We start from the raw sequence: 57,671 nt of genomic DNA, 5'->3' as shown, positions 1-57,671 counted from the left end.
AGACGCTGGACCTGTTCCGCTCGGTCGACCCCGCGCTGTGGGAGTCGGTCCGGTACGACCCCGTCCGGCTGCTCGGCGAGGTGTCCCCGGACCGGCTGGCGGTGCTCGCCGAGGACCGGCGGTTCCTGCGCCGGCTCGACGCCGCCCTGGACGACCTGCGGGACTACCTGACCGCCCCGCGCTGGTACCAGTCCGCGGTGGACGGTGACGCCCCCGCCGCCATCGCCTACTTCTCCCCGGAGTACGGCATCACCGCCGCGCTCCCGCAGTACTCCGGCGGGCTGGGCATCCTGGCCGGCGACCATCTCAAGACCGCCAGCGACCTCGGCGTGCCGATCATCGGGGTGGGCCTGCTGTACCGGCACGGCTACTTCTCCCAGTCGCTGTCGCCGGACGGCTGGCAGCTGGAGCACTACCCGGCGATCGACCCGGGCGGGCTGCCGCTGACCCTGCTGCGCGAGCCCGGCGACGGCGCCCCGGTGCGGGTCGCGGTCGGCCTCCCGGAGGGCCGCACCCTGCACGCCCAGGTCTGGCTGGCCCGGATCGGGCGGGTGCCGCTGCTGCTGCTCGACAGCGACGTGGAGGACAACGACCAGGCCGCCCGCGACGTCACCGACCGGCTGTACGGCGGCGGCACCGACCACCGGCTGCTGCAGGAGCTGCTGCTGGGCATCGGCGGCGTCCGCGCCATCCGCGCCTACTGCCGGATCGACGGGCATCCCGCCCCGGAGGTCTTCCACACCAACGAGGGCCACGCCGGGTTCCTCGGCCTGGAACGCATCCGCGAACTGGTCGACGAGCACGGGCTGTCGTTCGACGAGGCCCTGGAGGCGGTCCGGGCGGGCACCGTCTTCACCACCCACACCCCGGTCCCGGCGGGCATCGACCGGTTCCCCCGGGAGCTGATCGGCAAGTACTTCGGCGGTTCGGCGGCGCTGGAGGGCGTTCCCGTCGACCGGGTGCTGGCGCTGGGGGAGGAGACCTATCCCGAGGGCGACCGCACCGTGTTCAACATGGCCGTCATGGGCATGCGGCTCGGCCAGCGCGTCAACGGGGTGTCCCGGCTGCACGGGGCGGTCAGCCGGGAGATGTTCGGCGGGCTGTGGGGCGGCTTCGACGTCGCCGAGGTCCCCATCGGCTCGATCACCAACGGGGTGCACGCCGAGACCTGGGTGGCCCGCGAGGTCCTCGACCTGGCCGTCCGCGAGACCCCCTCGGTGCTGGAGGGCCGCGGCTGGGACAGCGTGCTGGACGTGCCCGAGCAGGAGATCTGGCGGGTGCGCCGGCTGCTGCGGGAACGGCTGGTGCTGGACGCCCGCCGCCGGCTGCGCGAGTCCTGGGGGCAGCGCGGGGCGTCCGAGGCCGAGATGGCGTGGATCGACGACGCCCTCGACCCGGACGTGCTCACCATCGGGTTCGCCCGCCGGGTGCCCTCGTACAAGCGGCTGACGCTGATGCTGCGCGACCCGGACCGGCTGCGCGCCCTGCTGACCCACCCCGAGCGCCCGGTGCAGATCGTCATCGCCGGCAAGGCCCACCCCGCCGACGAGGGCGGCAAGCGCCTGATCCAGGACATCGTCCGGTTCGCCGACTCCGAGGACGTGCGGCACCGGATCGTGTTCCTGCCCGACTACGACATGGCGCTCGGCCAGATGATGGTCCAGGGCTGCGACGTGTGGATGAACAACCCGCTGCGCCCGCTGGAGGCGTGCGGCACCTCGGGCATGAAGGCGGCCCTGAACGGCGGCCTCAACCTGTCCATCCGGGACGGCTGGTGGGACGAGTGGTTCGACGGCCAGAACGGCTGGGCCATCCCGTCCGCCGACGGCCTGTCCGACCCCGACCGCCGCGACCAGCTCGAGGCGTCCGCCCTGTACGAGCTGATCGACGACCACGTCTCGGTGATGTTCTACGACCGGGACGCCGCCGGCCTGCCCCGCCGCTGGCTGGAGATGGTCAAGCACACCCTGGCCACCCTGGGCCCGAAGGTGCTGGCCACCCGCATGCTCCGCGACTACGTCCACGACCTGTACGCCCCGGCCGCGACCTCGGCCCGGGCGATGGCCGCCGACGGCTACGCCGGGGCCCGGGAGCTGGCCTCCTGGAAGGCCAGGATCGCCAAGGCCTGGCCGGGCGTCGCCGTCGACCACGTCGAGTCCGCCGGCGAGGACAGCCCCCACGTGGGCGCGCACCTGAACGTCCGCGCGGTGGTCTCCCTGGGCGAGCTCAGCCCCGACGACGTCGCCGTGGAGGCCGTCTACGGCCGCGTGGACCCCTCCGACGCGATCGTCGCCCCCTCCTACCTGGAGCTGACCGCCGTCACCCCGGAGAACAACCGGGTCCGCTACACCGGGGACATCCCCCTGGACCGCACCGGCCCGTTCGGCTACAGCATCCGCGTGGTCCCGCGCCACCCCCTGCTGGCCAGCCGCACCGAACTCGGCCTGGTGGCCCTTCCGCCGACCCCACCCGGCATGACCAACGGCGACCTCCGCTGACCCGTACCGCCGAGCCGGGCGGGGGCGGCCGGATCCGCGTGGTCCCGCGTCGTCCTCGCGCCCGGTTCGGCGGTGCTCCCGCCGTTACCGTCCGGCGTGGACGGCGCCGGGATCTCAGGCGTCCGGCATGGCCTCGTAGGCGGGGGCGAGCGCGTCGATGAGGGGGCGGCGGCGGACCTTGACGGGGGGCGGGTCCAGGAGTTGCAGGAGCAGGTCCGGCGGAGTGGGGACGGCGGGGCGGTCGCCGCGCAGGTCGGCCCAGGGAGCGCCGGGTGCCCAGAAGCCGGTCGCGGTGAGGGGCTCGTCGCCGACGTCGAAGGGGTCGGGGGCGGCGTCGGCGTTGCCGCGGCGCAGACCGGCCAGGAGGCGTTCGCGGGGGCGGCCCTTCCACTCCAGCAGCAGGAACGGGTCGCGGTCGAACGCCTCGGCCAGCAGGTAGAGGACGGCGGCGGTGTGCTTGCAGGGGTCGCCGTAGTCCGGGCAGTCGCACATCAGGTGCAGGTCGTGGGCCGACTCGGGGAACAGCGGGATGTCCAGCTCGGCGAAGAGCCACTCGATCTCCTTGGGCATCTCCCCGGCCAGCAGCAGGGCGCGGTAGGCGGAGCGGGACGCCAGCTCGGCCTCCACCACGCGCCAGGCGTCCTCGCCGATGGCGGCGATGCCGACGGCGACCTCGTACGGCTCGGGGCGGGAGCCCTGCACGCGGGCGCTGACCTCGTACGGGCGGACCTTGAGGTCGATCACCTGGCCGCGGCGCGCGTACGCCCGGCCCCGGTGCAGCCGATTGCGGTCGGCGAACGACTCCAGCACGTCGATGAACCGCCGCGACCACCAGGTCTCGCCGATCGAGCCGCGTTCGCTGCGCGCCCTGATCCCGCCCCGCACCGGGATCGGGGCGGCGTACTCGGGGAACTCGCGGGACGCCATCAGTCGCTCACCGCCTCGGGGGACAGCCGCAGCAGGTCGCGCAGCTCGGCCACCGACAGGTTCGTCAGCCACTCCTCGCCGGTGCCGACGATGCTGTCGGCCAGCGCCTTCTTGCGCTCGATCATCTCGTCCACCCGCTCCTCCACCGTCCCCACGCAGATGAACTTGCGGACCTGCACGTTGCGGGTCTGGCCGATCCGGAACGCCCGGTCGGTGGCCTGGTCCTCCACCGCCGGGTTCCACCACCGGTCGATGTGGATCACATGGTTGGCGGCGGTCAGGTTCAGGCCCGTCCCGGCGGCCTTGAGCGACAGCAGGAACACCGCGGGCTCGTCGTCGGTCTGGAACCGCCGCACCAGCTCGTCGCGCCGCCGCTTGGACGTCCCGCCGTGCAGCCACAGCACCGGCCGTCCCAGCCGCGCCGCCAGATACGGCTGCAGCATCGACCCGAACTCGGCGTACTGGGTGAACGCCAGCGCCTTCTCGCCCTGCGCGACGATCTCCGCGCAGATCTCCTCCAGCCGTTCCAGCTTCCCGGACCGGCCCGGCAGCCGCGAGGAGTCCTTGAGCAGGTGCGCCGGATGGTTGCAGACCTGCTTGAGCCGCGCCATCGTCGCCAGCACCAGGCCCCGCCGCGCCGTCTCGTCGTCGGCCTCGGCCATCCGCGCCAGCATGTCGTCCACCGTCGCCTGGTACAGCGACGCCTGCTCGGCGGTCAGGTTGCAGTAGACCTTGATCTCCTGCTTGTCCGGCAGGTCCGCGATGATCGACTTGTCGGTCTTGAGCCGCCGCAGCACGAACGGCCCGGTCACCCGGCGCAGCGCCGCCACCGCCTCCGGGTCCCCGCGCTCCTCGATCGGCCCGGCGAACCGCTCCCGGAACGCCGCCCGCGGCCCCAGCAGTCCCGGATTGACGAACTCCATGATCGACCACAGCTCGGTCAGGTGGTTCTCCACCGGCGTCCCGGTCAGCGCGATCCGGTTGCGCGCCGGAATGCCCCGCACCGCCCGCGCCTGCTGCGTCCCGCTGTTCTTGAGCGCCTGCGCCTCGTCGCAGACCACCCGCCCCCACTCGATCGCCGCCAGCATGCGGGCGTCCCGCGCCGCCGTCCCGTACGTCGTCAGCACCAGGTCGGCCCGCGCCACCGCCTCCGCCAGCCGTTCCCCCCGCTGCCGCCCGCTCCCGTGGTGCACGTACACCCGCAGCTTCGGGGTGAACCTGGCCGCCTCCCGCTGCCAGTTGCCCACCAGCGACATCGGCAGGATCGCCAGGGTCGGGGCGACCTGCCGTCCGCCGGCCCGCTCATCGGCGAGCAGCGCCAGAGTTTGGGCCGTGTTGTGACAGAGCATGCCGCCCGCCACGTAGTTGTGGTGCTCGGCGACCTCGAAGTCGTAGACGTATCCCTCGTACTCCACGTCCTCCACCGAGACGACCCTCGCGTAGAAGACCTCCCGACAGGCACGCTCGTCCAGCCGGTCCCGAATCCGCCGCAGCGCGATCTCATCCAACCCCTCGTAGCGGGCCAGCGTCTGCGCAGTCCAGCGGTTGCGAGGCCCTGCCGCGTACTCCGCCGCCGCCTCGCCGGACAGAATGCGGTCCATCGCCCGGACGGCGTTCACGGCGGTCGCCTTCGACATCTCCTGGGTGCCCTGGAAGTACACGCAGGCGACTCCGAAGTGCAGCATGGGGAGTCCGGTCGACTCCCGGGCCTCGCGGAGGAGGTCGCTGCCCGGCACGCCCTCGACGTTCGTGTTGTGCGGCTGCTCGCACAGCAGATCGAGCTTGGCCTGCTTGAGCCGATCGGCGATGCCGATGTGCTCGCGGAAACGCCGGAGACTGGGACCGCCGATGATCCCCACCTGATAGGGACGCTTGATACCGGTGCCGTTGGTCGCGGCATTCCACTTGGTCTTGTGCCGCAGCCAGATCCCGAAACGCCGGAGCATTGTGGACAACTGCTCCATCAAGATGACGGAAGCGGTGCTGATCTCGACTACCCGCGTGCTGGTGAGAACGGACCCCTCTGCGGCGAAGTAATGGCGGAGAAAGAGTGCGACCGTAGTGTCGTCGGCACCCACGATGAAATCGGGGATCCGCTTGTGCGCAGAGGCTCGGCCCCAGCGGTATCCACGGTCCTCCAGGAACCGGGCGTACTCCTTGCTGCAGATCCTGAGACACGAGCTGCGGGAGCCGCTCTCCGGGAGAATGGTCGGGGCGTTGACACGCAGGTCGAAGCGCTCGCCGACACGCAGGACACGCTCGCGCAGGTCCGACAGCACCCGGGTGTCCTTCTGGGAGATCCGCGTGTCGCCCTCGCGGTACTCGGTGCCTTCGGCGATCTGCCAGGCGAGCAGCACGGTCAGGTCCTCGTCCACCGGCGCGCCGTCATGGAGAAGGCGCGCGGGAACGCACAGCCGCATGCCCGGTTCGATGTCCCGCGTCCAGCCGTCGACGCCCAGCAGCCGATGCCGCCGGGTGACGGTGATGTGGCTGCCGTCGTCCAGCCTGATCCGGCGAACGGGCTCCCGGACGTGCTGACGGTAGAGCCTGGTCACCCGAGCCGTCACCAGACGCCCGGACTTATCGATGGAATTGGTCGTCAGTGGCTCGCGAGGAGTCGCCCACTCGCCTTCTCCGTCATGCCCTTCGGGCTGGGCGAAGCGTGCCCAGACGTCCTTGGCCTTGATGAGCACGCCATTGATCAGAATAAGATCATCTTCGGATGTGCATTTTCCGATTCCCATGTCATCTGCGAGGATTCCGCCCAATCCCAGATTGTTTAGGAATTTGAGCCAGGAAAGGCCTCGTTCCTGGAACGGGCGCAGTTCTCCGTTGAAGCCCTCGGGGGTCTTGGTGGGGACCAGACGGCGGTCGGCCTCGCCGGACAGCAGGTCGCCGAGGGGGCCGTCGGCCTCCACTCCCACGAGGGGGAGGGTCTCGTCGCCGGCGTGGACGGCGGCGCGTACGGCCTGGGCGGCGGTCATGGTGCCGGTGCGGGGCTGCCGGAGGAACTCCAGGGCGGCCTCGAGCTGGGCCTCGTCCAGCTCGACCCACCGGCCGCGGAGGCGGACCAGGGGGGCTTTGAGGCGGGCCAGCTCGGTGAGCTCCTCCTCGGTGAGGGGGTCGTCGCCCACGGCCAGGTCCCAGCGGAAGTCGACCAGGCCGCCCAGGCCGAAGCCCGACGAGGCGACGGCGCCCGGCTCGGTCCGGGTGCGGGTGGTGAGCCTCATGCCGAGCCTGGCCCGGCCCGCCCACTGGGGGAGCAGGACCCCGAATCCGGCGGCGGCCAGCAGCGGGGCGGCCCGGCGCAGGAAGCGGAACGCGCCGGTCACGTCGGTGCGCAGCTCGGCGGGGGCGGGGCCGTCCAGCGCCCGGGACAGGTCGGGGAACAGGCGCAGCGCCCGGCCCAGCCCCGCCAGCAGGGTCTGCTCGGCGTCGGGCAGGGAGGCGGCCGCGCCCGCCCAGACGGTGGCGGCGGGCACGTACAGGCTGGGGTCCTCGGTGCTCTGCAGGGCGAACTCGATGCGCCAGGACTCGTCGGGCGGCTCCGGCTCGGCGAGCCGGAAGCAGGTGCGCAGGGGGCCGGACGGGCCGGCGGCGGAGGCGGCCCAGGCGTCCAGCTCGGCGGCCAGCCCGTCCACGTCGTCGCCGGTCTCGGGGCGGATCCGCGGGTCGGGGCCGGTGAGGGCCGCGAACCAGCGTTCGGCGAGGGGGAGCGGGTCGGGGGCCCTGCCGCGGCGGGGCGGCAGCAGCGGGTGCGGGACGGCGCCGCGCACGATCGTGTCGGTCAGGCCGCCCAGGGCCTCGCGGAGCACCTCGCCGGCCGGACGGCCGCCGTCGGCGGCGCGGCAGGCCGGGGGCATGGCCTCGGCCAGCCGGCGGACGCGTTCGGCGTCGCCGGGGACGGGCCGCCAGCGGGCGACCGGATCGCCGTCCTCCCGCCGCAGGCTCGGCAGCACCCGGCCGCGCCGCACCAGGTCGGCGGCGACGTCGGCGAGCAGCACCAGGTAGCGCAGGTCGCCGCCGGGCACCACGTCGGCGGCGTTCTCGGCGTGCCGGAGCAGCGCCATCGCGGCGAACGGGTCGAGCGCCACCGCGGGCACCCGCCAGGTCCGCAGCCCGGGCTCCCCGCCGGACGGCCCCGTGACGGGCGGTGCGGCGGTCAGCTCGGGCGAGGGGAGGGGCCGCCCGTCCCCGGTCGGCAGCAGCAGCGCGAGGGTGATCGACGCGCCCCCGCGGGTGAACGGCTCGTACGAGGTCCCCGCGAAGTCACTGGTCGCGAAGGGATGCACCCCGTCCGGAGCCTCGCCGTCCCCGGAGCGTTCGGCCCACAGGCACAGTGCGCCGCCGTGCCAGAGGGCGTGGGCGACGAGCATCGGAGGCACCCCGGTTCACGACGGTGACGAGCAGCCTCAGAAGCTATCAGCGCCCTCCGACAGAACACGGCCACCGAACGGCACGGCAGTAACATCCGGGACATGCGGCAGGAATTCCGGACGGCTCTGGTGACCGGCGCCTCCAGCGGGATCGGCGAGGCCTTCGCGCGGCTGCTGGCGGCGCGCGGCACCGACCTGGTGCTGGTCGCCCGGCGCGGCGACCTCCTGCGGCGGCTGGCCGACGAGCTGGCGGCGCGCCACCGGGTCGGCGTCGAGGTCCTGCCCGCCGACCTGACCGCCCCCGACGAGCTGGAACGGGTGACCGGCCGCCTGGCCGGCGAGCCCGTCGACCTGCTGGTCAACAACGCCGGGTTCGGCGCGTTCGGTCCGTTCGCCGAGATCCCCCTGGCCGACCAGCTCAAGGAGATCGACCTCAACGTGGTGGCGCTGATGCGGCTCACCCACGCGGCCCTGCCGGACATGCTCCGGCGCGGAAGGGGCGGCGTGCTGAACGTGGCGTCCATGGCCGCGTTCACCCCGTCGCCCGGCAGCGCCGTCTACGGGGCGACCAAGGCGTACGTGGTCGCGCTGTCGGAGAGCCTGCACGCCGAGGTGATCGGCAAGGGCGTGCACGTGACCGCGCTGTGCCCCGGATTCACCCGCACCGACGAGTCGGCCGGACCCGACCTGATCTGGCTGCGGCGGCAGGACGTGGCCCGCGCGGGGCTGGACGCGGTGGCGGCGGGCCGGGCCCTGTGCGTCCCCGGAATCCAGTACAAGCTGGCCCTTCCGGCGCTGCGGACGGCCCCCAGGGCGCTGCTCCGCACGGCCGTCAACCGGGCCTGGCAACAAGCGGCGGATACAAAAACCGGCGAGTGATGTGCGCGGGACACGCATAGCGGGGTTCTCCCACCGGCGCCTAGGTTGACAGGGTCCGCATCCGGAACGATCTCCGTCGCCAAGCCCGAAGGAAGCCTCCATGCCCTCGACGTCCGTTGACAAGTCCCAGCTCGCACTGCTGATGGAACTCGAGCCGGTGGTGGCCAAGGAGCTGGACCGGCACCTGTCCACGGCCGACGAGTGGTTCCCGCACCAGTACGTGCCGTGGAGCCGGGGCCGCGACTTCGACGGGCCGCTGGGCGGCGACGGCTGGAGCCCCGAGGACTCCACGGTCAGCCCCGAGTCCCGCGAGGCGCTGCTGGTCAACCTGCTGACCGAGGACAACCTGCCCGGCTACCACCACGCCATCGCCCGGGTGTTCGGCCGCGAGGGCGCGTGGGGCACCTGGGTCAACCGGTGGACCGCCGAGGAGAACCGGCACAGCATCGTCATCCGCGACTACCTGACGGTGACCCGGGCGATCGACCCGGTGGAGCTGGAACGGGCCCGGATGCGGCACATGGAGGGCGGCTACGAGGCCACCCACGGCGAGGACCTGCTGCGCGGGGTGGCGTACGTGTCGTTCCAGGAGCTGGCGACGCGGGTGTCGCACCGCAACACCGGCCGGGCGTCCGGCGACGCGGTCTGCGAGCAGCTGATGGCGCGGGTCGCCAAGGACGAGAACCTGCACATGATCTTCTACCGGAACCTGCTGGCCGCGGCGTTCGAGGTGGACCCGGACCAGACGATGCGGGCGGTCACCGACGTGGTCAAGGCGTTCGAGATGCCCGGCCACACCATCGACGGGTTCCTGCGCAAGTCGGTGGCCATCGCCAACGCCGGCATCTACGACCTGCGGCTGCACCACGACGACGTGCTGATGCCGGTGCTGCGCAAGTGGCGGGTCTTCGAGATGGGCGGGCTGACCCCGGAGGGCGAGCGGGCCCGCGAGGAGCTGGGGGAGTTCCTCGAGCAGCTCGACCAGGCCGCGACCAGGTTCGAGACCCGGCGTGCGGAGCGGCGGGCCCGCCTGGCCGCCCGGCGCGGCTGACCCCCGGCTGTTCTTCGGGACGGCCCCCCGGACCCGCGCCGGGAACCACGGCCCCTCCGCCGGCGTCCAAACCGGTGTGAAGGTGGCCGGGAGGGCGCGTACAGGGGCGTCGCCGTCATCCCACGCCTTCCGGCATTGGAACCCTTCCGGTCCGGACGGGCGAGGATAGGGTGGCGGCAGCGATGAAGGGGGTTGTCACGTCCGAGGACCGCATCGGCCACTACCGCCTCATCCGCACGTTGGGCGAGGGCGGGATGGGAGTCGTCCACCTGGCCGAGGACGCGCAGGGCCGCCAGGTGGCCATCAAGGTGCTGCGTCCGGGGGTGGCCGGGGACGCCACGGCGGTGCGCCGGCTGGCCCGCGAGGTGGACTCGATGCGACGGGTGCACAGCCCGCACGTCGCCGAGATCCTGGACGCCGACGTCACCGCGGCGCGGCCGTACATCGTCACCCAGTACGTCCCGGGCCGCACGCTGGAGGAGGTCGTCGAGGACCCCGACGGCGGCCCGCTGTACGGCCCGGCGCTGCAGCGGCTGGCGGTGGGGCTGGCCTCGGCGCTGTCGGCGATCCACGGCGCCGGGATCATCCACCGCGACCTCAAGCCCGGCAACGTGATGCTGCTGGACGGCGAGCCGATCGTGATCGACTTCGGGATCGCGCAGGCCGCCGACGCGACGAGGCTGACCGCCACCGGCATGGTGATCGGCACGCCCGGCTATCTGGCCCCGGAGATCATCGAGGGCGAGGACGCCGGGCCGCCGTCGGACGTGCACGCCTGGGCGGCCACGGTGGCGTTCGCGGCGACCGGCCGGCCGCCGTTCGGCTCCGGCTCGTTCGAGTCGATCTTCTACCGGATCATGCAGGGGCAGCCGGACCTGGACGGGGTGCCCGAGGCGCTGATGCCGCTGATCCGCGCGGCGATGGCGCGCAACCCGGCGGAACGGCCGACCGCGGTGTCGCTGGTGCAACTGGCCCGGCGGATCCACTTCGAGGCCACCATCACCGACCAGACCCGGGTGGACTCCTTCCGGGCCGCCCTGTCCCCCGAACCGCCCCCGGTGGAGGAGCCCCCGCCGACCCGGCGGTTCGACCAGGTCGGCGAGTTCTCCATGCCCGCGCCGCACGGCCGGACCGCGCCGCAGCCGGTCCCGCCGCCCGATCCCGCCCCGGCTCCGGCGCAGCCCAGGGACTTCATGGGCCTGCTGCCGCCCGCGGCCCCGCCGCCCGGTCCGCCGCCGGCCCCCGGCCCGTACGACCGGTCGTACGAGGCCGCCCCGTACCCTCCGCCCGCGACCGAGCCGCGCCGCCGGCGCCGGGAGCCGCAGCCGCAGCCCCAGCCGCAGGCTCCCGCGCCGCCTCCCTACGACCCGTACGCCCCCCCGGCGCGCCGGCCGACCGCCGAACGCCCTCCGGTCGCCCCGGCGGCCCCGGCCGGGGCGACCGCTGCCGACGAGGCGCGCAAGCCGTACGGGTGGTACCGGTTCCTGAGCTTCGCCGTGCTGGCCGCGCTGCTGGGGTTCGCCTGGCTGGTGCCGGTGATGGCGGTGCTGGTGACGATCGGCGGCACGCTGCTGCTGCGGATGGGCGACCGCGCCGCCAAGAAGATGGAGTCGCGGCGGACGCTGCGCGGCCCCCGGTCCGGCGACGCGGTCGGGGCGGCGCTCCGCTCGCCGCTGGCCCTGCCCGGCGCGGCCATGGCGACCGCCCTGCTGTCGGCGGCGGCGCTGGCCGTCGCGTTCGTCGTGCTGCTGGTGGTGCTGGTGGCCTCGCCGGATCTCAGCGCCACCCGCAGCCTGGCGGTCGCGGCGATGGGCGTGATCGGGCTGCTCACCCTGGCTCCGGGCAGCGGCGCGCCGCGCCGCCAGCTCGTCCGGATCTGGGGGGCGGTGGTGCCGCGCCGCGAGGCGGCGGCGCCGGTGGCGCTGGCGGTGGGGCTGTTCGCGGTCGTGCTGATCGCGCTGTCGTACGGGGAGACCCCGGACACCTATCCGTTCCAGACGCTGGGGCTGCGGCTGGACGACCTGCGCGACGACATCCGCGGCATCGGCGGCCTGTGGCCGTGGTAGGCCGCGCCGGGGCCGTCCGGTCCTGATCGGGGAGACCGGCCGGGCGCCGGCCGGTAGGGTCGGGGCCTGTCGGAATCCTCGTACGGAAGTCCATGAACCAGCAATCGGGAGAACTCATCGGACGGATCGGCCCGTACCGCGCGCTGACCCGGATCGGCGCGGACCGCATGGGCGTGGTCCACCGGGGCACCGACCCGGCCGGGCGGGACGTGGCCATCCGCGAGCTGCCGCCGGGGCTCGCCGCCGACGAGGCCGGGCGGCGCAGGCTGGCGGAGGAGATCGCGGTGCTGCGCGGGGTGCTCAGCCCGCACGCCGCCGACGTGCTGGACGGCGACGCGTACGCCGATCCGCCGTACGTGGTGACCCGGTACGTGCCGGGGCGTTCGCTGGCGGCCACGGTGGCCGGGGAGGGGCCGTTGCGCGGCGGCACGCTGCGGCGGGTGGCGCTGGGGCTGGCCAGGGCGCTGACGGCGGTCCACGAGGCGGGCGCGGTGCACCGGGACCTGCGGCCGGGGACCGTGCTGATGGTGGGCGGCAGGCAGGGCGAGCCGGTCGTCGCCGACTTCGGGCTGGTGCCCGCGCCGGGCGCGGCCGGGGTCGGGGACCGCGACTACCAGGCCCCGGAGGTCGTGGCGGGCCGGGTCGCCACCGCCGCCTCCGACGTGTACGCGTGGGCGGCGACCGTGGTGTTCGCCGCGACCGGGCGGCCCCCGGCCGGTGCGGGCGCGCCGCCGGACGGCGTGCCCGGGCCGCTGCGGCCGGTGCTGGAGGCCGCGCTCGCGCCGGATCCGGCGGCCCGCCCCGCCGCGGGCGCGCTGGCCGACGCGGTCGCCGCCGCCGACCTGGGCCCGCCGGAGGAGCCGGTCGCGCCCGCCGCGGTGCGCGCCGGCGCCGGCGGTGCGCCGGCACCGGCCGGGCCTCGGCCGGGCCGTCCGTCGCCGACGCCGGCGGCCCCGCGGGTCGAGCTGGGGCCGGCGTGGTCGCGGCTGCTGGCGGTGCTGACCGTGGTCCTGGTCTCCGCGGTGGCGATCATGGTGCCGGCGGCGGGGGCGGCGGCGGCCGTCGCCGGGGCGCTGGCGCTGCGGATCTGGGACTCGGCGGCGGCCCGGGGCGCGGCGTCGCCCGGCCCCGTGGACGCGGGGCGGGCGCTGCTGCGGACCGCGTTGACGCTGCCGTACGCCGCGGCCGTCGCCGTGGCGCTGACGGTGCTGCTGGTGGCGGTGGCGACGGTGGACGTCCGGACGCCGCCGCTGTGGGCGTGCGCGTGGGGGACGGGCGCGGGCGTCGCGGCGCTGTGGGCGGCCCCGGGGATCGGGGCGCCCCGCCGTCAGCTCGAGCGGGTGTTCACCCGGCTGGCCCCCGAGCCCGGCCGGATCGTGCTGATCGGGACCGTGCTGGGGGTGCTGGCGTTCGTCGCGGTGGTCGGGGCGGTCTCGCTGACGCCCAGCTTCGCCCCCGTGTACGGCCTGCAGAACACGCTCGTGGCGGCCCTCGAACGGTTGCAGAACGCCCTGCCCTAGCCTCCCGCAAGGGCCTGGCGGTGTGATCTCCGTCACCGCGTCCTCGTCGGCCGGGCCGGGCGGCACGGGTGTTCGGGCGGGTGGGCGGTGGGACGAACCCCCTCCACCACCCGCTGATTTGCCGGTATGCTACTCACGGGTAACATTTGTGGTGCACGGTCCGAAACCAGGACCCGGAGCCGAAGCCGGTTCGGGTGTTTGGCAGGCTGTTGCGCATCAGCTCCGCGTCGACCCGCCCGGGCGGCGCCCCCCGGCCCGCTCACGGCGGCCAATTGAGTGCAGGGAGGTCGGTCGACGGCCATGAACATCGTCGTCTGCGTGAAGCAGGTTCCCGACACGGAGAGCCCGCGCAAGTTGAAGTCCGATGACAACACGCTCGACCGCGGCGCGGCCGACGGTGTCATCAACGAGCTCGACGAGTACGCGATCGAGGAGGCGCTGCTCCTCAAGGAGGCGCATGGTGGGGAGGTGACCGTCCTGACCATGGGCCCGGACAAGGCCACCGACTCGATCCGCAAGGCGCTGGCGATGGGCGCCGACAAGGCCGTCCACCTCGTCGACGACGCGCTGGCCGGCAGCGACGCGCTGGGCACCTCCTACGCGATCCAGCAGGTCCTCGGCCGGATCGGCTTCGACCTGGTGATCCTCGGCTCGGAGTCGACCGACGCGCGCACCGGCATGCTGCCGGCCATGCTGGCCGAGCGGCTGGGCGTGCCGCAGCTGACGCTGTCCAGCAAGGTCGAGATCGACGGCTCGGCCATCAAGGTCCAGCGGATCACCGACTACGGCTACGACAAGGTCGAGGCGACCCTGCCCGCCGTGGTCAGCGTGGTGGAGAAGATCAACGAGCCGCGCTACCCCTCGTTCAAGGGGATCATGGCGGCCAAGAAGAAGCCGGTGGAGACCCTGGGCGTGGCCGACGCCGGGATCGAGGCCGACAAGGTCGGACTGGCCGGCTCGGCCAGCGAGGTCGTCGACTTCGCCGAGGCCCCGCCGCGCGCCAAGGGCCAGATCGTCACCGACGAGGGCGATGGCGGCGTGAAGATCGCCGAGTTCCTCGCGTCGAAGAAGTTCGTCTGAGAAGCGGGGAAGGGGAGCAACGGACATGGCAGAGGTTCTCGTCCTCGTCGACCACGTCGACGGCGAGGTCAAGAAGGTCACCCTGGAGCTGCTGACGGCGGCCCGCCGCCTCGGCGAGCCCGCGGCGGTGTGGGTGGGCCCCGGCTTCGAGGGCGCCAAGGAGAAGCTGGCCGAGTACGGCGCGGCCAAGGTCTACGTCGCCGCCGACGAGGAGCTGACCTCCTACGTGGTGGCCCCCAAGGTGGAGCTGCTGGCCCAGCTGGTGGCCGACAAGTCCCCCGCGGGCGTGCTGCTGGCCGCCACCGGTGAGGGCAAGGAGATCGCCGGCCGGCTGGCGGTCAAGCTGGACTCCGGCGTGCTGACCGACGTGGTGGACGTCGCCGACGGCTTCGTCGGCGAGCACTCCATCTTCGGCGGCGCGATCATCGCGCACGCCAAGGTCAAGCGCGGCACCCCGATCGTGGCGGTGCGCCCGAACGCCATCGCCGCCGAGCCCGCCCCGGCCGCCGCGGCCGAGGAGCAGGTGTCGGTGACCCTGTCGGACGCCGCCAGGTCGGCGAAGATCGTCGAGAAGGTGGTGCAGGAGAAGGGCGAGCGCCCGGACCTCACCGAGGCCGCGATCGTGGTCTCCGGCGGCCGCGGGGTCGGCGGCGCGGAGAACTTCAAGATCATCGAGGATCTGGCCGACTCGCTCGGCGGTGCGGTGGGCGCCTCCCGGGCCGCCACCGACGCCGGCTGGTACCCGCACCAGTTCCAGGTCGGGCAGACCGGCAAGACGGTCTCGCCGCAGCTGTACATCGCGGTCGGCATCTCCGGCGCCATCCAGCACCGGGCCGGCATGCAGACCTCCAAGACGATCGTCGCGATCAACAAGGACCCGGACGCGCCGATCTTCGAGCTGGTCGACTTCGGCGTGGTGGGCGACCTGTTCCAGGTGGCCCCGCAGCTCACCGAGGAGATCAACAAGCGCAAGTAGCCCGGCGGGCCCGCGCTCGGCGGCCGGTGGCGGAACGTTCCGCCACCGGCCGCCGCCGGTTTTAACCGCCCTTTCGTCCCGATGCGCAAGACTGACGGGGGTGTCGTACGGGTAACTCCGTTATGTCACCGAGACCTTTTCGGTACGGTCCTGGAACAGTCGGGCGTTTCGCCCGCGTTGATCCAGTGGCGCGTGTCGGCCTGCGGACCCGAGGGAGCACATGAGCGCGATAGCCGATCGAAACGGGCGGGCCCGGTCGGTTCCGCCGGGGAGGCTGACCACCGCCTCCCGGCCCCATCCGGTCCCGCCCGGCGCGGAGCTCGCGCTCACGGTGACCGACGTCGCCGAGCTCGGCGACCGGCTGCGCGGCAACATCGCCGGCGCGGTGCGGATGCCCGCCGAGGTGCTGGACGTGGTGCTGGCGACCGTGCTGGCGGGCGGGCACCTGCTGGTGGAGGACCATCCCGGGGTCGGCAAGACCCAGCTCGCCCGGACCCTGGCGCGCAGCCTGGACGGCCGGTTCGCGCGGGTGCAGGCCACCGTGGACCTGCTGCCCGCCGACATCATCGGCGCCAACGTCTGGCAGGCCGACTCGGCGACGTTCGAGTTCCGGCCCGGCCCGGTGTTCGCCAACGTGGTGCTGGTCGACGAGATCAACCGGGCCACCCCCAAGACCCAGTCCGGGCTGCTGGAGGCGATGGAGGAGCGCCAGGTCACCGTGGACGGGGAGAGCCGGCCCATCCCGCCCCCGTTCATCGTGATCGCCACCCAGAACCCGACCGCCGGATACGACGGCACCTATCCGCTGCCGCCCGCCCAGCTCGACCGCTTCCTGGCGGTGGTCTCGCTCGGCTACCCCACCCCCGAGCAGGAGATGTCGCTGCTGCGGGCCGGTCCGGAGCCGGCGGTGAGCGCGGTCGCCGACCCGGCGCTGCTGCTGGCCGCCCAGCAGGCCGTCGCCGCCGTGCACGCCTCCGACGAGCTGCTGCGGTACGTGGTGGACCTGCTGGCCGCCACCCGCGTCCACCCGCTCGCCGCGGTCGGCGCCAGCCCCCGTTCCGGGCTGCTGCTGCTGGCCGCCGCACGGGCGGTGGCGGCGCTGAACGGGCGGGAGTTCGTGCTCCCCGACGACGTGCAGGCGGTGGCCCGGCCGGTGCTGACCCACCGCATCCAGCCCTCCGGGGTGGGCGGGGCCGGCGCGCAGGCCGAGGTCGTCGAGGACGTGCTGGCCAGAGTCCGGGCCCGATGAGAGCCCTGGCCTGGCTGCTGTGCGCGGCGGCGCTGGTGTTCGCCGCCGGGGCGCTGCCCTCGCTGGCGCTGTTCGCGCTGGCGGTGGGGATGGTGCTGCTGTTGGTCGGGGCGGCGGCGGCCGTGCTGACCGCCCGGGTGCGGCTGTCGGCCGACCGGATGGTGCTGGAACGCGAGTTCGCCGAGGACCGGCCGCTGCGGCTGCGGTTCGACGTGACGCTGCCGGCCTGGCTGCCGGTCCGCGTGCACGTCCGGGTCGCCCGGCGGCTGTGGGTGGAGCTGGAGGAGGGCGGCGGTGTGGTGGAGCTGCCCGTCGAACGGCGCGGCGCGTACCGGGTCGAGCCGTCGGCGGTGCGGATCGGCGACGCCCTGGGGGTGTTCCGGCGGACCGTCCGGGTCGGGTCGCCGGAGGAGGTGCTGGTGCTGCCGCTGCCGGAGGGCGGCGCGCACGCCCCGCCGGCCCGCGGCCGGGCCGCCGAGGAGACCGAGCCGGACGGGCTGCGCCCCTACGTACCGGGCACGCCGGTCAGCCGGATCCACTGGCTGTCCCTGGCCCGCGGCCGGGGCCTGCACGAACGGCGGCTGGGCCCGCCGCCGACCGGGCTGCCGCTGGTGGCGGTCGACACCTCCGGGCTGACCGACCCGCGCGAGGTCGACTGGGTCGCCCGGGTCGCCGCCGGGCACGTGCAGCGGCTGTCCCGCGACGGCGGCTGCGCGGTGCTGCTGCCGGGTGACGCCGCTCCGGCCGCCGTCGTCGACGAGGGCTCCTGGCGGGCGCTGCACCGCAGGCTGGCGACGCTGCAGGCGGGCGGTCCCGCACCCGCCGCCGGCCCCGACGCCACCGTCATCCGCCTCCCGGCCGGTCAGCCGCCGGGCCCGGAGCCGCTGCCCCTGCCACCGGGCGTCGTCCCGGTGCCCGCCGGTCCGCCCGCGGCGGGCCTCCAGGGGGGTGCCGGGGGGTCGTCCCACGACGGAAGGGAACGGCGGTGGTGATCCGCGCCGCCGGGCTGCTGGTGGCGGCCGCGGCGGCGATGGGGGCCTGGTCGGCGCTGCTCGGCGGGGCCGTGCTGTGGGCCTGCGTGGCCGCGGCCGCCGCCGCCGCGATCGTGGTCTGGGGCCGTGCCGTCACCCGCCTGGTCGGGCTGCTGGTGCTGGGCTGGCCGCCGGTCGCGATCCTGGCCGGGGGCGCGCCGCCGGGGGCGCTGTGGCCGGGCGACTGGCCGGACACGGTGCTGGCGCTGTCCGACGGGCTCGACCGGCTGGCCACCCTCGGCCCCGGCCGCGCCGAGGGCGACCCGTGGCCCGCGGCGGTGTGGCTGATGCTGACCGGGCTGGTGTGGCTGGCGGCGGCCGGGGTGGCGGTCACCGCGCCGCGCTCCCCGGTCCGGCAGACGGCGGCGCTGGTCCTGGTGACGCTGCCGTGGGCGATCGCGGTGACGGTCCGGCAGACCGACCAGGTGTCCTGGCAGGGCGCCGCGGTGGTGCTGGCGGTCGCGCTGTGGTTCGCGCCGCTCCGGTCCGCCGCCGCCCGAGCGACGGTGGCGCTCGGCCTGGCCGTCGCGGTGGTCGCGGGGACCGTGGCGCACACCGCCGGGCCGCGCGTGCAGTGGTTCGCCGTCGACGACATGATCGACCGGGAGCCCCAGTTCACCACCCTGGACACCACCCAGACCTACGGCCCGCTGTACGGCCGCCGGACCGGCGCGACCATGCTGGAGATCTCCTCCTCGCAGCCGGCGCTGTGGCGGATGCAGGTGCTGGAACGGTTCGGCTGGCGCGGCTGGGAGGTCGGCGGCGGGTTCCTGCGCGAGGAACTGCCCCAGCCGGCCGCCCGGACGGTCGACGCGGAGGTGACCGTCCGGGGCCTGCGCAACGACATGGTCGTCGCGCCCGGCCGCATCGTCAGCCTCCAGGCCGGCGGCCGGGTCAGCCCCGGCGCCGGGGAGGCCTGGCGGGTCACCCCGACGCCCGGGTCCGGCGACGTGTACCGGGTCCGCAGCCAGGTGGTCACCGCCGACCCCGCCGTGCTGCGGAACGCGCCGCCGCCGGACGACGACCCCCGGCTCGACGACTACACCCGGATCCGCGACTTCTGGGGCGGGGACTGGCTGCGCCGCCGGCCGGGCTCGTTCGGCACCCCCTCCGAGGAGTCCGACGAGCCCGACGAGTACTACGGGCGCTGGAGCCGGTACGGCTGGTACGGCCAGGTGGCCGACCTCGCCGACACGGTGACGGCCGGCGCCCGCAACCAGTACGAGAAGGTCGAACGGGTCCAGCGGTTCCTGACCCGGGACGGCGGATTCCGCTACGACACCGAGGTGGAGCGCACCTCGCGCCTGCCGATCCTGGACTTCCTGCTGCGCACCCGCACCGGCTACTGCCAGCACTTCGCGGGCGCCGCCGCCCTGCTGCTGCGGCTGGCGGGCGTGCCCACCCGGGTCGTCGTCGGATTCGCCACCGGTGTGGACGAGGACGGCCGGTACGTGGTGCGCGACGCCGACGCCCACGCGTGGATCGAGGTCTACTTCTCCGGGGTCGGCTGGGTGCCGTTCAACCCGACGCCCGCCGCCGCCGACGCCGTCGTGGACCCCTCCCTCGACCCGTTCGCCCCGCCGGCCTCCGCCGACCGCGAGGGCCGGGCCGCGCTGCTGCCCGGCGCGGTGCTGGCCCTGGTGCTGGTCGCCGCGCTGCTGCTCACCGTCCAGCGGGGCGGCCCGGGCGCGGCCCGCTCCGCCCGCGAACGCGCCGACCGCCTGCTGGAACGCCTCGCCCGCGCCGACGGCGACCCCGTCCGGCCCGGCACCACCCTGAGCCAGCTGCACGCCCGGCTGGCCAGGATCGGGCCCCGGGTCGCCGAGGTGGCGGCCGAGTTCGAACGTGACCGCTACGGCCCCGGCGGCGGCCCCCCGATCAGACGCCCGATCCTGCGGGTCCTGCGGGCCGTCGCCGCCGACCTGGGCCCGATACGGGGCGTGCTGCTTGTGGGGGGACGGTCGCTTGTGGGGGGACGGCCCCCCACGCCCCCCGCGGGCGGATCGCGCCATCCTCGCCGCCCCCGCCTGCGCTCGCCTGGCGGCTCGCTCCAGCGGGGTCGGCTGCGGTGGCGCGACCGCTCAGGTGAACCGCCGCTCCGCTAGCGCTCCGCGGCGGTTCACCTGTGGTGCCCTCCCACCTTGCTGTGGAAGTTCTGGGGGCTCCGCCCCAGACCCCGGCCACGATCTCCGGTTTCGTTCTGTGCTCGCCGGGGGCTTACTCCGGACGGAGCGCTTGCGGGGGACCCCTCACGTCCCCGCAGGTGGTCCGAACATCCTTGCCGGTTCGTTCTGCACTTGCCTGGGGAGTCCGCTTCGGACGGGGCGGTTGCGTGTCCGGGGTGGTCAGGCGGCCAGGGCGCGTTCCTCGTCGGTCGCGTCGTGGGCCTCCGCCGGGGTGTAGGCGCCGGCCAGGTCGGTGGTCGTGCCGATCGGCAGTACCGCCGAGCCCGCGGCGACCAGCAGTGCGAACAGCACCATCAGGCCCAGCCCGGCGCGCAGCGAGGTCGCCTCGGCCAGCCAGCCGATCAGCACCGGTCCGACCAGCAGCCCGCCGTACCCCATCGCGCTGACCTGGGCCACCGAGGCGTCCGAGCGGCCCGGTGCGGCGGTGCCCGCCAGCGAGATCAGCGTGGGCACGATCGTGCAGACCGCAAGCCCGGTGAGCACGAAACCCGCCAGCGCCACCGGCACCACGGGGGCGCCGAGCACCACCCCGGCCCCGGCCGCCGTGGCCAGGCTCGCGGCCACCAGCAGCCGGCGGGTCCCCAGCAGCGTCCGCACCCGGTCGCCGACCAGACGGCCCGCCAGCATCGCCGCCTCGAACAGCGGGTAGCCCAGCGCCGCCACCCACTCGGCCGTGTGCAGCTCCTCGTGCAGCAGCAGCCCGCTCCAGTCGGCCACCGCGCCCTCGGTCATGAACGCCATGAACGCCAGCGCCCCGATCACGTACACCGCGACCGGCAGCCGCACCCGCCCGCCGGTCCTGCGCGCGGCCGGCCGGGCGTCGTCGTCCAGGTAGGTCCGCCCCAGCACCAGCGCGGCCGGACCGGCGACCAGCGCCGCCCCCAGGACGGTCTGGGTGAACGACAGCCCCGCGTACGCCGTCAGCGCCCCGAACAGCCCGCCGGACATCGCGCCCACGCACCAGCCGGCGTGCATCCCGCTCATCAGCGGCCGCCGGTACGCCCGTTCCACCACGCTGGCCTGCGCGTTCATCGCCACGTCCATGACCCCGAAGGCCATGCCGAACGCCGCCACCGCCGCCAGCAGCAGCCGGTAGTCCGGGGCCAGCGCCACCAGCGCCGCGGTCGCCGCCGACAGCGGCGCCGCCACCCGCAGCACCGCCCGGCTCCCGGCCCGGGCGATCACCCCGCGCAGCCCCTGCATCGCCACCAGCGCGGCCACGCCCCAGACCAGCAACACCGTCCCGGCGGCCCCCGGGCCGATGTCGAACTTGCCGGTCAGGGCCGGCATGCGGGACACCCACACGCCGCACAGCAGGCCACCGAGGGCGAACGTCGAGAACGCCCCGGCCCGAGCCCGAAACAGCACTTCTGCTCCTTTCTGGTTGCTTGTGGGGGGACGACCCCCCACGCCCCCCGCGGCGGTCCGGGCATCCTCGCCGTCCCGTCCTGCGCTCGCCTGGCGGCTCGCTCCGGACGGGACGGCTGCGGTGCCCGGACCGCTCAGGTGAACCGCCGCTCCGCTGGAGCTCCGCGGCGGTTCACCTGTGTGGGGTCTGTCCGTGGTTGTTGTGGAAGTTCTGGGGGCTCCGCCCCCAGACCCCGGCGGCGATCTCCGGTTCCTGCTGCCGTTCGGCATGCGGATGCCGGAGGGCTGCCGTTCGGCGGCGCCTTGCGGGTCGGGGGTTGCTGAGGGGGTGGAGCGTTGGGGGTGAGGGGTGGGTCACCCTGGTCGGATTGGTGGTCGGTCCTGGTCAGGTTCGGTGGTTCGTCCTGGTCAGGGCCTGGATTGTGCTGATCAAGGATGGGTCCGTCCTGGCAGGGGTCGGGGCGTCCTGGCCAGGGTCGGGGCTCCTCCTGATCAGGTTGGTGGTCCTGGTCTGGGTTTGCGGGGTGGCCGGGGGCCGGTCAGGGCTTGGGGTGCGCTGACGGGGATGGTCCGCTCCGGTCAGCGCGTGGGGGCGTTCTGGTCAGGTTCGGTGGGGTGTTCCGGCCGGGTTCGGCGGGTCGCCCGGGTCGGGGTTCGGGGGTGCCTCGGCCGGGTTCGGCGGGGTGTCCTGGGTGGGGGCGGCCATGGCCAGCAGGCGGTGTTCGAGGGCCTGCCATTCCCGTTCGTCGTAGACGTCGGGGGCGTGGCTGATCACTTCCCACAGGCCCTCGGCGGCCAGGCGGACGACCATGGCGGTGACGGGGTCGGGCTCGCGGGCCGGGTCGACGTGGTGCCAGCGGGCCATCGCCTGGCGGAGCGGGGCGATCAGCTCCGGGTCGGTGGCGGAGGCGGTGATGGCCGACCAGCGTCGGCGGGTCCGGCCGCCGTCGGCGCCGCCCAGGACGTGGAACGTCGCCCGTACGTAGGCGCGGGTGTAGGAGCCGGGGGAGCCGTCGTCCAGGCTCTCCACCAGGGCGTCGAACTCCTCGATGACCCGCGAGACCATCGCCCTGATCAGGGCTTCCTTGGTGGGGAAGTGGTACAGCAGGCCGCCCTTGCTGACGCCGGCGCGCTGCGCCACGGCGGACAGCGTGAGCGCGGCGGTGCCGTGCTCGAAGAGCACGGCCTCGGCGGCGTCGAGGAGGGCGGCACGTTTCATGGTGCTTCTACTGTACCGTCCGGACGGTACAGTGCAAACGGCGGGGAACCGCGGGGACGGGCGTGTGGGCGGGCCGGGGTGACCGTGCGGTCGTGCGGCCGCGGGGCGCGGCTACTGTGGACGTGTGGTGACCTACCTCGACCATGCCGCGACCACCCCCATGCTGCCGGAGGCCGTCGAGGCGATGACCGCGGAGCTGGGCAGGCTCGGCAACCCCTCCTCGCTGCACGCCGTCGGCCGCCGCGCCCGCCGGGTGGTGGAGGAGTCCCGCGAGATCATCGCCGAGGCGTTCGACGCCCGTCCCAGTGAGGTGATCTTCACCGGGGGCGGCACCGAGGCCGACAACCTGGCCGTCAAGGGCATCTACTGGGCGCGCCGGGCCGCCGATCCGGCCCGTACCCGGGTGCTGGCCAGCGCCGTCGAGCACCACGCGGTGATGGACGCGGTGCAGTGGCTGGCCGACCACGAGGGCGCCCGGGTGGAGTGGATCCCGGTGGACGGCACCGGCCGGGTGGAGCCCGCCGTGCTCAAGGAGATGATCGGCCCGCGCGGCGGCGCCGACATCGCGCTGATCACCGTGATGTGGGCCAACAACGAGGTGGGCACCGTCCAGCCGGTCGCCGAGCTGGCCGCGCTGGCCCGCGAGCACGGCATCCCGTTCCACACCGACGCGGTGCAGGCCGCCGGGCAGCTCCCGGTCGCGTTCGCCGCCTCCGGCGTGCAGGCCCTCACCCTGTCGGGGCACAAGCTCGGCGGTCCGCTCGGGGTGGGCGCGCTGCTGCTGGCCAAGGGCACCGACCCGGTCCCGGTGCTGCACGGCGGCGGCCAGGAACGCGACGTGCGCTCCGGCACCCTCGACACCCCCGCCATCGCCGGGCTGGCCGCCGCGGTGCAGGTCGCCCGCGCCCGCCGCGACGAGGAGGCCCGCCGCCTCACCGGGCTGCGCGACATGCTGATCGCCCGGGTCAGGGCCGCCGTCCCCGACGCCGTGCTGAACGGCGACCCGGTGCACCGGCTGCCCGGCAACGCCCACCTGTCGTTCCCCGGCTGCGAGGGCGACGCGCTGCTGATGCTGCTGGACGCCCGCGGCATCGAGTGCTCGACCGGCTCGGCCTGCTCGGCGGGCGTCGCCCAGCCCAGCCACGTCCTGCTGGCGATGGGCGCGAGCACCGAACGCGCCCGCGGCTCGCTGCGCTTCAGCCTCGGCCACACCTCCACCGAGGCCGACGTGGACGCCCTCGCCGAGGCCATCGGCCCGGTCGTCGAACGCGCCCGCCGCGCCGGCCTGACCTGACCCGTCTCTTCCGGGGCCGGCCCCTCGTTTGACCTTCTCTTGAACGGGCACAGCGTGGCCGTTCACGACGAGGAGGCGACGATGGCGACGGTCGGAACGGCGGACGGCGAGGCGAGACGGGCGGGCCGGCAGGCGGCCGGGCATCCCCTCTTCCATCGGCTCAGCCGTACCGGACTGGCCTCCAAGGGCGTCATCTACCTGCTGATCGGCGCGCTCGCGGTGCAGATCGGGCTGGGCGACGGCGGCGCGGAGGCCGACAAGAACGGCGCGTTGGAGACGGTGGCGGCCCGGCCCGGCGGCACCTTCCTGCTGTGGCTGCTGGTCGTCGGGTTCGCCGGGCTGGCGCTGTGGCGGTACGCCGAGAGCGCCTACGGCCAGCCCCTCCCCGGCGGCCGCAAGGCGACCAAGCGGCTGGCCTCGCTGGCCCGCGGCGTGTTCTACACCGTCGCCTGCCTGGCGATCCTGGCGTTCGTGCTCGGCCGGGGGGCGTCCTCCAGCGACGACCAGTCCAAGGAGTGGACCGCCCGGGCCATGGAGCAGCCGGGCGGCCGGTGGCTGGTGCTGGCGGTCGGGCTCGGCCTCGTCGGCTGGGGCGTCGGCAACATCGTGAACGCCGCCCGCCGCACATTCCTCGACAAGCTCGACACCTGGCGGATGAGCCCGCGCACCCGCACCGTCGTGACCTGGCTCGGCGTCGTCGGGCGCAGCGCGCGCGGGCTGGTCTTCGGCACCGCCGGGATCTTCCTCGCCCACGCGGCCGTCACGTTCGACCCCGGCAAGGCCAAGGGCCTGGACGGCACGCTGCGGGAGTTCGCCCGCACCCCCGCCGGGCCGTGGGCGCTGGTCGCCGTGGCGCTCGGCCTGGTGGTGTTCGGCGCCTACACGTTCTGCGAGGCCCGGTGGCGCAAGGTCGAGACGACCCGCCGCTAGGGCCGGTAGGGGGCCAGCGCCCGCCAGCCCGGGTCGGGAGCGGAGACCACCTTGGCCTTGCCCTCCGGCCAGCCCGCGGCCAGCTGGTCGAGACGGGCCAGCACCCCGGAGTCGGGGTCGGCGTACAGGTGGAACACCCGCAGCCCGTCACCGGTCTCCCGCACCGCCAGCACCGCGTCCGGCCCCAGGTCGTCCAGCTTGCGCTCGAACTCCCGCAGCGCCGAGGCGGACGGCTCCACCGGCAGCCGGTCGGGGTTGCTGTGCGCGTACGGCACCGACACCGCCACGTGCAGGTCGCACAGCGGGTGGTCCTGGCGGTGCAGCGGGAACCGGGCGCCCAGCCGGGCCGGGTGCCCGCGCGGGGTGCGGCCCTCGCCCGACAGCCAGGTCGGCTCCCGGAACGGCTCGGACACCTGCGACACCACCGCCGGCAGCATGCTCGGCGGCAGCGAGTCCACCGGCTGCTCGGTGGCGACGGTGACGTCGCCGACCCAGCGGGCCACGTCGTCCTCGCCCAGCGCCCAGATCAGCACGTGCTCGGCGACCTGCTCGCGGACGTCCTCGGCCACGAACAGGAAGTCCGGGTGGTAGGCGGCGATGTGGATGCGCGCCCGCCCGTGGTCCACCCGCATGCCCAGCCGCACGTACTCCAGGTCGAACTCGTGGTCGCCCAGCACCAGCCGCTGCCCCAGCATCTCCGGGTCGGGCTGGCGGGCGGCGTGCAGCGCCCAGCCCCCGGTGTCGGGAGGCGCGGCCCGCACCCAGCGTTCGGCCAGCCCGCGCAGCTCCGCGTCACCGCCGCCGCTGACGGTCAGCGACGGGGCGCCGTCGTCCGGCCGGCCGATCTCCCACTGCAGGCCAGGGTGGATCCTGTGCACCCGCAGCGACAGTTCTTCGACCATCTCGGCCGACAGCCCCTCGGCGAGCGCGGTCTCGATGTCCGCTCGCGCCTGGGCCCACCAGTCCCAGAACTCGACGATCGCTGGGGCCGGTGCCGGATGTGACGTGTCGCGCGGTCGGCGGAAGAGTCCCATAGGGGATCAATCGTATTGCCCTCCGGTGACAGGGGCGCAGGTAAGGCGGGGTCGTGTCGGAAGGCCCGGCGCGGGCGGGCTTCGCGGGCGCGTAGCCTGGAACGGTCATGACTCTGCGCGTACTCGCCGCCATGTCGGGCGGTGTCGACTCAGCGGTGGCCGCCGCCCGTGCGGTCGAGGCCGGCCACGACGTGACCGGCGTCCACATGGCCCTGTCCAGCAACCCCAGGTCGTACCGGACCGGGGCGCGGGGCTGTTGCACCCTGGAGGACTCCCGGGACGCCCGCCGCGCCGCCGACGTGATCGGCATCCCGTTCTACGTGTGGGACCTGGCCGAGCGGTTCGACCGGGACGTGGTGCAGGACTTCGTCGACGAGTACGCCGCCGGCCGCACCCCCAACCCCTGCCTGCGCTGCAACGAGAAGATCAAGTTCGCCGCGCTGCTGGACAAGGCGCTGGCGCTGGGCTTCGACGCGGTCTGCACCGGCCACTACGCCCGGCTGGAGGGCGGCGTGCTGCGGCGCGGGGTGGACGAGGCCAAGGACCAGTCGTACGTGCTGGCCGTGTGCACCCCCGAGCAGCTGGAGCACGCGATGTTCCCGCTCGGCGACACCACCAAGGCGGAGATCCGCCGCGAGGCCGAGCGCCGCGGGCTGCAGGTCGCCGACAAGCCCGACAGCCACGACATCTGCTTCATCGCCGACGGCGACACCCGCGCGTTCCTGGCCGAACGGCTCGGCACCGCCCCCGGCCCGATCGTGGACGTCTCCGGCGAGGTCGTCGGCGAGCACCAGGGCGCGTACGCCTACACCGTCGGCCAGCGCCGGGGCCTGCGCATCGGCCGCCCGGCGCCGGACGGCAAGCCCCGCTACGTGCTGGACATCTCCCCGGTGACCAACACCGTGACGGTCGGCCCGCGCGAGGCCCTGGACGTGCACGAGATCGTGGGGGAACGGCCGGTGTGGCTGTCCCCGCGGCCGGACGGCCCGCTGGAGTGCCAGGTCCAGTTGCGCGCGCACGGCGAGGTCTACGACTGCACCGCCGAGCCGGACGGCGACGGGCTGCGGATCCGCCTGCACTCCCCGGCGCGGGGGGTCGCCAAGGGCCAGGCCGCCGTCCTGTACGACGGGGACCGGGTGCTGGGGTCGGCCACCATCGGGGAGACCTCGCGGGTCCCGGTCTGAGATCACCGGCGGTACCGTCTGCGCATGGACTTCGGAGTCTCCACCTTCATCACCGACGAGGGCATCGACCCGGCGCGGCTCGGCCGCGCCCTGGAGGAGCGCGGGTTCGCCGCGCTGTTCGTGGCCGAGCACACCCACATCCCGGTGCGCCGCGAGTCGCCCTGGCCGGGCGGCGCCGAGCTGCCGCGGATGTACTACCGCACGTTCGACCCGTTCGTGGCGCTGACCGCCGCGGCGGTGGTCACCGAACGGCTGCAGGTCGGCACCGGCATCGCCCTGGTGATCCAGCGCGACCCGATCATCCTGGCCAAGGAGGTCGCCTCCCTGGACCGGGTGTCGAACGGCCGGGCGATCCTGGGCGTCGGCGCCGGCTGGAACCGCGAGGAGATGCGCAACCACGGCACCGACCCGCGCACCCGGATGCGGCTGCTGCGCGAACGGGTGCTGGCGGTCAAGGCGCTGTGGACCGAGGACGAGGCCGAGTTCCACGGCGAGTTCGTGGACTTCGACCCGGTGTTCTGCTGGCCCAAGCCGGTGCAGGACCCGCACCCGCCGATCATGGTGGGCGGCTCGGGCCCGACCACGTTCGACCGGGTGATCGGGTTCGGCGACGGCTGGATGCCGATCTACGGGCGCGGCACCGAGGACCTGGCCGCCCAGATCGCCGAGCTGCGCGAACGCGCGGGCCGCCGGGTGCAGGTGACGATGTTCGGCACGCCGCCCAAGCCCGAGGCGATCGAGGAGTGCCGGGCCGCCGGGGTGGACCGGGTGCTGTTCGGGCTGCCGACCGAGCCCGCCGACGCCACGCTGGCCAGGCTGGACAAGATCGCCGGGCTGATCGTCTCCTAGGCTGGGGACGTGGCCGAGAACGCGAGGTATCCGTGGTCGCCGGGCACCGCGACCGGCGTCGGCTCCCACCCCGGGCAGGACCCGGCGGAGGCGCTGCGGGTGGTGCTCGGCGAGCTGCCCGGCCTGCCGCACCTGCCGGAGCTGCCCGACCGGGGTCCCGGCGCGGACATGGTCGGCCGCACCGCGGGGCTGCTGGTGGACCTGCCGGTGGAGCTGCAGCCGTCCGGGTGGCGGCTCACCGGCCGGCCCGGCCGGGACGTGCGGCGCGCGCACGATCGCATGGCGCACGACCTGGACGTCCTGGAGGAGCTGGCGGGCACCTACGAGGGGCCGCTGAAGATCCAGGTCTGCGGCCCGTGGACGCTGGCCGCCGCCGTCGAGCTGCCGCACGGCGACCGGACGCTGAAGGACCCCGGCGCGGTCCGCGACCTGGTCGCCTCCCTCGCCGAGGGGGTGGCCCGGCACGTCGCCGAGGTGCGGCGGCGCGTTCCGGGGGCGGAGATCCTGCTGCAGCTCGACGAGCCGGGGCTGCCCGCCGTGCTGGCCGGGTCGGTCCCGACGGCCAGCGGCTTCTCCCGGCTGCCCGCCGTGGAGGGGCCGGTCGCCGAGGACGGCCTGCGCCGGGTCGTCGAGGCCGCCGGGGCGTGGCCGCTGGTGCACTGCTGCGCCCGTGACGTGCCGTACGCGCTGCTGCGCGGGGCGGGGGCCAAGGGGATCTCGATCGATCTGAGCCTGGTGCCGGACCGGGACGACGATCCGATCGGGGAGACCATCGACGCCGGGATCGCCCTGTTCCTGGGCGTCCTGCCGGGGACGGACACCGCGCTGCCGTCGTTGCAGGCGACCGCCGCGCCGGTGCGCGAGCTGTGGCGGCGGCTGGGGTTCCCGGAGGGACGGCTCGGCGAGCAGGTGGTGGTCACCCCGGCCTGCGGGCTGGCGGGGGCGTCCCCGGCGTACGTGCGCGCCGCCCTCAAGCGCTGCCGCGAGGTGGCGCGCACCCTGCACGAGGCTCCCGAGTAGACGCCGAAGCGCCCGTACCGCGCGGCGGTACGGGCGCTCGGGCACCAGGTCGGGCGATCGCAGCGGTGTGCGGGCCGTCCGACCCGGCGGGCGCTCCCCGGAAGAGCAGGTCAGGAGCTGGTGAAGTCGGCGATCTCGCCGAGCACCCCGGTGTCGGTCAGGAACCCGAGGTGGGTGGTGCAGACCTCGTAGTTGTTGGTCGCGCCCTCGAGCCGGGTGCTGGTGTAGGGGATGATGATGCCGTCGCAGGGCGAGTACCAGGTGGCGTACCGGGTGTTGCCGGGGGTCTCGTCGCCGGAGGTGATCTGGGCGATGAACGACGAGCCCGGGTACATCTGCTGGCAGGTCGTGTAGATCAGGCAGGCGCCCGCGTAGGTGGTGCCGTGGTTGGCCCCGGCGATCGAGGCCAGCCGGCCGACGTTGGGGTGCCCGTTCAGGACCTTCAGGTAGTAGAGGCTGACCAGCCCGCCCATGGAGTGGTTGACGATGTCGACCTGGGAGGCCCCGGTCTGCGCCTTGACCTGGTTGACGTAGTTGGCCAGGCCGCGGGCGTTCTGGACGTTGTCGCCGTAGGAGTTGTACTCGTAGGCGAACAGCTGGTTGCTGCCGTAGCCGTTGAGCCGGAACACCGACATGGCGGTCACCCAGTTGGACGCGCTGCCCGTGTAGCCGTGCACGAAGATCACGGGCCTGGTGGGCGCGGCGTGGGCCGCCGGCGCGATCGCGAACGCCGTGAGGGCCGCGACCAGGGCCGTGAGGATGCCGATCATCCGGCGCATGAAGCCTCCTCGAAGGGTGGGATGGAACGCGCCAACGATGACCGAGCGGTCTTTTCGTGCGCATCGGTGAAATCACCGGTGTGATCACCGGTCCTCCCGGGGGTGTCCGTGCGCCCCGGTGAGCACCGCGCCGGGCCGGCTCCGGCGCGGTGCGCCGCCGCGGCCGGGGTCGGCGGTTTTGTCGGTGGCGCACGCGACAATGGGGCCATGAGCTTGAGTGATTCCGGGGTTCCGGTCGAGGCGGCCCAGCGGCACGCGGAGCTGAGCCGGGAGATCGACGAGGCCAACTACCGCTACTACGTGCTCGACCGGCCGACGCTGAGCGACGCCGAGTACGACCGGATGATGCGCGAGCTGCGCGAGATCGAGGAGCGGCATCCGGCCCTGGTGACCCCGGACTCGCCGACGCAGAAGGTCGGCGCGCCGATCACCACCGAGTTCACCCCGGTCGAGCATCTGGAGCGGATGCAGAGCCTCGACAACGCGATGGCCGACGAGGAACTGCTGGCCTGGGGCGACCGGGTGGTCAAGGAGGTCGGCGAGGGCGCCTCCTACCTGTGCGAGCTCAAGATCGACGGGCTGGCGGTCGCGCTGGTCTACCGGGACGGCCGGCTGGTGCGCGGGGCGACCCGGGGCGACGGGCGCACCGGCGAGGACGTCACCAACAACATCCGCACCATCGACGTGATCCCCGACCGGCTGTCCGGCGAGGGCTGGCCGAGCCTGCTGGAGGTCCGCGGCGAGGTGTTCCTGACCGTGGAGGCGTTCGAGCGGATCAACGCCGCCATGGCCGACCTGGGGCGGGAGCCGTTCGCCAACCCGCGCAACGCCGCCGCCGGGTCGCTGCGGCAGAAGGACCCGCGGATCACCGCCCAGCGCCCGCTGAGCATGCTGGTGCACGGGTTCGGCGTCTGGGAGGGCCGCGAGCAGCCGCGCAGCCAGGCCGAGGCGTACGAGCTGATGCGCGGGTGGGGGCTGCCGGTCAGCGAGCTGTACCGGGTGGTCGAGGACCTGGACGGGGTGCGCGAGTACATCGCCCACTACGGCGAGCACCGGCACGAGCCCGCGTACGAGATCGACGGCGTGGTGGTCAAGGTCGACCAGCTCCCGCTGCAGCGCCGGCTGGGCTCCACGCTGCGGGCGCCGCGCTGGGCGATCGCGTTCAAGTACCCGCCCGAGGAGGTCAACACCAAGCTCCTGGACATCAAGGTCGGCGTCGGGCGCACCGGCCGGGTCACCCCCTACGGGGTGATGGAGCCGATCCAGGTGGCCGGGTCGACGGTGGCGTACGCGACGCTGCACAACGCGTCCGAGGTCAAGCGCAAGGGCGTGATGATCGGCGACACCGTGGTGCTGCGCAAGGCCGGCGACGTCATCCCCGAGATCGTCGCCCCGGTGACCGGGCTGCGCGACGGTAGCGAGCGCGAGTTCCAGATGCCCGAGACCTGCCCGGAGTGCGGGACGAAGCTGGCGTACGAGAAGGAGGGGGACGTCGACATCCGGTGTCCCAACGCCCAGTTCTGCCCGGCCCAGCTCCGCGAGCGGCTGTACTTCGTGGCCAGCCGGAACGCCCTGGACATCGAGGCGCTGGGCTATGTGGCGGCGACCGCGCTGACCCAGCCGCTGGAGCCGGCCACCCCGCCGGTGCGCAACGAGGGCGACCTGTTCCACCTGACCGTGGACCAGCTGCTGCCGATCAGGAGCGTGGTGCGCGACCAGCGCACCGGGCTGCCCAAGATCGACGACAAGACCGGCGAGCAGAAGGTGGTGTCCTTCTTCGCCAACAAGGAGGGCAAGCCCAAGAAGACCGTCGAGATCCTGTTCGCCGAGCTGGAGAAGGCCAAGAAGCAGCCGCTGTGGCGGGTGCTGGTGGCGCTGTCGATCCGGCACGTGGGGCCCAAGGCGGCGCAGAGCCTGGCCCGCGAGTTCGGCTCGATGGACGCGATCATGGCGGCCACCGAGGAGGAACTGGCCGCCGTCGACGGGGTCGGGCCGACCATCGCCGCCTCCATCAAGGCCTGGTTCGAGGTGGACTGGCACCGCGAGATCGTCGACAAGTGGCGGGCGGCCGGGGTCCGGATGGCCGACGAGGGGGCCGGCGGGCCGCGTCCGCTGGAGGGCGTCACGGTGGTGGTCACCGGGTCGCTGGAGCACTACAGCCGGGACTCGGCCACCGAGGCGGTGCAGACGCTGGGCGGCAAGGTGACCGGCTCGGTCTCCAAGAAGACGGACTTCGTGATCGTCGGCGACAATCCGGGGTCCAAATACGACAAAGCGGTCAAGCTGGGCGTTCCGGTGCTGGACGAGGACGGATTCCGCGTGCTGCTCGAGCAGGGGCCGGAAGCGGCCAAAGCTGTAACGCAGTCCGCCGAGGAGTGAACGCGCCCTTCCCGGACCCGGGGCGGCCGGCCGGGCATGCGCAGGTCACCGCCCCGGATCCGGGGGTCGGGCGGCGCGGGTCCACGGGTCGGCGCGCCGCCGTCTCGAGGTTGCGCGAGGACGAGCGCCCGGAGATTACCCAACGGTATGGTGTAACTACCCAATGGTGATGATCGGTGCGATCGGGTGAGGTTGCCCCATAACGCAACGTACCCAACCGGTTTCGCGAAGTCGACCGAAGGTCGTACCCTCCTCACCATCCCACTCGTCCCCTCCTCGAGGCCGTGATGAAGGACCCCAACAACACGCGGAACACGAGGCCGCGGCGCGGATCCCCGCTGTGGATCTACTTCGTCGCGGTCATCGGCGTCGGGGCGGCCGCGTTCGCCGTGGCGATGCACGGCACCACCCGGGCCGATCTCGACGCGCTGGCCGCCAACCCGGTGTTCTGGATCCTGGCCGGCTTCATCGTGTTCGGCGAGCTGCGGCCGATCGTCACGGCCGGGTCCGCCGAGCACAGCGGGGCGACCACCTCCACCACCTTCTCCTTCGCCGCGCTGCTGTACGCCGGCCTGCCGGTGGCCGCCCTGCTGCAGACCCTGGCCGTGGTCGTCTGCGGGGTCTTCCGCCGGCACGCCGCGCACCGGATCGCCTTCAACGTCGCCCAGTTCACCCTCAGCCTGACCGCCGCCGCGCTGGTGCTGCGCGCGTTCGGGATCAGCGCCGCCGCCGCGCCCGGCCGGCTGTGGGTGCCCGAGGGGGGCGACCTGCCGCCCATCGCGCTGGCCGGCGCGGCCTACTTCGTGTGCAACGACCTGTTCGTGTGCACCGCGGTGGCGCTGCACGAACGCGCCTCGCTGCTCAAGACGCTCCGCTGGGACCTGGGCTACCAGGTGCTGGTGCACGTGGCGCTGCTGGCGCTGGCCCCGCTGGTGGTGGTCACCATGGACCGGTCGGCGGCGTTCGTCCCGCTGATCGCGCTGCCGTTCGTGGCGGTCTACCTGAACGCCTCGGTGTCGGTGCGCCGCGAGCACCAGGCCCGCCACGACGGGCTGACCGGGCTGCCCAACCGCAAGCTGCTGACCCTGCGCACCGAGGAGGCGCTGGCGGCGGCCCGCGCCGACCGGTCCGGCCGGCGGCGGGTCGGGCTGTTCCTGCTGGACCTGGACCGGTTCAAGGAGGTCAACGACACCCTGGGGCATCCCACCGGGGACCGGCTGCTGCAGATCGTGGCGCACCGGCTGACGCACAGCGTGCGGCCCGGCGACCTGGTGGCCCGGCTCGGCGGGGACGAGTTCGCGGTGCTGCTGCCGTCCATCCGCGACGAGCAGGCCGCCCGCGAGGTCGCCGCCCGGCTGCGGGTGGCGCTCGGCGAGCCGGTGCGGCTGGAGGGCCTGTCGTTCGACCTGGAGGCCAGCGTCGGCATCGCCCTCTACCCCGACCACGCCCCCGACTACGGCCTGCTGGTGCAGCGCGCCGACGTGGCGATGTACGAGGCCAAGGTCAACCGCACCGGCGTGGAGGTCTACAGCCCGGCCAAGGACCGCAACTCCCCGGTCCGCCTCGGCATGCTCGGGGACCTGCGGCGCGCCGTCGACCGCGGTGAGCTGGAGCTGCACTACCAGCCCAAGGTGCCGCTGGCCGGCGGGCCGCCGGTCGGCCTGGAGGCGCTGCTGCGCTGGCGGCATCCCGACCGCGGGCTGCTCGGCCCGGACGCGTTCCTGCCGGTCGCCGAGCAGACCTACCTGATGCGCTCGATCGGCCAGTACGTGCTGGACTCCGCGCTGACCCAGCTCGCCGCCTGGTGGCGGGAGGGCCTGACCGTGCGGGTCGCGGTGAACGTCTCGGCCCGCGACCTGCTGGACGTGGGGTTCGCCGAGACCGTCGCCGCCGGGCTGGCCCGGCACGGCCTGCCGCCCGGCGCCCTGCAACTGGAGATCACCGAGCGGGTCCTCACCCACGATCCCGCCTACGCCGCCGAGACCCTGGACGGCCTGGCCCGGCTCGGCGTGCGGCTCGCCCTGGACGACTACGGCACCGGGCGGTCCTCTCTGGTCAGCCTGAAACGCCTGCCGGTGGAGGAGATCAAGATAGACTCCTCGTTCGTGTCCCGGCTGGCGGACTGCGCCGACGACGCCGTGATCGTCCGCTCCATCGTCGAACTGGCCCGCACGCTGGGCCTGCGCTCGGTCGCCGAGGGCGTTGAGGACGCCACGACCGCCCAGCACCTGCGCGACCTCGGCTGCGACGCGGCCCAGGGCTGGCTGTTCGGCCGCCCGATGGACGCCGGCGCCGCCACCGACTGGCTCCGCCGCACCATGGAACGGGCCCCGGAGCCGGCCGCCTGACCCCCCGACACCCTCCCGGAGGTAACGCCGATGAACCAGGCCAGCCGTGGCCTCATCTTCGCCCTGTTCCTGCTGGCCGCGATAGCCCTGGGCTTCTTCGCCGCGATCAACATCCCGGTCGAGGAGGGCGAGAACCCGACCGAGAGCATCGCCGCCGCGATCGTGCTGGGCCTCGGGTCGATCTCCGCCAGCATCATCGCCGCCGGGGCCATGGCCGGAATGCCCACCCTCCCCGGCACCCAGCAGCGCGTGATCCTGCCCCCCGGCGCCGCCCCCCAGCACCAGCCCCAGCAGCCCATGTACTACCCGCAGCCCGGCATGGCCCCGCAGCCCCAGCCGGGTCACCAGCAGCCCGGCCAGCCCACCTGACCGCACCACGCCGACGGGACGCACGCCGTGCGTCCCGTCACCGGCCGGGCGCCCGCGCGAGAGCACACCGCTAGCCGCCGTCCCGGCTCAGAGCCGCCCGCGGCCGTCCGCCCGCGAGCAGAGCGCGCCGCCGGGTGCCCGGTTCACAGAGTCGCCTGCGGGGTGTCCGTGCAAGGTTGTGGACGCGTCACCGGCGGCTGTCTTGCTTCGAAGCCGCCTGCGGAGTGTCCGTGAGCGGGGCGGTGATGTAGGGCGCGCCGCCGGTGGGCGGCGCGCACGACCGCACCGCCGTCGACGGTGCGGCGGCGGTGGATGCGGTCGGCGCGGGCGGGGGACCGGGCCGGTCAGTAGCCGCGGCGGCGGGCCGGGTCGTCGTAGGTGGTGGGCTCTTCGTAGTAGCGCTCCTCGCGGACGTGGGCGCCGGGCGGGGGAGCGGTGCGGCGACGGGCGCTGGCCAGCCGGATCAGGCCGATGACCAGGCCCACCAGGCCGCCGACCATGAGGATGACGCCGACGACCTTGATGTCCAGGCCGCTGATGTCGTACTCGACGGCGTAGGCCAGGATCGCGCCGATGATGATGAGGGCGAGGCTGCCTCCGATGGTCACGGGGCTCTCCTCTCGTGCTCGGGGTCTGGGATCACCGTTCCCGCTGGGCGCGTCTCAAACGGGGCGGCCCCGGGCGTGTGATCCCGGGTAAAGGGTTCGGAGGCCGGCCGCCGGGGCCCATAGGATGGCCAGGAACCTGATCGAACGCAGAAACGGCTTCCACATGTCTGAAAAGCACGCCGCCGGCAGCCCCGCCGCGGGCGAAGCCCGTGGCGGGGCTGCCATCACCCGTGACGAGGTGGCGCATCTCGCCCGGCTGTCCAGGCTGGCGCTGGGCGAGGACGAGCTCGACCACCTCGCCGCCCAGCTCGATGTGATCATCTCCGCGGTCGCGCGGGTGCAGGAGGTCGCGGCGGAGGACATCCCGCCGACCTCGCACGCGCTGCCGCTGACCAACGTGTTCCGGCCCGACGAGGTGCGGCCGTCGCTCGCCCCCGAGCAGGCGCTGGCCGGGGCGCCCGCGGCCGAGGACCAGCGGTTCCGGGTGCCGCGGATCCTGGGGGAGGAGGCCTGACATGAGCAGCGAGCTGACCCGCAGGACCGCCGCCGAGCTGGCGGAGCTGATCGCCTCCGGCCAGGTCTCGGCGGTGGAGGTCGCCCAGGCGCACCTGGACCGGATCACCGCGGTGGACGGCCGGATCAAGGCGTTCCTGCACGTGGACGCCGAGACCGCGCTGGCGCAGGCGCGCGCGGTGGACGAGCGGCGCGCCGCCGGTGAGCGCCTCGGCCCGCTGGCCGGGGTGCCGATCGCGCACAAGGACGTGTTCACCACCGCCGACATGCCCACCACCGCCGGGTCGAAGATCCTGGAGGGCTGGCGGCCGCCGTACGACGCCACCATCACCCGGCGGCTGCGCGAGGCCGGGCTGGTGATCATCGGCAAGACCAACATGGACGAGTTCGCGATGGGCTCGTCCACCGAGAACAGCGCGTTCGGCCCCACCCGCAACCCGTGGAACCTGGACCGCATCCCCGGCGGCTCGTCCGGCGGCTCGTCGGCCGCGGTCGCCGCCTACGAGGCGCCGCTGGCCACCGGCACCGACACCGGCGGCTCCATCAGGCAGCCCGCCGCGGTCACCGGCATCGTCGGCACCAAGCCCACCTACGGCGGCTCCTCCCGGTACGGGCTGATCGCGTTCGCGTCCTCGCTGGACACCCCGGGCCCGTTCGCCCGCACCGTGCTGGACGCGGCGCTGCTGCACGAGGCGTTCTCCGGGCACGACCCGATGGACTCCACCTCCATCGACCACCCGGTGCCGCCGGTGGTCGAGGCCGCCCGCCGCGCCGACGTGGCCGGGCTGCGGATCGGCGTGGTCAGGGAACTCGGCGGCGAGGGCTTCCAGCCGGGCGTGCAGGCCCGCTTCAACGAGGCCGTGGAACTGCTGGAGTCGCTGGGCGCCAAGGTCACCGAGGTGTCCTGCCCGCACTTCACCTACGCGCTGCCCGCCTACTACCTGATCGCGCCGTCGGAGTGCTCGTCCAACCTGGCCCGCTTCGACGCGATGCGGTACGGCCTGCGGATCGGCGACGACGGCGCCCGCAGCGCCGAGGAGGTCATGGCCCTCACCCGCGCCGAGGGCTTCGGTCCTGAGGTCAAGCGGCGCATCATGCTCGGCACGTACGCGCTGTCGTCGGGCTACTACGACGCCTACTACGGCAAGGCCCAGCAGGTCCGCACCCTGATCATCCGCGACTTCGAGGCCGCGTTCGAGCAGGTGGACGTGCTGGTGTCGCCCACCACGCCGACCACCGCGTTCCCGATCGGCGACCGCGTGGACGACCCGATGGCGATGTACCTGGCCGACCTGGCCACCATCCCGTCCAACCTGGCCGGCAACGCCGCCATCTCCGTTCCCTGCGGCCTGGCGGAGGAGGACGGGCTGCCGGTGGGTCTGCAGGTGATGGCCCCCACCCTGGCCGACGACCGCGTCTACCGCGTCGGCGCCGCCGTGGAGAAGGCCCTGGAAGACCGCTGGGGCGGCCCCCTGCTGGCCAAGGCCCCCGAGCTCGCGGAGGCTGACCGATGAGCACGACCCTGGTGCCGTACGAGGAGGCGCTGGCCAGGTACGAGCCGGTGCTGGGCGTGGAGACCCACATCGAGCTGGGCACCGCCTCCAAGATGTTCTGCGGGTGCCCGACCACGTTCGGTGCGCCGCCCAACACCCAGGTGTGCCCGGTGTGCCTGGGCCTGCCGGGGGCGCTGCCGGTCACCAACAGGGCGGCGATCGAGGGGATCATCAAGATCGGCCTCGCGCTGAACTGCACCATCGTGGAGTGGTGCCGGTTCGCCCGCAAGAACTACTTCTATCCGGACATGCCGAAGAACTTCCAGATCTCCCAGTACGACGAGCCGCTGTGCGTCGACGGGTACCTGGACGTGGAGGTCGACGGCGAGACGTTCCGGGTGGAGATCGAGCGGGTCCACATGGAGGAGGACACCGGCAAGTCGCTGCACGTCGGCGGCGCCACCGGCCGGATCCACGGCGCCGACTTCTCCCTGGTGGACTACAACCGGGCCGGGATCCCGCTGGTGGAGATCGTCACCAAGCCGATCGTCGCCACCGGCGACAAGGCCCCCCTGGTCGCCCGCGCCTACGCCACCGAGCTGCGCGAGCTGGTCCGCGCCATCGGCGTGTCCGACGTGCGCATGGAGGAGGGCTCCATGCGCTGCGACATCAACGTGTCGCTGATGCCGCGCGGCTCCTCCGAGTGGGGCACCCGCACCGAGACCAAGAACGTCAACTCGCTGCGCTCGATCGAGCGGGCGGTCCGCCACGAGATCGAACGGCAGGCCGCGGTGCTGGACTCCGGCGGCAAGGTGGTCCAGGAGACCCGGCACTTCCACGAGGACACCGGCACCACCACCAGCGGGCGCAGCAAGGAGGAGGCGCAGGACTACCGCTACTTCCCCGAGCCGGACCTGGTGCCGATGGCGCCGTCCCGCGAGTGGGTGGAGGAACTGCGGGCGAGCCTGCCGGAGCTGCCCGCCGCGCGCCGCCGCCGGGTGCAGGCCGAGTGGGGCCTGACCGACCTGGAGCTGCGGGACGTGGTCAACGCCGGGGCCCTCGACCTCATCGAGGACACCGTCAAGGCCGGCTGCGCCCCCGGCCCGGCCCGCAAGTGGTGGATGAACGAGCTGTCGCGCCGCGCCACCGAGCAGGGCGTGGAGCTGCCGGAGCTGCCGATCGCCCCCGAGCAGGTCGCCCGCATCCAGGCGCTGATCGACGAGGGCTCCCTCAACGACAAGCTGGCCCGCCAGGTCTTCGAGGGCGTGCTGGCCGGCGAGGGCGACCCCGACCAGGTGGTGGCCGCCCGCGGCCTCAAGGTCGTCAGCGACGAGGGCGAGCTGGCCGCGATCGTCGACCAGGTGATCGCCGACAACGCCGCCGCCGCCGACAAGGTCCGCTCCGGCAAGGTCGCCGCCGCCGGCGCCCTGGTCGGCGCGGTCATGAAGGCCACCCGGGGTCAGGCCGACGCCGCCCGCGCCCGCGAGCTGATCCTGGAGAAGCTCGGCGTCTCCTGATCGCATGCTCCGCGCGGCCGTGGCTCCGCACGGAGACGAGGCGTCGCACGGGCGGCTCAGCCGAGGGGGATGACCAGGATGCGGTCGTCCTCCTCGGCCGGGGTGCCGCGGCCGTCGTGGTTGCTGGTGGTGAGCCACAGCGCCCCGTCGGGGGCGCGCACGACGGCGCGCAGGCGGCCGTACTCGCCCTCGTAGTGCGCGATCGGCCGGCCCGCCCGGCCGTCCGGGCCGACCGGGACCTGCCACAGCCGCTTCCCCCGCAGCCCGGCCGCCCACAGGGAGCCGTCGGCGTACGCCAGGCCGGACGGTGACGCCTCGTCGGTGGTCCAGGTCAGCAGCGGGTCGGTGTAGCGGTCGCCGCCGCCCGCCTGCACGCCCTCCACCCGCGGCCACCCGTAGTTGCGGCCCCGCTCGATCAGGTTGATCTCGTCGAAGCGGTCCTGCCCGAACTCGGCGGCGTACAGCCGTCTCCGCTCGTCCCAGGCCAGCCCTTGGACGTTGCGGTGCCCGTACGACCAGACGGGGGACGAGAAGGGATTGCCGGGGGCGGGCCTGCCGTCCGGGGTGACCCGCAGGATCTTGCCGCCCAGCGACCCCCGGTCCTGCGCCAGCTCGGTCCGGTAGACCTCGCCGGTCGCGACGTAGAGCAGCCGGTCCGGCCCGAACGCGATCCGCCCGCCGTTGTGGTTGGAGCCCTTGGGGATGCCCGTGACGATCGGCCGCGGCTCGCCCAGCGACCGCCCGTCGTAACGGAACCGCACCACCCGGTTGTCGTCGGCGGCCGTGAAGTACAGGTACACGTACCGGTCACGGTCATAGGACGGGGACACCGCGACCCCCATCAGGCCGCCTTCGCCGCCCGGCCGCACGCCCGGGACCTCGCCGACCGGGGTCACCCGCCCCTGCGGCGTCACCCGCAGCAGCCGGGCCGTGTCCCGTTCGGTGACCAGCGCGTTGCCGTCCGGCAGGAACGCGATCGCCCACGGCGTCCGCAGCCCCGTCGCCAGCGTGCGCGGCCGTCCGGGCGCGGCGGCCGTGGTGCCGGGGGCGGGGGAACCGCCGCCGGTGGTGGCGGTCGGCAGCGGAGGCGGGGTCCGCGCACCGCCCTCCGGATCGGACGCGCATCCGGCCAGCACGACCGCCGCCGCGCCGAGCGCGACGGCGCCGCGCCTGCCGATGGACATGGACATGGGCGACCCCCTTCCCGTCACCCTGACATACGGATGCCGGACCCGGGTGGTTCCGACCGTACGATCCGGATCATGACGACGACACTGTGGGTGGCCCGCCCCGAGATCGCCGAGGCGGTACGGGACCTGCCCGGCGTGACCGTCGAGGTGTGGGCCGACGGGCCGGCGCCCGGCTCGATCGAGGACGTCGAGTTCTACGTTCCGGTGCTGATGCCCTCACCGGCGGGTCTGGAGGTGATGGCGCGGATGCCACGGCTGCGGGTGGTGCAGTTGCAGACCGCCGGGTTCGAGCACGTCGAACCGCACCTGCCGGAGGGCGTCACGCTGTGCAACGCCCGCGGCGCGCACGACGCGGGCACCGCCGAGTGGGCGGTCGGCGCGATCATCGCCGCGCTGCGGGAGTTCCCCGAGTTCGCCGCCGCCCAGCGGGAGGGCCGCTGGGCCTACCGCCAGACGGCCGCGCTCGCCGACTCCCGTGTGCTGCTGGTCGGGTACGGCTCGATCGGGCAGGCCGTGGAACGCCGCCTCGCCCCGTTCGAGGTGCAGATCACCCGGGTGGCGAGCAGGGCCCGCGAGGGCGTGCACGGGGTGGACGAACTGCCCGAGCTGATCGGCCACGCCGACGTGGTGGTGCTGCTCGTACCGGCGAACGAGCAGACCAGAGGCATGATCGACGCGGAGGTGCTGGCCCGCATGAAGGACGGCGCGCTCCTGGTCAACGCCGCCCGCGGCGGCGTGGTGGACACCGGCGCGCTGGTCGCCGAGACCTCCCGGGGCCGGTTGCGCGCCGCCCTCGACGTCACCGACCCCGAGCCGCTGCCGCCCGACCACCCCCTGTGGCGGTGTCCCGGCGTGTTCATCACCCCGCACGTCGCCGGCTCCACCCCGGCCTCGGTCCGCCGCATCGCCTGGTTGGTGCGCGAGCAGGCCGCCCGGTACCTGGCGGGGGAGCCGCTGCGCAACACGGTCGCCGGTCCGTCCGTCCCGGCCTCACGGGTTGGTCACGGAAGGTAAAAAACCGACCTGGACTACGGCCCGGCGGGAGATGATCAAGTCCCCGGAAACGGCGCCCGGACGGGGATCGTTGAAGCCGGGTGGACGCTGAGCCTCAATCGCTCCGTGACCTACGGAACGTACATTGAGCATCACGGTGATCCCGCAGCGGAACCACGGTGCAGACGACGCCGCCGGCCTGGCCGGTGCCCGGCGCCCCAAGGACGGGGCGACCCCGTCCCGAACAGGAGACCATGGGCCTTCCCTGACACGGACGGCACCGCCGGGCACGATCTTGCGCACCGGTTGCGTTGATGTCGGTGACGGTCGACGCCGTGGTCCCTCGGGGGGCCGACGGTCCGGACAGCAGAGAGCGAGCGGCGGATGAGCGGCGAGAGCGCCAGGCGGTTTCCGCCTCGTGTGGTGCCGATCGGCGCGGTCGCGCTGGCCGTGGTCCTGTTCGCCGCCGGGTCCCTGCTGGGCTGGGGCGGCACCGTCCTGCCCGGCTGGGCGGAGACGGCCGTGGCCGTCGCGGCGGTCGGCTCGCTGCTGGCCGCGGTGGTCCCGCTGCCGCTGCGGCCGGGACGCGGCGGCGCCGAGGACCGTCCCCGCCGCCGGGATCCCCGGCGCGACTGCTGGAGCTGGTTGGCGATAGCCGCCGCCTGCTGGCTGGCGGGCGCCGCGACCGATCTGGTCTCGCCCGGCCTGCTGGGCAGCGCCACCGAGGCGCTGTCGCTGGCGGACCTGTTCTACCTGGCCGCGATAGCCGCGCTGACCACCGGCTTCGTCGTGCCGATCCGGCTGCCGAGGGACGTGGGGACCTGGACCCGCTACGTCGCCGACACCTACGTGTGCGTGGCCGCGCTGTTCGTGTTCGGCTGGGTGGCCGAGTTCGACCGGCTGTACCACCTGTCGGGGGAGTCGCCCGCCGAGTTCGTGCTGGAGCTGCTGTACCCGCTGGTCGGGACGATGCTGGTGTGCGGTGCGCTGCCGTTCGTGCTGGGCGCGGCCCGCGCCTACCGGGCCGGGGTGTGGACGGCCTACCTGGCGCTGGTGGCGTTCGTGGCGGCCGACATCGCCTCCATGATCGCCCGGCTGCGCGGCGACGCGTCGCCCGGAGACCCGGGCGACATCCCGCGGGTGGCGGGCCTGCTGCTGCTCGGCCTGGCCCCCTGGATCCGCCCGATGCCCGCCGTGGAACGCCCGCGCACCTCCCCGGACGAGGCCGCCGACGACACCGAGCCCGCCGTCCCCTACGGCCGCATGATCGGCCCCGGGCTCACCCCGGCGGCGGTGGCGGCGGCGTCCGCGCTGTTCGTCGCGGGCCACTCGCTGACCGGCAGCCGGGGCATGGAGCCGGTGGTCACGATCGTCGCCGGATCCGCGGTGCTGGTGCTGCTGGCCCGGCTGGCCGGGCTGCTGCGCGAGAACGACGGGCTGCGGCACGCGGTCGAGGCCGGTGAGGAGCACTTCCGGGCGCTCGCCGACAGCATCAACGACGTGGTGCTGATCTGCGACCTGACCGGCGGGATCCAGTACGTGTCCGACCGCGCCCGCCAGGTCTACGGCCACGAGCCCGACGACCTGGTCGGCCGGGGACTGACCGAGCTGGTGCACCCCGAGGACCTGCCGCACCTGGAGGAGGTCTACGGCGAGTTCCTGGCCTCGGACCGGGCGGCGCTGCGGGTGGCCTGCCGGGTGCGCGCCGCCGACGGCACCTGGCTGCCCACCGAGTCCACCGTCTCCCGGTACACCTCCTCGCGGGTGCTGGTGACCACCCGCGACCTGTCCGAGCAGGCGGCGCTGCAGCGCCAGGTCACCCATCTGACGTTCCACGACGGCCTGACCGGGCTGCCCAACCGGGCCTACTTCGAGGAACGCGTCCGCGAGGTGCTGTCCCGGGAGGCCGCGTCCGGCCGGGTCGCGGTGGTGTTCGCCGACCTCGACGGGTTCACCGCGGTGAACGACTCGGCGGGGCACGCCGCCGGGGACCAGGTCCTGGCCCAGGCCGCCCGCCGGCTGCGCGCCGCCGTGCAGGCCGACGACACGGTGGCCCGCTGGGGCGGCGACGAGTTCGCCGTGCTGGTGGAGAACGCCGACGAGGCCCGCGCGGCGGTGGAGCTGGCCGAGCGGCTGCAGCGGGTGCTGACCGCCGAGCCGTACCGGGCGGGGAGCCGCGAGGTGGTGCTGAGCGCCAGCGTCGGGCTGGCGTTCGCCGACAGCGACCTGGCCGACCAGGCCGGGGAAGCGGCGCCGCGGCCCGGCCGGCAGAGCGGGGCCGACCTGATCCGCAACGGCGACCTGGCGATGGCGCGGGCCAAGGAGCTGGGCGGCGGGCGCGTGGAGGTGTTCGCCGCGCACATGCACGCCGACGTGGTGCGGCGGCTGGAGCTGGGCGCCGAGCTGCAGCGGGCGCTGGCCGAGGAGCAGTTCACCGTCGAGTTCCAGCCGGTGGTGGATCTGGCCACCTCCCGGGTGACCGGGGTGGAGGCGCTGGTGCGCTGGTGGCGCGGCAGCGAGTCGGTGCCGCCGCAGGAGTTCATCCGGCCCGCCGAGGAGTCCGGGCTGATGATCCCGCTGGGCGACTGGGTGCTGCGGGAGTCCTGCCGCCAGGTGGCCCGCTGGCGCGCCGAGTCCTGGGACGTGGGCCTGTCGGTGAACTTCACCGCCCGGCAGATCGCCGCCCCGCGGTTCGTGGAGTCGGTGGCGGCGGCCCTGGAGGAGACCGGCCTGCCGCCCAGCGCGCTCACCCTGGAGGTCCGCGAGGAGGTGCTGGTCGAGGACGCCGGGCAGAACGTGCGGCGGCTGACCGAGCTGCGCGACCTGGGGGTGCGGCTGGCCATCGACGACTTCGGCACCGGGTACGCCTCGCTGGCCTATCTGGGGCAGCTCCCGGTGGACGTGATCAAGATCGATCCGTCGTTCGTGGCGGGGCTGGGCCGGGACGACACGCTCACCCTGCTCACCCGCACCATCGTCCGGCTGGGGCGTGATCTCGGTCTCACCGTGGTGGCCGAGGGCATCGAGCGTCCCGAGCAGCTGGAACTGCTGCGCGAGATGCAGTGCCCGCGCGGGCAGGGGTTCCTGGTGGCCCGGCCGATGGCGGCGGGCCCGGCGGACGCGCTGCTGCGCACCAATCTCACCGGCCTGGCCGGTCCCGGCGACCCGGCCGGCGCCGGGCGGGGACCGGACGGCGACCCGGAGGTGCCGCTGCACGGGCCGGCCCTGTCGCCCGGCTGAGCCCGTCTCGGATTCCGAGACGATCCGTCCACGGATTTGACGCCGGTCGGGAAGTCGGCGATGGTGTACCCGTGCAGAGCATCCCCTCGATCCTCGTAGTACTTGGTCGGCGCGCAGGCTGACCGAGTCGCTTCGCCTGCGCGCTCCCCTCGATTCGCCGCATTCGGCGCGAGGGGTTTTTTGTTGGCCAGGATCACTCTCCCACCCAAGGAAAAGGCATGACGACCGAACGAATGACGGGAGCTCAGGCGCTGGTCCGCGCACTGGAGAACGTCGGGGTCGACACCGTGTTCGGCATCCCCGGGGGAGCGATCCTCCCGGCCTACGACCCCCTGTTCGACTCCAGGAAGGTGCGGCACATCCTGGTCCGGCACGAGCAGGGCGCCGGGCACGCCGCGCAGGGCTACGCCATGGTCACCGGCAAGGTCGGGGTGTGCATGGCCACCAGCGGCCCGGGCGCCACCAACCTGGTCACCCCCATCTCCGACGCCTACATGGACTCGGTGCCGCTGGTGGCCATCACCGGCCAGGTGCCCAGCGCGGCCATCGGGACCGACGCGTTCCAGGAGGCCGACATCGCCGGCATCACCATGCCGATCACCAAGCACAACTTCCTGGTCACCGACGCCCGGGACATCGGCCGCACCATCGCCGAGGCGTTCCACATCGCCTCCACCGGCCGGCCCGGCCCGGTCCTGGTCGACATCTCCAAGGACGCCCTGCAGGCCACCTTCGACTTCGTCTGGCCCGAGCCGATGCAGCTGCCCGGCTACCGCCCGGTGACCCGCCCGCACTCCAAGCAGGTCCGCGAGGCGGCCCGGCTGCTGATGGAGGCCAGGCGCCCGGTGCTGTACGTCGGCGGCGGCGTGATCAAGGCGGGCGCGGCGGCCGAGCTGAAGGTGCTGGCCGAGCTGACCGGCGCCCCCGTCGTCACCACCCTGATGGCCAAGGGCGCGCTGCCCGACAGCCACCCGCTGCACATGGGCATGCCCGGCATGCACGGCACCGTCGGCGCGGTCGGCGCGCTGCAGCGCTCGGACCTGCTGGTGGCGCTGGGCGCCCGGTTCGACGACCGGGTGACCGGCAAGCTGGACAGCTTCGCCCCCGACGCCAAGGTCGTGCACGCCGACATCGACCCGGCCGAGATCTCCAAGAACCGGCACGCCGACGTCCCGATCGTCGGCGACGCCCGCGAGGTCATCGCCGACCTGATCGTGGCGGTGCAGGCCGAGCACGAGGCCGGCCGGCGCGGCGACTACACCGCCTGGTGGAAGCAGCTGAACGCCTGGCGCGAGACCTACCCGCTGGGCTACGACCACCCCGAGGACGGCTCGCTGTCCCCGCAGTACGTGATCGAGCAGATCGGGAGGATCGTCGGGCCGGACGCCTACTACGTGGCGGGCGTCGGCCAGCACCAGATGTGGGCGGCCCAGTTCATCAAGTACGAGCGGCCGGGGGCGTTCCTCAACTCCGGCGGCGCGGGCACGATGGGCTACGCGGTCCCGGCGGCGATGGGCGCCAAGGTCGCCGCCCCGGACGCCCAGGTGTGGGCGATCGACGGCGACGGCTGCTTCCAGATGACCAACCAGGAGCTGGCCACCTGCGCCATCGAGGGCATCCCGATCAAGGTCGCCGTGATCAACAACGGCAACCTGGGCATGGTCCGGCAGTGGCAGACGCTCTTCTACAACGAGCGCTACTCCAACACCAACCTGCACTCCAAGCGGATCCCGGACTTCGTCAAGCTGGCCGAGGCCTACGGGTGCGTCGGGCTGCGCTGCGAGCGGGCCGAGGACGTCGAGGAGACCGTCCGCAAGGCGATGGAGATCAACGACGCCCCGGTGGTCATCGACTTCCTGGTCCACCAGGACGCCATGGTGTGGCCCATGGTCGCCGCCGGGACCAGCAACGACGACATCAAGATCGCGCGCGACATGGCGCCCGACTGGGAGAACGGGGACTGACCCATGAGCCGTCACACGCTCTCGGTGCTGGTGGAGAACAAGCCGGGCATCCTGGCCCGGGTCGCGTCGCTGTTCTCCCGGCGCGGATTCAACATCGACTCGCTGGCGGTGGGCACCACCGAGCATCCGGAGATCTCCCGGATGACCATCGTGGTCAACGTCGAGGACCTGCCGCTGGAACAGGTCACCAAGCAGCTCAACAAGCTGGTCAACGTGCTGAAGATCGTGGAGCTGGACCCGTCCTCCTCGGTGCAGCGCGAACTGGTGCTGATCAAGGTGCGGGCCGACGCCGAGACCCGGTCGCAGGTGCTGGAGACCGTCCAGCTGTTCCGCGCCAAGGTGGTCGACGTGGCTCCGGAGGCGGTCACCATCGAGGCCACCGGCAACCGTGACAAGCTCGAGGCGCTCATCCGCGTGCTGGAGCCGTTCGGCATCAAGGAACTGGTCCAGTCGGGGATGGTGGCCATCGGCCGCGGCGCCCGCTCCATCACCGACCGGTCCCTGCGCGCCCTGGACCGCAGCGCCTGAGCGCGTCTTCATCCATAGAGAGGTAGTTCGAAGTGGCGGAAATGTTCTACGACGGCGACGCCGACCTGGGCGTCATCCAGGGCCGGCACGTGGCCGTGATCGGGTACGGCAGCCAGGGTCACGCGCACGCGCTGTCGCTGCGCGACTCGGGCGTGGACGTGCGGGTCGGGCTCAAGGAGGGCTCCAGGTCCCGCGAGCAGGCCGAGGCGGACGGCCTGCGGGTGGTCACCCCGGCGGAGGCGGCCGAGGAGGCCGACCTGATCATGATCCTGGCGCCCGACCACGTCCAGCGCGACCTGTACAACAACGAGATCAGGCCGGCGCTGGTCGAGGGCGACGCGCTGTTCTTCGGGCACGGCCTCAACATCCGGTTCGGCCTGATCGAGGCCCCCGAGGGCGTGGACGTCGCGATGGTCGCCCCCAAGGGCCCGGGCCACCTGGTGCGCCGCCAGTTCACCGCGGGCCGCGGCGTCCCGGTGCTGGTCGCGGTGGAGAAGGACGCCACCGGCAACGCCTGGCCGCTGACCCTGTCGTACGCCAAGGCGATCGGCGGGCTGCGCGCCGGCGGCATCAGGACCACCTTCGCCGAGGAGACCGAGACCGACCTGTTCGGCGAGCAGGCGGTGCTGTGCGGCGGCGTCTCGGAGCTGATCAAGGCCGGGTTCGAGACCCTGATCGAGGCGGGCTACCAGCCCGAGGTGGCCTACTTCGAGTGCCTGCACGAGATGAAGCTGATCGTCGACCTCATGTACGAGGGCGGCATCCAGAAGATGTACTGGTCGGTGTCCGACACCGCCGAGTACGGCGGCTACACCCGCGGCCCGCGCGTGATCACCCCGCAGGCCAAGGAGGCGATGAAGCAGATCCTGGCGGAGATCAAGTCCGGCGACTTCGCCAAGGAGCTGGTGGCCGAGTTCGACGGCGGCCAGGCCAACCACCTCAAGTACCGCGAGGAGCTGGGCGGCCACCCGATCGAGCAGACCGGCGCCAAGCTCCGCCCGATGATGAGCTGGCTGAACGACTGACGTCCGGCCCTGCACGGCCCGCCGCGCCCTTCCGGTCGCGGCGGGCCGTCGTCTTTGCGGGATGTGAATCGTGTCACTTTGCGGCGCGGTTGGTGGAGGAGTGCCCGGATGGGGCGGGTGAGAGCGTTTGCGGGTGGGGATTTGCCTGTGTCGTTGGGGTTCGCTGAGCGCTAATTCGCACGGCCTGACGCCGATGCCAATATCATCACCAGTACCCGGCGGAACCGGGAGGACGGCTGCGGCCCCCGGTTCGGAGTCGTCGATCGCGCGCACACCCCCGCGCATCGGGCTGGTGGACATCTCGCGCAGGTTCGGGGTCATGGCTCCCCAGACAGGCAGGAGGCCGCATTGCGAGCGTTGCCCGCACAGGGGTCGGCGAGATCGCTGAGCGGCGTGGAGTCGTGCCGTACCGGCGCGGGAGAACGCGCGTGAACGCCGCGCGCCTGCGGGAGGCGCTGTCGCGGCACCGGGTGTTCCTGCCGTTGCTGCTGGTCGCGGTGGGGCTGCGGGTGACCGCCATGCTCGGCTACCGCTGGGTGATGTGGTTCCCCGACTCCTACGACTACATGGCGTCGGCGGTCGGGATGGAGCCCGGGCTGATCCGGCCCAGCGGCTACCCGCTGCTGCTGCGGCTGCTGGAGCCGCTGCACAGCTACGCGCTGGTCGCGGCGCTGCAGCACCTGATGGGGCTGGGCATCGCGGTCCTGATCTACGGGGTGCTGCGCCGCCGGTTCGACGCGCCCGGCTGGGTCGCGTCGCTGGCGGCGGCGCCGGTGCTGTTCGACGCGTTCCAGATCCAGCTGGAACACATGGTGCTGTCGGACACCCTGTTCGTGTTCCTGGTGATGGCCTCGGTCGCGGTGCTGCTGGGCGAGCCCACCCCCCGCAACGCCGCGCTGGCGGGCGGGCTGCTGGGGCTGGCCGCGCTGACCCGCACGGTCGGGATCCCGCTGCTGCTGATCGGGGCGGGCTTCCTGCTGGTGCGGCGGGCCGGGTGGCGGCCGGTGGCGTCGCTGGTGGCGGCCTGCCTCCTGCCGATCGTGTGCTACCTGCAGTGGTACCACTCCCACCACGGCCGCTGGGAGATGACCCGCAGCTCCGGGATCTTCCTGTACAGCCGGGTGATGGCGTTCGCCGACTGCGAGAAGATGCAGCCGCCCGCCGAGGAGGTCGCGCTGTGCGTGGCCGCCGACCCGTCCGAGCGCAAGGCGGCCGGCTCGTACGTGTGGGGCCAGTTCGCCCCGGTGCGGCGCATCCCGGGCGGCGCGTTCAACGTCGAGCAGAACCGCGTGGCCGGGTCGTTCGCCAAGCGCGCCATGCTGGCGCAGCCCGGCGACTACGCCCGGACGATCGTGGTCGACATCGCGCGGACCTTCCAGTGGGGGCACCCGGTCTATCCGGAGGAGTTCACCTACGGCCACTACCTGTTCCGCGACCAGGACGAGGTGGCGCGCCCGGACGAGCACCACATCCCCACCCTGCAGGCCTACGACCCGGGCCGGGTCACCACCGACGTGGTCGAGCCGTACGCCGGGTTCATGCAGGTCTACCAGCGGCACGTCTACCTGCGCGGCACCATGCTCGGGGTGATCCTGGCCGCCGGGCTGGCCTGGGCGTGGGCCGGGCGGCGGCGCGGCGCGGGCCTGGCGCTGCTGCCGTGGACGCTGTCGGGGGTGCTGATCGTCGTCCCGCCGGTGACCGCGCAGTTCGACTACCGGTACGCGCTGGCCGCCGTGCCGCTGGCCTGCCTGGCCGCCGGCATCGCGTTCTGCCGCGGCGGGCGCCGCACGCCCGACCAGGTGCGCCCGGCCGCCGACCCCGCGCCCGCCCACGAGGACGTCCGCGAGGAGACCCCCGTCGTCGCCGTCCCCTGACCCGCCCGAGCGTCCCCGCCCTGTGGCGGGGGCCTTCCCGAACGGGGCATTCGGCGCGTTCGGGGACGTGTGGGCGGGCCCGTCCAGTCGCGCCCGCGACGGGGACTAGACTCACCGTACGGGGGCGAGGCACACGAGGGGGTGGGCTCGCTGACCTTCTCAGCCGACAATCCACATCCGTAAGGACTCGCTTTGAGCAAGCCTGTCGTCCTCGTAGCCGAAGAACTGTCACCGGCCGGCATCGAGCTGCTGGCCTCCGACTTCGACGTCCGTCACGTCGACGGCGCGGACCGGGCGGCGCTGCTGCCCGCCGTCGCCGACGTGGACGCGCTGATCGTGCGCAGCGCCACCAAGGTCAACGCCGAGGTGTTCGAGCACGCCAGGAAGCTGCGCGTGGTCGCCCGCGCCGGGGTCGGACTGGACAACGTGGACGTGGAGGCGGCGACCAAGGCCGGCGTCATGGTCGTCAACGCCCCGACGTCCAACATCGTCACCGCCGCCGAGCACGCCATCGCGCTGCTGCTGGCCACCGCCCGGAACGTTCCGCAGGCCCACTCCGCCCTCAAGCAGGGCGAGTGGAAGCGCTCCAAGTACACCGGCGTCGAGCTGCAGGGCAAGACCGTCGGCGTGCTGGGCCTGGGCCGCATCGGCGTGCTGGTGGCGCAGCGGCTGGCCGCGTTCGACATGGAGGTCGTCGCCTACGACCCGTACGTGCAGGCGGCCCGCGCCGCGCAGCTGGGCGTCCGGCTGGTCACCCTGGACGAGCTGCTGCGCGAGAGCGACTTCATCACCGTCCACCTGCCCAAGACGCCGGAGACCATCGGCCTGATCGGCGACAAGGAGCTGCACCAGGTCAAGCCCTCGGTGCGGATCGTCAACGCCGCCCGCGGCGGGATCGTCGACGAGAACGCCCTGGACCTGGCGCTCAAGGAGGGCCGGGTGGCCGCGGTCGGGCTGGACGTGTTCAGCAGCGAGCCGTGCACCGACAGCCCGCTGTTCCACCACGACAACGTGGTGGTCACCCCGCACCTGGGCGCCAGCACCCACGAGGCCCAGGAGAAGGCCGGCACCCAGGTCGCCCGCTCGGTCCGGCTCGCGCTGGCCGGCGAGTTCGTGCCGGACGCGGTGAACGTCCAGGGCGGCGCGGTCGCCGAGGACGTCAAGCCCGGCCTGCCGCTGGCCGAGAAGCTGGGCCGCATCTTCACCGCGCTGGCCGGCGGGGTCCCGGTCCGGCTGGAGGTCGTGGTCCGCGGCGAGATCACCGCCCACGACGTCAAGGTCCTGGAGCTGGCCGCCCTCAAGGGCGTGTTCCTGGACGTCGTCGAGGAGGCCGTCACCTTCGTCAACGCCCCGCTGCTGGCCCGCGACCGCGGCGTCGAGGTCACCCTCACCACCAGCGAGGAGAGCCCCGACTGGCGGAACGTGGTCCAGGTGCGGGGCACCATGGCGGACGGCTCGGTGGTCTCGGTCTCCGGCACGCTCACCGGTCCCAAGCACATCGAGCGGATCGTGGAGATCAACGGCTACGACATGGAACTGCTCCCCGCCGAGCACATGGCGTTCTTCTCCTACACCGACCGCCCGGGCATCGTCGGCGTGGTGGGCAAGCTGCTGGGCGACACCCAGATCAACATCGCCAGCATGCAGGTGGGCCGCAGCGCCAAGGGCGGCAAGGCCCTGATCGCCCTCACCGTCGACTCCGCCATCAGCCCCGACCTCCTCGAGGCCATCCGCACCGAGATCGGCGCCGACATGGGCCGCCGCGTCGACCTCGACGTCTGACGGCCGTACGTCCCGTCCACCGGCGCCCCGGGCCCGTTCAGGGCCCGGGGCGCCGTGCGTGTCGGTCGTGCGTGTCGGTCGTGCGTGTCGGTCGTGCGTGTCGGTCGTGCGTGTCGTGTGCGTGACTGTTGTCGCGGTTCGTGACCGGCGTTCGCGATCGTGTCCGTGAGGGGCGATGGGACGGGGCTTTCCGTTGACGGTGGAGGGGCGCGGGTGCCGGTGATCCGGGGTGATCTGTCTCGATATGTGGGACGGTGGGTCGTACGGTGGGACAAAGGGGATTACAGGCGGGTAACATCGCAGGTGAGACAGGCGGCACTGCGTGGAGATCCTGCGAGGCCGCCGCGGCCGGTACCACGGGCCCGGACCGGGAGCGTTCGTGAAGCGCGGCCGCGTGCCAAATGCAGTTGATCAAGGAGTTCCGGGATGGACATCACGCATGCCCAGCAGCCGCAGGAGGACGTTCGCGCGGAGGCCGCCAAGGCCCTGCAGGACGCCCTGGACCGTCGTGACAACGGTGGCCGCACGCCCCGATGACGGGTCCGGGAACGCCGCCGCCGGCCGCCGGCGGCGGCGTTCTGCTCTTCCCGGGCGGATGGCGTCCGGGATGTGAGATCGATGCCCAGTCATTGAGATCGATGCATTAGGGTACGGCCATGGCTTCCAGCAGCACCCGCACGATTCGACTGGCCGTCATCCCCGGGGACGGGATCGGGCCCGAGGTGGTCGCCGAGGGCCTCAAGGTCCTCGACGCCGTCGCCGGCGCCCACGGGCTGGCCTTCGACCGGACCGAGTACGACCTGGGCGCGGCGCGCTGGCACCGCACCGGGGAGACGCTGCCGGACTCGGTGCTGGAGGAGCTGCGCGGCCAGGACGTGATCCTGCTGGGCGCGGTCGGCGACCCGTCGGTGCCGAGCGGGGTGCTGGAGCGCGGGCTGCTGCTGCGCGCCCGGTTCGAGCTGGACCACTACGTCAACCTGCGGCCGGTGAAGCTGTTCCCGGGCGTGCGGACCCCGCTGGCGGGCGTGACCCCGGACGACGTCGACATGGTCGTGGTGCGCGAGGGCACCGAGGGCCCGTACACCGGGGTCGGCGGCGTGCTGCGCAGGGGCACCCCGCACGAGGTCGCCACCCAGGAGAGCGTCAACACCGCGTTCGGCGTCGAGCGGGTGATCCGGTACGCGTTCGAGCAGGCCGCCGCCCGGCCCCGCAAGAAGCTCACCCTGATCCACAAGGACAACGTCCTCACCTACGCCGGCGACCTCTACCAGCGCGTCCTCAAGCGGGTCGGCGCGGAGTACCCGCAGGTCGCCACGGACTACTGCCACGTCGACGCGGCCACCATGTTCTTCGTGACCGACCCGAAGCGGTTCGACGTGATCGTCACCGACAACCTGTTCGGCGACATCATCACCGACATCGGCGCCGCCATCGCGGGCGGGATCGGGCTGGCCGCCTCCGGCAACGTCAACCCCGACCGGACCGCCCCGTCGATGTTCGAGCCGGTGCACGGCAGCGCCCCCGACATCGCCGGGCAGGCCAAGGCCGACCCGACCGCCACCATCCTGTCGGTGGCCATGCTGCTGGACCACGTCGGCGCCCCCGAGGCCGCCCGCCGGGTCGAGCAGGCCGTCTCGGCGGACCTGGCCGAACGGGGTGCGGCCGTCCGCTCCACCCCTGAGATCGGCGACGCCATCGCCAAGCGAGTAGCCGGCTAGCGGCACGCCTCCGCCGGCCGACGGCGGGACTCTCCGGGCGTGCCCCACGGGCGCGCCCGGTTTCGTGTGCGCCCGTGATCTCAGGAGGACCGGACGAAGTATCACAATGGGAGTCACCGGCACGGCGACGAGGCCCGCCGGTCGCTCCGGGAGAGGACCTAGATCATGAGCAGCACCCTCGACTTCAGCATCACGCTTTCGCAGCACCGCACCCCCGATGAGGAGCGCGAGCGCATCCTGGCCGATCCCGGATGGGGCCAGCACTTCACCGATCACATGATCACCATCCGCTACTCGGCGGACCGCGGCTGGCACGACGCCAGGCTGGAGCCGTACGGGCCGATCTCGCTGGACCCGGCCACCCAGGTGTTCCACTACGCGCAGGAGATCTTCGAGGGCACCAAGGCGTACGCGCAGCCGGACGGGTCGGTGGTCACCTTCCGGCCGGAGGCCAACGCCGCCCGGTTCAACCGGTCGGCGCGCCGGATGGCGATGCCCGAGCTGCCCGAGGACGTGTTCGTCCGGGCGCTGGAACTGCTGGTCAGCACCGACCGGGACTGGGTGCCGCGGACCGAGGGTTACAGCCTCTACCTGCGCCCGTTCATGATCGCCACGTCCCGGACGCTGGGCGTGCAGCGGCCCTCGCAGGACTACCTGTTCATGGTGATCGCCTCCCCGTCCGGGCTGTACTACTCGCGGGGGATCAGGCCGGTCACGGTGTGGGCCTCCCAGGAGTACACCCGTGCCGCGCCCGGCGGCACCGGCGAGGCCAAGTGCGGCGGCAACTACGCCGCCTCGTTCCTGGCCCAGGCCGAGGCCGTGGCCAACGGCTGCGACCAGGTGGTGTGGCTGGACGCCACCGAGCACCGCTGGGTCGAGGAGGTCGGGTCGATGAACCTGATGTTCGTCTACGGCTCCGGTTCCGACGCCCGGCTGCTCACCCCGGCGCTGACCGGCACCCTGCTGCCCGGCGTGACCCGTGACTCGCTGCTCAAGCTGGCCCCCGACCTGGGCATCCCGGTCGAGGAGGGGCGGATCAGCATCGACCAGTGGCAGGCCGACTGCGCCTCCGGCGCGATCACCGAGGTGTTCGGCTGCGGCACCGCGGCCATCATCAGCCCGGTCGGCGGGGTCAGGGGCCCCGGCCGGGAGTGGACGATCGGCGACGGCGAGCCCGGCCCGGTCTCGATGCGGCTGCGCGAGGAGCTGATCGGCATCCAGTACGGCACCCGTCCCGACCCGTACGGCTGGGTCCACAAGATCATCTGATCGCCGTTCACGGCCGGGCCGGGGCACGCGCAGGCCCCGGCCCGGCCGCGTTCCGCCCGCTCGACATGCTCCGCCCGGCCGCCCGGCCGTGTCCTGCCCGCTAGAACGAGCCATGTCCGCCGACCGCGTCCCACCTGCCGGTCGTGCCCTGCTCGCCGCCGTGTCTCACCTGCCGGTCGTGTCCGGCTTGCCGTCGCGTTCTGCCTGTTCGGATGCTTCGACGGCCCCGCCCCGGGGCGTCGGGTGCTCGGCGGGGGCGTCTCGGAACGTGAGACCGATGTGACGGTCCTGTAATCGCTGTGATAGACAGGGTGCCATCATGCGCCACGGCCTGATCATTATCGGGTGGCGCGTCGGCTAACGGGACACCGCCGGCGCGCAGACCTCTCACGTCCGTGAGGGGTCTTTTGCTTTTCCGGGCACCGGACGCGCGCGGGCATCCGCGAAGGGGACCTTGATGCAGGGCGACGGCTTCCACGTGTACGACACCACGCTGCGGGACGGCTCGCAGCAGGAGGGGCTCAACCTCTCCGTGCCCGACAAGCTGGCCATCGCACGCCACCTCGACGACCTGGGCGTCGGGTTCATCGAGGGCGGCTGGCCGGGCGCCAACCCCAAGGACACCGAGTTCTTCAGGCGGGCCCGCACCGAGCTCCACCTGAAGCACGCGCAGCTCACCGCGTTCGGCGCGACCCGCCGGCCGGGGATGAAGGCCGCCGACGACCCCCTGGTGGCCGCCCTGCGCGACTCGGGCGCACCGGTGGTGACCCTGGTCGCCAAGAGTCACGACCGGCACGTCGAACTGGCCCTCCGCACCACCCTGGAGGAGAACCTCGCGATGATCCGCGACACGGTCTCCCACCTGCGTGCGGAGGGCCAGCGGGTCTTCGTGGACGCCGAGCACTTCTTCGACGGCTTCAGGGCCAACCGGGCGTACGCGCTGGAGGTGGTGCTGGCCGCCGCCGAGGCCGGCGCGGACGTGGTCGCGCTGTGCGACACCAACGGCGGGATGCTGCCCGACGAGCTGGCCGACGTCGTCCACGAGGTCGTCGGGGCGGGCGCCCGGGTGGGCATCCACTGCCACGACGACTCCGGCTGCGCGGTCGCCAACACGCTGGCCGCCGTCAAGGCCGGCGCCACCCACGTGCAGGGCTGCGCCAACGGGTACGGCGAGCGCAGCGGCAACGCCAACCTGTTCACCGTGATCGGCAACCTGCAGCTCAAGCGGGGCATGCGGCTGGTGTCCGACGAGCAGCTGGCCGAGATGACCCGGATCGCGCACGCCGTCTCCGAGGTGACCAACGTCGCGCCGAGCCCGCAGCAGCCGTACGTGGGCGTGTCGGCGTTCGCGCACAAGGCCGGGCTGCACGCCTCGGCCGTCAAGGTCGACCCCGACCTGTACCAGCACATCGACCCGGCCAGGGTCGGCAACGACATGCGGATGCTGGTCTCCAGCATGGCCGGGCGCGCCTCCGTCGAGCTCAAGGGCCGCGAGCTGGGCTACGACCTGTCGGGGGAGAAGGCCCGCAAGGTCGTCGACCGGGTCAAGGAGCTGGAGGCCGAGGGCTACACCTTCGAGGCCGCCGACGCATCGTTCGAGCTGCTGCTCAAGGAGGAGCTGAACGGCGAGCGCACCCGGCACTTCGACGTGGAGTCCTGGCGGGTGATCGTGGAGCGCCGCCCGGACGGCGAGGTGGTCAGCGAGGCCACCGTCAAGCTGCACGCCAAGGGCGAGCGGATCGTGTGCACCGGGGAGGGCAACGGCCCGGTGAACGCGCTGGACCGGGCGCTGCGCACCGCGCTGGAGCGGCTGTTCCCCGAGCTGGCGCGGATGGAGCTGATCGACTACAAGGTCCGCATCCTGGAGCTGGGCCGGCTCGGCACCGGCGCGGTGACCCGGGTGCTGCAGGAGACCAGCGACGGGGAGACCTCCTGGAGCACGGTCGGCGTGGACCAGAACGTCATCGCGGCCTCCTGGCAGGCCATGGAGGACGCGGTGACGTACGGGCTGCTGCGGGCCGGCTACGAGCCGGACGCCGGGCGGGAATGATCGCCGTGGCGGGGGAATTGACAACGGCATGAGCCGACAGGTCAGCAACAACCCCGAGGCGTTCCGGTACGAGATCACCGTGGACGGCGCCAAGGCCGGCTTCGCCGACTACCGGATGCGCCAGGGGGCCGTGGTGTTCACCCACACCGAGGTGGACCCCGAGTACGAGGGCCAGGGCATCGGCAGCGCCCTGGCCCGGGGCGCCCTGGACGACGTGCGCGCACGGGGCCTGAAGGCGGTCCCGCTGTGCCCGTTCATCCAGGGCTACATCGACCGGCATCCCGAGTACCGGGACCTGGTCGTGCAGCGCTGATCAGCCCTCCTGGGGCTTGGGGTCGGCGCTCTGCACGACCTCGAACGTCCAGATCTCCGACGCGCTCGCCGCCGGGCCGCCGTGTCCGTGCCCGTGCCCCTGGCCCGCGGCGGCGGAGTCCTGGGCGGCCCGGGCGTGCCCGCGCTGGAACGCCTGGCTCTCCATCCACCGCTGGAAGTCCTCCTCGGACCGCCAGCGCGTGTACACCAGATAGCGGTCCGTGCCCTCCACGGGGCGCAGCAGCTCGAAGTGCTCGAACCCCTCCGCGGACTCCACCAGCCCCGCCCGGCCCGCGAACCGGCGCTCCAGCTCGGCCCGCATCTCCTCGCTGACGGTCAGGACGTTGAACTTGACCACCGACACTTGCGATCCCCTTCCGTACGGTCGGCTAGACCCTACCCGCGCCCTTTCCGGATGATCGGTCCCGAACCTCACCGGCGTCACCATCGTCGGACTCCGTAGACCCGGGCCATGAAGGACCCCCGCGACAGGGGCCGTGTGGAAGGTGACGACCGTTGAGCGCCGACGAGACGGGCTATGTCCCGCCCGACCACAAGACGACCGCCGAGTTCCGCATCAAGAACGGCAAGCCGGTCGGCCCGGACGCCGAGGACGCCGGGGTGGCCGAGGTCACGATGACGGACCACCCGATGCCCGACGACCGTGACGACGCCGCCCGCACCGTCGGCGACCCGGCGGGCGAGACCGTGACGGACATGCCGCGGGAGCAGGCGGAGGGATCGGCGTCCCAGGACGCTCCCGGCGAGGCGGGCCCGTGGACCGAGCAGTTCGGCTCCGAGGACGCCCGCCGCGAGGAGGTGACCGCGCCGCACCCGGGCCTGGCCGGGAACGCTCCCGCGGGCGTCGTCGCCGGGGCGGCCAGGCAGCCCGGCGCTCCCGGCGCGTCCCCGGCCGAGCCTGCGCCGGTCTCGCCCGACGCCGCGACCCCGCCCGGCGGCATGCCGTCCGGGCAGCCCACCGC

At 73.5% G+C, this 57,671-nt stretch carries 41 protein-coding genes and 2 pseudogenes (2 of these 43 running past the window's edge); 33 read left to right on the top strand and 10 right to left on the bottom strand.

Going from position 1 to position 57,671, the window contains the following annotated elements:
- Positions 1-2,498, top strand: the 3' portion of a protein-coding gene (gene glgP / locus HNR21_RS31115) for an alpha-glucan family phosphorylase (RefSeq protein WP_182707958.1). 100 nt of this gene lie to the left of the window's left edge; only the last 2,498 of its 2,598 coding nucleotides appear in the window; its start codon lies beyond the left edge, outside the window; it ends in the stop codon at positions 2,496-2,498.
- Positions 2,499-2,612: 114 nt separating this feature from the next.
- On the opposite strand, the gene HNR21_RS31110 is transcribed toward glgP, so the two are convergent.
- The 3 genes and pseudogenes from HNR21_RS31110 to HNR21_RS36800 form a co-directional block, all read right to left on the bottom strand.
- Positions 2,613-3,425, bottom strand: a complete 813-nt coding sequence (locus HNR21_RS31110) for an SWIM zinc finger family protein (protein WP_182707957.1) — start codon at positions 3,423-3,425, stop codon at positions 2,613-2,615.
- Positions 3,425-4,759 (bottom strand): annotated as a pseudogene (locus tag HNR21_RS36695) (DEAD/DEAH box helicase); the annotation flags it as partial. The pseudogene HNR21_RS36695 and the gene HNR21_RS31110, both read right to left, overlap by 1 nt.
- A gap of 60 nt (positions 4,760-4,819) precedes the next feature.
- Positions 4,820-7,288 (bottom strand): annotated as a pseudogene (locus HNR21_RS36800) (SNF2 helicase-associated domain-containing protein); the annotation flags it as partial.
- Positions 7,289-7,903: 615 nt separating this feature from the next.
- On the opposite strand from HNR21_RS36800, the gene HNR21_RS31095 reads away from it, so the two are divergent.
- The 9 genes from HNR21_RS31095 (at position 7,904) to HNR21_RS36475 (ending at position 19,758) form a co-directional block, all read left to right on the top strand.
- Positions 7,904-8,680 (top strand): SDR family NAD(P)-dependent oxidoreductase, encoded by a 777-nt coding sequence (locus HNR21_RS31095; protein ID WP_182707956.1) that lies wholly within the window; start codon positions 7,904-7,906, stop codon positions 8,678-8,680.
- A 100-nt stretch (positions 8,681-8,780) separates the two neighbouring features.
- Entirely contained in the window at positions 8,781-9,731 is a 951-nt protein-coding gene (locus HNR21_RS31090; RefSeq protein ID WP_182707955.1) for an acyl-ACP desaturase, read from the top strand.
- 182 nt (positions 9,732-9,913) lie between these two features.
- Positions 9,914-11,797: a serine/threonine-protein kinase gene (locus HNR21_RS36210; RefSeq protein ID WP_182707954.1), complete on the top strand. Its 1,884-nt coding sequence runs from the start codon at positions 9,914-9,916 to the stop codon at positions 11,795-11,797.
- Positions 11,798-11,889: 92 nt separating this feature from the next.
- Positions 11,890-13,317, top strand: coding sequence for a protein kinase domain-containing protein (locus HNR21_RS36205; RefSeq protein WP_182707953.1), 1,428 nt, complete (start codon positions 11,890-11,892; stop codon positions 13,315-13,317).
- A gap of 300 nt (positions 13,318-13,617) precedes the next feature.
- Positions 13,618-14,397, top strand: a complete 780-nt coding sequence (locus HNR21_RS31075; protein WP_119729152.1) for an electron transfer flavoprotein subunit beta/FixA family protein — start codon at positions 13,618-13,620, stop codon at positions 14,395-14,397.
- A gap of 25 nt (positions 14,398-14,422) precedes the next feature.
- A complete protein-coding gene (locus tag HNR21_RS31070) occupies positions 14,423-15,373 on the top strand; it encodes an electron transfer flavoprotein subunit alpha/FixB family protein (protein WP_119729153.1) in 951 nt (316 codons plus the stop codon).
- Between the two features lie 220 nt (positions 15,374-15,593).
- Entirely contained in the window at positions 15,594-16,622 is a 1,029-nt protein-coding gene (locus tag HNR21_RS31065; protein WP_119729154.1) for an AAA family ATPase, read from the top strand.
- Positions 16,619-17,614: a DUF58 domain-containing protein gene (locus HNR21_RS31060; RefSeq protein ID WP_182707952.1), complete on the top strand. Its 996-nt coding sequence runs from the start codon at positions 16,619-16,621 to the stop codon at positions 17,612-17,614. Before HNR21_RS31065 ends, HNR21_RS31060 begins: the two co-directional genes overlap by 4 nt.
- The gene (locus tag HNR21_RS36475) at positions 17,608-19,758 is read left to right on the top strand and encodes a transglutaminase-like domain-containing protein (protein ID WP_182707951.1); all 2,151 of its coding nucleotides are present in this window, start codon (positions 17,608-17,610) and stop codon (positions 19,756-19,758) included. The genes HNR21_RS31060 and HNR21_RS36475 overlap by 7 nt, the downstream gene beginning before the upstream one ends.
- A gap of 240 nt (positions 19,759-19,998) precedes the next feature.
- Here the strand turns inward: HNR21_RS36475 and HNR21_RS31050 are convergent, their stop codons facing one another.
- Positions 19,999-21,207: an MFS transporter gene (locus HNR21_RS31050; RefSeq protein WP_182707950.1), complete on the bottom strand. Its 1,209-nt coding sequence runs from the start codon at positions 21,205-21,207 to the stop codon at positions 19,999-20,001.
- Positions 21,208-21,808: 601 nt separating this feature from the next.
- Positions 21,809-22,426: a TetR/AcrR family transcriptional regulator gene (locus tag HNR21_RS31045; protein WP_119729158.1), complete on the bottom strand. Its 618-nt coding sequence runs from the start codon at positions 22,424-22,426 to the stop codon at positions 21,809-21,811.
- A gap of 127 nt (positions 22,427-22,553) precedes the next feature.
- Here HNR21_RS31045 and HNR21_RS31040 point away from each other — a divergent pair, with 127 nt between their 5' ends.
- Positions 22,554-23,720 carry a cysteine desulfurase family protein gene (locus HNR21_RS31040; protein ID WP_182708924.1) on the top strand — a complete coding sequence of 389 codons (1,167 nt, stop codon included), beginning with the start codon at positions 22,554-22,556 and terminating at the stop codon, positions 23,718-23,720.
- Positions 23,721-23,801: 81 nt separating this feature from the next.
- A complete protein-coding gene (locus tag HNR21_RS31035) occupies positions 23,802-24,650 on the top strand; it encodes a DUF1206 domain-containing protein (protein ID WP_182707949.1) in 849 nt (282 codons plus the stop codon).
- Here HNR21_RS31035 and HNR21_RS31030 read toward each other — a convergent pair.
- A complete protein-coding gene (locus tag HNR21_RS31030; protein ID WP_182707948.1) occupies positions 24,647-25,684 on the bottom strand; it encodes a DUF695 domain-containing protein in 1,038 nt (345 codons plus the stop codon). The genes HNR21_RS31035 and HNR21_RS31030 overlap by 4 nt on opposite strands.
- 107 nt (positions 25,685-25,791) lie before the next feature.
- On the opposite strand from HNR21_RS31030, the gene mnmA reads away from it, so the two are divergent.
- Genes mnmA through HNR21_RS31015 form a run of 3 tightly spaced genes read left to right on the top strand, consistent with a single transcriptional unit; the run spans position 25,792 to position 28,737 of the window.
- On the top strand, positions 25,792-26,868 hold the full coding sequence (gene mnmA, locus HNR21_RS31025) for a tRNA 2-thiouridine(34) synthase MnmA (protein ID WP_182707947.1): 1,077 nt from the start codon (positions 25,792-25,794) through the stop codon (positions 26,866-26,868).
- A gap of 24 nt (positions 26,869-26,892) precedes the next feature.
- Positions 26,893-27,717, top strand: coding sequence for an LLM class F420-dependent oxidoreductase (locus HNR21_RS31020; RefSeq protein ID WP_182707946.1), 825 nt, complete (start codon positions 26,893-26,895; stop codon positions 27,715-27,717).
- A gap of 9 nt (positions 27,718-27,726) precedes the next feature.
- On the top strand, positions 27,727-28,737 hold the full coding sequence (locus HNR21_RS31015) for a methionine synthase (protein WP_182707945.1): 1,011 nt from the start codon (positions 27,727-27,729) through the stop codon (positions 28,735-28,737).
- Positions 28,738-28,847: 110 nt separating this feature from the next.
- Here HNR21_RS31015 and HNR21_RS31010 read toward each other — a convergent pair whose 3' ends face one another.
- Positions 28,848-29,516, bottom strand: a complete 669-nt coding sequence (locus HNR21_RS31010) for an esterase/lipase family protein (protein ID WP_182707944.1) — start codon at positions 29,514-29,516, stop codon at positions 28,848-28,850.
- Between the two features lie 207 nt (positions 29,517-29,723).
- Between HNR21_RS31010 and ligA the strand changes: the two genes are divergently transcribed.
- From ligA to HNR21_RS30995, 3 genes are all read left to right on the top strand, one after another.
- On the top strand, positions 29,724-31,895 hold the full coding sequence (gene ligA / locus HNR21_RS31005; protein ID WP_182707943.1) for an NAD-dependent DNA ligase LigA: 2,172 nt from the start codon (positions 29,724-29,726) through the stop codon (positions 31,893-31,895).
- Positions 31,896-32,182: 287 nt separating this feature from the next.
- Positions 32,183-34,243: a putative bifunctional diguanylate cyclase/phosphodiesterase gene (locus HNR21_RS31000; protein WP_182707942.1), complete on the top strand. Its 2,061-nt coding sequence runs from the start codon at positions 32,183-32,185 to the stop codon at positions 34,241-34,243.
- A gap of 30 nt (positions 34,244-34,273) precedes the next feature.
- Positions 34,274-34,612, top strand: a complete 339-nt coding sequence (locus HNR21_RS30995) for a hypothetical protein (RefSeq protein WP_182707941.1) — start codon at positions 34,274-34,276, stop codon at positions 34,610-34,612.
- Positions 34,613-34,956: 344 nt separating this feature from the next.
- On the opposite strand, the gene HNR21_RS30990 is transcribed toward HNR21_RS30995, so the two are convergent.
- A complete protein-coding gene (locus tag HNR21_RS30990) occupies positions 34,957-35,220 on the bottom strand; it encodes a DUF6458 family protein (protein ID WP_119729167.1) in 264 nt (87 codons plus the stop codon).
- 163 nt (positions 35,221-35,383) lie between these two features.
- Between HNR21_RS30990 and gatC the strand changes: the two genes are divergently transcribed.
- The 3 genes from gatC to gatB are packed head-to-tail and all read left to right on the top strand — an operon-like array spanning position 35,384 to position 38,743.
- Positions 35,384-35,734, top strand: coding sequence for an Asp-tRNA(Asn)/Glu-tRNA(Gln) amidotransferase subunit GatC (gene gatC / locus HNR21_RS30985; RefSeq protein WP_119729168.1), 351 nt, complete (start codon positions 35,384-35,386; stop codon positions 35,732-35,734).
- 1 nt (position 35,735) lies between these two features.
- Entirely contained in the window at positions 35,736-37,247 is a 1,512-nt protein-coding gene (gene gatA, locus HNR21_RS30980; protein WP_182707940.1) for an Asp-tRNA(Asn)/Glu-tRNA(Gln) amidotransferase subunit GatA, read from the top strand.
- A complete protein-coding gene (gene gatB, locus HNR21_RS30975) occupies positions 37,244-38,743 on the top strand; it encodes an Asp-tRNA(Asn)/Glu-tRNA(Gln) amidotransferase subunit GatB (RefSeq protein WP_182707939.1) in 1,500 nt (499 codons plus the stop codon). The genes gatA and gatB overlap by 4 nt, the downstream gene beginning before the upstream one ends.
- A 56-nt stretch (positions 38,744-38,799) precedes the next feature.
- Here gatB and HNR21_RS30970 read toward each other — a convergent pair whose 3' ends face one another.
- Positions 38,800-39,927 (bottom strand): PQQ-dependent sugar dehydrogenase, encoded by a 1,128-nt coding sequence (locus HNR21_RS30970; RefSeq protein ID WP_182708923.1) that lies wholly within the window; start codon positions 39,925-39,927, stop codon positions 38,800-38,802.
- A 78-nt stretch (positions 39,928-40,005) separates the two neighbouring features.
- Here HNR21_RS30970 and HNR21_RS30965 point away from each other — a divergent pair, with 78 nt between their 5' ends.
- The 11 genes from HNR21_RS30965 to HNR21_RS30915 all read left to right on the top strand — a co-directional run bounded on the left by HNR21_RS30965 (position 40,006) and on the right by HNR21_RS30915 (position 56,689).
- Positions 40,006-40,947 carry a 2-hydroxyacid dehydrogenase gene (locus HNR21_RS30965; protein WP_182707938.1) on the top strand — a complete coding sequence of 314 codons (942 nt, stop codon included), beginning with the start codon at positions 40,006-40,008 and terminating at the stop codon, positions 40,945-40,947.
- Positions 40,948-41,310: 363 nt separating this feature from the next.
- Positions 41,311-44,166 carry a putative bifunctional diguanylate cyclase/phosphodiesterase gene (locus tag HNR21_RS30960; protein WP_182707937.1) on the top strand — a complete coding sequence of 952 codons (2,856 nt, stop codon included), beginning with the start codon at positions 41,311-41,313 and terminating at the stop codon, positions 44,164-44,166.
- A gap of 161 nt (positions 44,167-44,327) precedes the next feature.
- Entirely contained in the window at positions 44,328-46,130 is a 1,803-nt protein-coding gene (locus HNR21_RS30955) for an acetolactate synthase large subunit (RefSeq protein WP_312881596.1), read from the top strand.
- Positions 46,131-46,133: 3 nt separating this feature from the next.
- Positions 46,134-46,658 carry an acetolactate synthase small subunit gene (gene ilvN, locus HNR21_RS30950; RefSeq protein WP_119729172.1) on the top strand — a complete coding sequence of 175 codons (525 nt, stop codon included), beginning with the start codon at positions 46,134-46,136 and terminating at the stop codon, positions 46,656-46,658.
- Between the two features lie 41 nt (positions 46,659-46,699).
- Positions 46,700-47,683 carry a ketol-acid reductoisomerase gene (gene ilvC, locus HNR21_RS30945; RefSeq protein WP_182708922.1) on the top strand — a complete coding sequence of 328 codons (984 nt, stop codon included), beginning with the start codon at positions 46,700-46,702 and terminating at the stop codon, positions 47,681-47,683.
- Positions 47,684-48,111: 428 nt separating this feature from the next.
- A complete protein-coding gene (locus tag HNR21_RS30940) occupies positions 48,112-49,557 on the top strand; it encodes a hypothetical protein (RefSeq protein ID WP_182707935.1) in 1,446 nt (481 codons plus the stop codon).
- Between the two features lie 192 nt (positions 49,558-49,749).
- Positions 49,750-51,339, top strand: coding sequence for a phosphoglycerate dehydrogenase (gene serA, locus HNR21_RS30935; RefSeq protein ID WP_119729175.1), 1,590 nt, complete (start codon positions 49,750-49,752; stop codon positions 51,337-51,339).
- A 656-nt stretch (positions 51,340-51,995) separates the two neighbouring features.
- Positions 51,996-53,057, top strand: coding sequence for a 3-isopropylmalate dehydrogenase (locus HNR21_RS30930; RefSeq protein ID WP_182707934.1), 1,062 nt, complete (start codon positions 51,996-51,998; stop codon positions 53,055-53,057).
- A 165-nt stretch (positions 53,058-53,222) separates the two neighbouring features.
- Positions 53,223-54,326 carry a branched-chain amino acid aminotransferase gene (locus tag HNR21_RS30925; protein WP_182707933.1) on the top strand — a complete coding sequence of 368 codons (1,104 nt, stop codon included), beginning with the start codon at positions 53,223-53,225 and terminating at the stop codon, positions 54,324-54,326.
- Positions 54,327-54,783: 457 nt separating this feature from the next.
- On the top strand, positions 54,784-56,376 hold the full coding sequence (gene cimA, locus HNR21_RS30920; RefSeq protein WP_182707932.1) for a citramalate synthase: 1,593 nt from the start codon (positions 54,784-54,786) through the stop codon (positions 56,374-56,376).
- 28 nt (positions 56,377-56,404) lie between these two features.
- Positions 56,405-56,689: a GNAT family N-acetyltransferase gene (locus HNR21_RS30915; RefSeq protein WP_182707931.1), complete on the top strand. Its 285-nt coding sequence runs from the start codon at positions 56,405-56,407 to the stop codon at positions 56,687-56,689.
- On the opposite strand, the gene HNR21_RS30910 is transcribed toward HNR21_RS30915, so the two are convergent.
- Positions 56,690-57,052 carry an antibiotic biosynthesis monooxygenase family protein gene (locus HNR21_RS30910; RefSeq protein ID WP_267898946.1) on the bottom strand — a complete coding sequence of 121 codons (363 nt, stop codon included), beginning with the start codon at positions 57,050-57,052 and terminating at the stop codon, positions 56,690-56,692.
- Between the two features lie 152 nt (positions 57,053-57,204).
- On the opposite strand from HNR21_RS30910, the gene HNR21_RS30905 reads away from it, so the two are divergent.
- On the top strand, positions 57,205-57,671 hold the start of the coding sequence (locus HNR21_RS30905) for a cellulose binding domain-containing protein (protein WP_182707930.1). It continues 712 nt past the right edge of the window; only the first 467 of its 1,179 coding nucleotides appear in the window; the start codon lies at positions 57,205-57,207; the stop codon falls past the right edge of the window.

The sequence above is a fragment of the Thermomonospora cellulosilytica genome, from assembly GCF_014138835.1.
Classification (GTDB): Bacteria; Actinomycetota; Actinomycetes; order Streptosporangiales; family Streptosporangiaceae; genus Thermomonospora; species Thermomonospora amylolytica.
Note: the sequence above shows the minus strand (reverse complement) of the source record. Positions and strands in the feature narration are given on the sequence as shown.

Coding starts and splice junctions, on each gene's coding strand:
- ilvN (WP_119729172.1), top strand. CDS start 46,134: ATGAGCCGTCACACGCTCTCGGTGCTGGTGGAGAACAAGCCGGGCATC.
- cimA (WP_182707932.1), top strand. CDS start 54,784: ATGCAGGGCGACGGCTTCCACGTGTACGACACCACGCTGCGGGACGGC.
- HNR21_RS31075 (WP_119729152.1), top strand. CDS start 13,618: ATGAACATCGTCGTCTGCGTGAAGCAGGTTCCCGACACGGAGAGCCCG.
- mnmA (WP_182707947.1), top strand. CDS start 25,792: ATGACTCTGCGCGTACTCGCCGCCATGTCGGGCGGTGTCGACTCAGCG.
- HNR21_RS31065 (WP_119729154.1), top strand. CDS start 15,594: ATGAGCGCGATAGCCGATCGAAACGGGCGGGCCCGGTCGGTTCCGCCG.
- HNR21_RS31095 (WP_182707956.1), top strand. CDS start 7,904: ATGCGGCAGGAATTCCGGACGGCTCTGGTGACCGGCGCCTCCAGCGGG.
- HNR21_RS30970 (WP_182708923.1), bottom strand. CDS start 39,927: ATGTCCATCGGCAGGCGCGGCGCCGTCGCGCTCGGCGCGGCGGCGGTC.
- HNR21_RS31035 (WP_182707949.1), top strand. CDS start 23,802: ATGGCGACGGTCGGAACGGCGGACGGCGAGGCGAGACGGGCGGGCCGG.
- HNR21_RS36210 (WP_182707954.1), top strand. CDS start 9,914: ATGAAGGGGGTTGTCACGTCCGAGGACCGCATCGGCCACTACCGCCTC.
- HNR21_RS30960 (WP_182707937.1), top strand. CDS start 41,311: ATGAGCGGCGAGAGCGCCAGGCGGTTTCCGCCTCGTGTGGTGCCGATC.
- gatA (WP_182707940.1), top strand. CDS start 35,736: ATGAGCAGCGAGCTGACCCGCAGGACCGCCGCCGAGCTGGCGGAGCTG.
- HNR21_RS31060 (WP_182707952.1), top strand. CDS start 16,619: ATGAGAGCCCTGGCCTGGCTGCTGTGCGCGGCGGCGCTGGTGTTCGCC.
- HNR21_RS31010 (WP_182707944.1), bottom strand. CDS start 29,516: ATGCGCCGGATGATCGGCATCCTCACGGCCCTGGTCGCGGCCCTCACG.
- ilvC (WP_182708922.1), top strand. CDS start 46,700: ATGTTCTACGACGGCGACGCCGACCTGGGCGTCATCCAGGGCCGGCAC.
- gatB (WP_182707939.1), top strand. CDS start 37,244: ATGAGCACGACCCTGGTGCCGTACGAGGAGGCGCTGGCCAGGTACGAG.
- HNR21_RS31070 (WP_119729153.1), top strand. CDS start 14,423: ATGGCAGAGGTTCTCGTCCTCGTCGACCACGTCGACGGCGAGGTCAAG.
- HNR21_RS30915 (WP_182707931.1), top strand. CDS start 56,405: ATGAGCCGACAGGTCAGCAACAACCCCGAGGCGTTCCGGTACGAGATC.
- HNR21_RS31045 (WP_119729158.1), bottom strand. CDS start 22,426: ATGAAACGTGCCGCCCTCCTCGACGCCGCCGAGGCCGTGCTCTTCGAG.
- HNR21_RS30925 (WP_182707933.1), top strand. CDS start 53,223: ATGAGCAGCACCCTCGACTTCAGCATCACGCTTTCGCAGCACCGCACC.
- HNR21_RS31030 (WP_182707948.1), bottom strand. CDS start 25,684: ATGGGACTCTTCCGCCGACCGCGCGACACGTCACATCCGGCACCGGCC.
- gatC (WP_119729168.1), top strand. CDS start 35,384: ATGTCTGAAAAGCACGCCGCCGGCAGCCCCGCCGCGGGCGAAGCCCGT.
- HNR21_RS31090 (WP_182707955.1), top strand. CDS start 8,781: ATGCCCTCGACGTCCGTTGACAAGTCCCAGCTCGCACTGCTGATGGAA.
- HNR21_RS36205 (WP_182707953.1), top strand. CDS start 11,890: ATGAACCAGCAATCGGGAGAACTCATCGGACGGATCGGCCCGTACCGC.
- ligA (WP_182707943.1), top strand. CDS start 29,724: ATGAGCTTGAGTGATTCCGGGGTTCCGGTCGAGGCGGCCCAGCGGCAC.
- HNR21_RS31020 (WP_182707946.1), top strand. CDS start 26,893: ATGGACTTCGGAGTCTCCACCTTCATCACCGACGAGGGCATCGACCCG.
- HNR21_RS31110 (WP_182707957.1), bottom strand. CDS start 3,425: ATGGCGTCCCGCGAGTTCCCCGAGTACGCCGCCCCGATCCCGGTGCGG.
- HNR21_RS30995 (WP_182707941.1), top strand. CDS start 34,274: ATGAACCAGGCCAGCCGTGGCCTCATCTTCGCCCTGTTCCTGCTGGCC.
- HNR21_RS30930 (WP_182707934.1), top strand. CDS start 51,996: ATGGCTTCCAGCAGCACCCGCACGATTCGACTGGCCGTCATCCCCGGG.
- HNR21_RS30965 (WP_182707938.1), top strand. CDS start 40,006: ATGACGACGACACTGTGGGTGGCCCGCCCCGAGATCGCCGAGGCGGTA.
- HNR21_RS31000 (WP_182707942.1), top strand. CDS start 32,183: ATGAAGGACCCCAACAACACGCGGAACACGAGGCCGCGGCGCGGATCC.